The following is a 54685-nucleotide window of genomic DNA, read 5'->3' as shown; positions in this document are numbered from 1 at the left end:
CCAATTTCGAGTAGGATTCTCATTTCGAGAGTAACTATCAGGATTATCGGGAGCTGCCGTGAGCACACTGCGAGAGCGAAACCGTCTACGCACCCGCGACGACATCGCTGCGGCCGCCATCACCCTGCTCGAGCAGCAAAACTACGACGCCACCACGATCGAGCAGATCGCCAAGGCGGCGGGCGTGTCGATCGCGACGTTCTTCCGGCACTTCCCCAGCAAGGAGGACGTGCTGTTCGCGGACGAGGACCAATCCGCGGCCGCGATGGTGGAGCGGGTGTCTGAGCGGACGGACCGCTCGGTGTCGGTGGCCGCCCTCGCCGAGCCGGTCGCTGCCTTCGCCGTCGACCTCGAGGACGAGCGCACCTTCCGGCTCACTCACCTGGTCATGACGAATCGGCAACTGGAGCCGCGGAGCTTGCGGATGCGACTGCGCTGGGAACGTGACATCGCGCGCAGGCTGGCGGCCGAGCAGGGGCGCAGCGAGCCGTCGGAGGACGACACGCTCGTCGCCTCGGTCGCCGTCACCTGCCTCAACACGGCCCTCCGGTTCTGGGACAAGACCAGCTCGTCGAGCGGGCTGAGTGAACTCGTCCGCCAGATGTTCGCGCGCTGCGCGGAGGTCGTGGACGGATCCGGGCCGGTGGGGCGCGAACTCCCCACCTGAGCCCGTTAGCCTGCGCGAAAATGTATTCGATCAGGGTCGAGAGACCGAGTCGCGTCGGCGGGCGTCGCACAGCGCCACCAGGACGCCGGTGTATAGATCCAGTGCGCCCGTGACCTCATTCGGGTGTGGAGGTTGGCGCTGTCGCAGCAATCGACCGCCGGCACGAACGGCACTCGCCAGCCCTCCGGCTAGTAGCCGTGCAATTGCTGCGGTTCCGGCGAGTGGTACGGAACGGTCCATCGAACCGGAAGGGCGGCGCATTTGCGCAGGAGAACAAGGTTCGGGTCGACACCTCTTCTCCAGGAGGGCTCGCGGGCCGAAGATCGGAGAAGGATAGCCAGCGAGACAAGGGACTACGAATGGTCGGCGAATCATCGGTAGCAGGCAGTTCCGGCACCACGACTGGGGCGGCCGAAGACGCCCGAGTGCCTGCCGATGAGGAAGTCTTCCAGCGCTTTCCGCGCATCCGGCTGGATCAGGTCAACATCGAGTACTACCGCGGCCTGCTCGTGCACGAACTGCGGGCGGGCTGGTGCCCGCACTGCCGACTGTGGCACACCCCCTTGCGTCCCATCTGCCCGTCCTGCTGGTTCGCCGACGTCACGGCCCGGGCAGTCCAGGGGGTAGGGACGGTCCATCTGCTGACCCGGCTGTATCAGGGGCCACCCGTCGTGGACTACTCACCACCGTGGCCGCTCGCCGCCGTCGAACTCGCCGAGCAGGTGGGTCTGCGGATCACGGCGCCGCTGGTCGAGACGCCGGACGCGCTGCAGCGTATCGGACAGCCCGTGCAACTGGTCTGGATCGACCGGGACGGCGTGCCGTGGCCCGCATTCCGCGCCGTGGCCGGGAAGGAGAACACCCGATGAACCTTCTCCTCCAGCGCAATCCGATCAAGGATCGCATCGCCATCGCCGGGCTCGGGCGATCGCTCTATGCCCGGGACCGGGGCAGGACCGAACTCGCTATGGTCCTCGAGGCGGCGACCGCGGCCATCGCGGACGCGGGCCTGACCGCCGGCGAGATCGACGGCGTGGTGGGTGGCGGGCTGCACACCAACGGCATCGACCCCGCGGTCGTGGTCTCTGCACTTGGTCTTCCCGCGGTGACCTATTGGGCCGGCGTCCGCCCGCCCATCGGCAATCACCTCACCGCGGCCGTCAACGCCGTGTGGTCCGGCACCGCGAACGCGGTGCTCGTCTACCACTCGATGTACCGGCTCGGCCGCGACGCGTTCCGGGCCAGAGCGGCCGCGGGCCTGCCGGACGGCCGCGCGATCATGGGCGACGGCCACACCGAGTCCGAGCCGTGGGGCTTGTTCGGACCCACCGGGTACGCCGCCTGGGCCGCCCGCTACCTCGACACCTTCGCGCGGGATCGGCAGGACTTCGGCCTGGTCGCTTTGAACGGCCGGGCCGGCGCGGCGGACAACCCGGGCGCGGTGATGCGGGAGCGGCTCAGCATGGCGGACTACCTCAACGGTCGTATGATCCGCGAGCCGCTGTGCATATACGACATGGACGTCCCCGTGGACGGCGCCGACGCCTTCGTGGTGACCACCACCGAGCGCGCGCGGGACACCCCGGCGAACCCCGTTCTGGTGCATGCGCTCTCGATGGGGATGACCGCCCATCCGGAAGAACACCTCACCGCGAGCCTGGACCACACCGGGCAGACGGTGTCGTCGCAGGCGCTGCTGGCCCGCAGCGACCTGGGCATCGGGGACGTCGACGTGCTGTTCCCCTACGACGGCTTCTCCTTCATCACCTTGCTCTGCCTGGAGACGTACGGGTTCTGCAATCCCGGCGAGGCCGGTGATTTCCTCGCCGAGCACTGGGACCAGAGCAGGCACCGCGTCCTGATCGACGGCCGGGTGCCGATCAACCCGCACGGCGGCAGCCTGTCCGAAGGCGGGTCCCAGGGTGCCGGACATCTCCGGGAGGCCGTGCTGCAGCTTCGTCAGGACGCCGGCGAGCGGCAGGTGAGCAGCGCCCGGGCCGCGCTGCTGACGCCCGGGGGGCTGTTCTTCAACGCTCAGGGCATCGTCCTGCGCGCGGCTTGAGCCGGCACCACGAACGGCGACGAGGAAACTTCATGCTTCTTTTCCGGAAAGACCGCATTCGTCACCGGCGCCGCCCGCGCGCAGGGTCGCAGCCACGTAATTCGGCTAGCCCGCGAAGGCGCGGCGATCATCGCGATCGGCGAGGTCACTTTATGGGTCGATTCGTGTTGGTCAATGCGCACACCGAACGCAAGCCCGACGAGCTCGCCTTCGACGGGGTCGGTGCGTCGCCGCCCCTGCGCGGCGGCGATTAGACCGAGCACTCCACTCTCTTGGACGGCTATTGCTGGGTGTCTCGTCGAGCGAACCTGCTCGCCACACCCCACGACTGCAGGGGCCCAGGCCGCGGTGGTAGTCGCGCCCCCAATCGAGAAGGAGCCGGGGAGCGAACCCTCGGTCGTCGAGTCGGCGCAGATCCCGGGCAACTCTGCCGTAGTCCAGCGGAATTGAGTGCGTGCGCAACTGGCTGATGAGCCCGCGCAGGTAAACCAGCCGCTGCGTCGTCCTGCAACGCAGCACCCAATGCGTGGAAACGCCGCCGGACCGCCTCTTCGGAATTCGCCCGTTGGCCCAGTGTGCGCAGCGCACCCTCGAACGACACGCCGCGGCGGTGCATCGGTTCGGTCCTGGATTGCTGATGCCAGGCATGCAGCGTGATGGCGTCGTGCGCGGCTTGCTCCGACGCCGTTGGCGCCCCGTCACGTTCTGCGGGTAGATACTCGCGTCGATCGGGAAGGGCCGGGGAGCGCGCTGAGCTGCGAAAGTAGGGCTGACCTTGCCAGGGGTTCATCCCCGCATCTGCGGGGAGCGCACTTCTCTACCTGCACTGAGGAGCCGAGGGGACTCGTTCAGCCAGCCGACCCGCTGGGGAGACCCAGGAGAGACAGGAGAGATTGGGTCGGTGAGGGGGCGGGAGGCTGCGAGTTATCCGGAACCGCACCGGTGTACCGTGCATCCCGGACCACACCCTTGTGGGTGTCGCCGGGCTCCCAGCGCGGCTTGGGGTATTCGAAGTAGTTCAGGCTGTCGTTGTAGTAACCCATGTAGTAGGGAGGGTCCTGCACCCATTTGCCCGGTTCCTGCTCGGTGGGGCAGTCCGTGTTGAGGCCCGCCCAGTTATGCGGTCCCACCCAGGTATGCTGCCCCGGAACAGTGACCCACTCCGCCGCCGCTCCGAGATTCCAGCAGATCGCATCCCAGTCGATACGATGGGTCTGATCGGTGTCATTGCGGCAAGTCGTCCCCACGCACCAGACACCGGGCGCGAGCGTATGTCGCTGCGGATCCGGATCGGCGGCGGCCCGCGGCGCCAGTAGCCCCACGGCCACGATTCCAACCGCGGCAATCCCGATAGCCGTGCTCGCTCGTTGTTTCACGATATGTCAACTCCTGTCCCAGCTGTACCTAGCTGTCGAATGATTGCGGCGCAGACTTGCAATCGGCCTAACATCGACTTAACGTCCCCTATCCGGCACCGCTGCTGTCTCAACAACACCGTCCTCCCCAACCTCTGGAACCCGAGTTTGGCAGTTGGTCGCAGACGGAGTGGCGAGTCCGGCTCGAAGATCCAAGCGCTCTCCGAGTGTGCGAGGATCCCTTCGTCGGTGAGAGTTTCGGCGGCGAACACTAACGACGCCGAGGCGCTGAACCGCTCGTGAAATCTGTACCCGCGATCCGGCCGCGGCGTGGTCGGCGCCGCCGCAAACCCGCGAAGCTGCACGCGGACAAGGCATACGACGCTGTTCGCCGAGATAGAACACGCCTTCACCGCCAAACGCACCATCTCTGACCTCGGCCCCGGGCCCCTGCCCTCTCATCTACTTCTGGTAAGAAAGGCCCGCCCCCACTCGGGCAGCTGGTGTTCCGCGCGCTGCGCAGCGAGTCACGGCCGCTGTCGTATTCGGCGATGCGGCGGGTGTTGCAGCGGACCAACGACCGATTGGGTGCGAACTGGACCCTGCACGACCTGCGCCGCACCGCCGCGATCCACCTGGTCGCTGATCCGGCCATGACATCGTCTGAAATGCAACGGATCCTGCGCCACGCCAACCTGTCGTCTCTGAGCTGTTGTAGGCGCGTACGGGTCGACGACTTGTTCGATCGCCTCTAGGAGCACTACGCGAGGCCGCGGCCGGAGCCGCATCGTGATGCTAGTGCGCGCGCAGTACTTCGATCTGCACAGCTGCGCCACCGAGGCTCCCGGCACCTGGGCGCGGTGGGCGGTACCGTGCCCTATTCCCTATGGCGAGCTGCGCGGGTACAGCAAACGACGACGTCGGCTCGAGGAACGCATCGATGATCGCATACGGCTGCGGCAGCCGCTGCTGCCCGCACTGGTGGAATACGTCGAACGCCAATATGACAGCGCGCGCGGACTGCTCACGCAGCCAGCTCGGTGGAGCCCATCGACATTGTGTCGGCGGGGACCCGTGTTGCCGTGACAGCCATTGATCCCGAGTGTCGTTCGGTGTAGGTGCTGCGGATCGGTCCGGCGGGCATTGTTGCTGCACGCCGGTCCGATCCGCGAATTCGTGATGCTCAGGCGAGGTTCTGCGTGTAGAACGAGGTGAGCTTTTCGAACGGGATCAGCTCGGTGCGGTCGTAGAGATCCACGTGACCGGCGCCGGGCACGATCACCAACTCCTTGCGGTCACCGGCGAGGCGGTAGGCCTCTTCGCTGAATTCGCGGGAGTGGGCGTTCTCGCCGGTGATGAACAGCAGCGGCCGTGGCGAGATGGTTTCGATGTCGTTGAACGGGTAGAAGTTCATGAACTTGGCGTTGCTCGACAGGGTGGGGTGGGTGGTGGTGTCCGGGCTCGCGCCCTTGGGTGTGACGGCGCCGCGCTGGGTGCGGTAGAAGTCGTAGAACTCGCGTTCGGTGGGGGTTGAGTTCGCGGTCAGTTCGTGGACGGTTCCGCTGGTGTATTCGGTGGGGCCACCACGGAATTCGACATCGCGCTGCGCGGCGGCTTGGGCAAGGATTGCCTGGCGCTGTTGCGGGGTGACGGAGTGGTTGAGTCCATTGCGGTTGGCTGCGCCCATGTCGTACATGCTGATGGTGGCGACGGCTTTGATGCGGGGATCGATCTTGGCCGCGGAGATAACGAAACTGCCGCTGCCGCAGATGCCGAGCGCGCCGATGCGCTCGGGGTCGACGGTGTCCTGGGTGCGCAGGTAGTCGACGCCGGAGGAGAAGGTCTCGGTGTAGAGGTCGGGGGCGACGGCGTTGCGGGGTTCTCCCGCGCTGCCGCCCCAGAACGCCAGGTCCAGGGCGAGGGTGACGAAGCCTTGTTCGGCCATTTTGGTGGCGTAGAGGTTGGCGCTCTGCTCTTTGACCGCGCCCATGGGGTGTCCGACCACCATGGCGGCGGCGCGGGTGCCGGGGGCGAGGTTCTTGGGGATGAACAGGTTGCCGGTGACGTCCATCTGGTACTGGTTCTTGAACTTCACCGGCTGCATGGTGACCTGGTCGCTGGTGTAGAAGTTGTCCGCGCCGCGCGACAGGTCACCGGAGGCCAGGTTCGCCATCGGTGTCACCGGTGCGGCCGAGGTCGTGCCCGAGTCGGCGCCGGAGCAGGCCGAGGCGACTAGAACAGCGAGGGTTGCGGCGCCGGCTCCGGCAATGCGTGCCCAGCGGCGAGAATGTCGCCGGACAGTCGTGGTGGTGATCATGGGTGTTACTCCTGGTGCAGATTTCTTCGGTTGTCCGGGTGAGTTCGGTGGTCAGACGGTGAGCAGGGTTTTGATCGCTCGGCGTTCGTCCATTGCCTTGTAGCCCTCGGCGGCCTTGTCCAGGGGAAGAGTGAGGTCGAAGACCTTGCCGGGGTCGATCGTTCGGTTCCAGATGCGGTCGATGAGGCCTGGCAGGAAGCGGCGGACCGGGGCCGGGCCGCCCAGGAGGTGGACTTCGGCGAAGAACAGGCGGTCGACCGGCAGGGTGACGCCGTCGTGGGCGACACCGACGTAGCCGACGTGCCCACCGGGGCGGGTGGAGTTGATGGCCTGCATCATCGATTCCTGGGTGCCGACGGCCTCGATGACGCCGTGTGCGCCGAGTCCACCGGTAAGGTCCTTGATAGCGGCCGCACCTTCGTCACCGCGGGTCTCAACGATGTCGGTGGCGCCGAATTCGCGGGCCAGGGCCTGGCGGTCGGCGTGGCGGGACATCGCGATGATCCGTTCGGCGCCCAGCTGTTTCGCGGCGAGGACGCCCATCAGGCCGACCGCGCCGTCACCGACCACGGCGACGGTTTTGCCGGGACCGGCTGCGGCGGCCACGGCGGCGAACCAGCCGGTGCCGAGCACGTCGGAGGCTGCCAGCAGCGACGGGATCAGGTCGGGCTCGGGCATGGCCGGTGTCGCGACGAGGGTGCCGTCGGCATAGGGGATGCGAGCCAATTCGGACTGGGTGCCGATGGCGCCTGCGACGAACGAGCCGTGCACACAACAGGATTGGAAACCTGACCGGCAGATCTCGCAGGTGTTGTCCGAGATGCAGAACGAGCCGACCACGAAGTCGCCGACCTCGAGCGTGCGTACGTCGGTGCCGATTTCTTCGACGATGCCGACGTATTCGTGGCCCATGAGGGTGCGGTCGACGGGTTCGACGCCGCGGTAGGGCCACAGATCGGACCCGCAGATGCAGGTGGCGGTGAGCCGGATGAGCGCGTCGGTGGGCTCGACGATCTTCGGGTCCTCGCGGTCAACGACACGAACATCGCCGGGGGCGTACATGACTACTCCACGCATGAGGAATCTCCTGTCAGGGGTGTTGGTGTTTCAGCGGGCGGTGTAGCCGCCGTCGACGGGCAGCGCGACACCGACGACATAGCTGGCGCCGGGGCTGCACAGCCACAGCACGGCCGCGGCCACTTCCTCGGCGGTGCCGAGGCGGCCGATGGGTTCGTCGGCGGCTGCCTGGCCGGGGTCCAGATCGCCGGAGGCGATCATCCGGGCGAACGCGGTCGCGGTGGCCAGGCCCACGCCCGAGGCCGCGCCGGTGACGAAGGCGACCTATCCGGTGAAGTCATAGGTGGGGTTCGGAGGTGCGCTCCTTTCGGGTGGTCAGGCGGCGGTGATGGTGAGGGCGCTGCTGTCCGCGGCGGTGACGGCGTCGAGACCGGTGTCGATTTCGCCGATCATTACGATCCCGGGGTTGGGGATGCGAAAGCCGTCTTCGTGGTAGTAGATGGCCAGGTCGTGGCTAGGCGCCCAGTAGCCGAGCTGCCCGGCGCGGTAACCGGATCGACCTCGCCCGTCGCCGAGTGCACGCGGCAGCGTCCCGGCCTTCTCACGGCTACCGAGGTCGTGGACGGTGAGGGTAAGCGGCAGCAGGGAGGCGAAGTCGCGGGCGGTGGGGATGTCGTAGAGGCGCGCGGTGGCTTCTGCGGCGCCGATGCGCAGTCGGATCTGCATGAACGTTGCCTCCTGGCCTGGCGGTGTCGTCGCTGGTTGCGTGGCACCGGCAGGTGGGGTCGGGCCGGGTGATTTCGGGGCGTTGGAGCAGGCGGTGATGATCGCCGCGGCCGCTATCGCGCTCAGCGCGAACAGGGTGGTAGCCCTCAGTCGCATGCGATTTCTCCTGTCGATGGTGGAAGTGCGGCGCATAGCTCAGCTCACCCCGGCCAGGACGCGCTGCGGCCGCTGACCGGGTTGCGTCGGCGTGTTGCCGCTGCGAATACGGGTTCGCGTGGCGGCGAGCACGGCAATCAGGATCAGTGCGGTTGCGGTGATCGCCGCGCCGAGCACCCACCAGCACAGGCAGCCGCGTGCCCGCGCGCGGCCCGCGCGATGGTCGGCGTGTTCATCTCACCTCGTCGATGTCGAAGAATTCCAGGGACTGAGAGCTGTCCTCCGCTCCGCAGTCCATGCAACCGGGTCGATCAGGGTTATGGGAGGTGAGGATTAGGGGGGTGCTGACAGCACCCCCCTCACAGCACCTGGCAAACACGCAGGCAGCAGGCTTAGCCTCGAGAACATGGAGTCGAACAACCGCGCCGCCGAGATCGGCCAGTTCCTGGCCTCACGACGCGCCAAGATCACCCCCGACCAGGTCGGGCTACCGGTCTACGACGCAGCCAAACGCCGCGTCCCCGGCCTGCGCCGCCAAGAAGTCGCCACCCTGGCCGGACTCTCGGTCGACTACTACACCCAGATCGAACGCGGCAAGGTCAACAGCGTCTCCGAAACCGTCCTCAACGCCATCGCCCGCGCACTGCAACTCGACGACGCCGAACGCTCACACCTGTTCGACCTGCACCGCAACGCCCTGATCAGCCCACAACGACGGCCGCGACGTACTGCGAAGACCCTACGCCCAGGAGTACAGACCCTGCTCGATACTTACCGCGGGCCCGCGTTCATCCGCAACGCCCGCCACGACCTCGTCGCGGCAAACCAGCTCGGCTACGCCTTCTACAGTCCCCTCTACCCCGACCCACTGACACCGGATGTCTCCAAGCTGGTCAACTTCGTGCGGTTCTGCTTCCTCGACCCCCTCGCTCACGACTTCTACCCAGACTGGGACTACATGGCCGACGGCGCGGTCAATCTGCTGCGCACCGACGCCGGGCGCGACCCGTATGACCGCGGCATCTCCGACCTGGTCGGTGAGTTGTCCACCCGCAGCGAGGAATTCCGTGTCCGCTGGGCCAAACACAATGTGCGCCTGCACTACACCGGAACCAAGTCCTTCCACCACCCCGTCGTCGGCGATATCAGCATCGGCTACGAGACGATGCCGCTGCCCGCCGACCCTGGCCTGGTTCTCAACTTCTACACCGTCGAACCCGCCACGCCCTCGGCCGACGCGATGACCCTGCTCGGCACCTGGGCCGCCACCAACATCCATTCACCAGCGCCGGCCGACCAGCCCACCACCACCGGCGAATAGCCCGTCAACCTGCCTTCGAGAGGACGAGGATGACCGCGATGGCGATCATCGGCGCCGGCCCGGGCCTGGGTGCGGCCACCGCGGCACGGTTCGGCAGGAAGGAGCACTCGAACGAGCCGCCGCTGAACTCGGCCCGATCGAAGTGCTCCAATACAGTCCCGTGCTCCCAAGGAGTTCCTGCGCTTGGTCCTCGATACCACCGTCGAAATCTCGCCACTGCAACCGAATTCTCCATCCTCGGCCCCGTCACCGAGTTCAACCATGTCCTGCCCGGAATGCGCGCCCTGGGCCGCGGCACCATCCTGTTCGTCAACGGCTCCAGCGCAGCCGCCCCCAACCCTGCCGTCGCGGGCGCCTCTATCGCCTTCGCCGGCGAATCCGCCTACGCCGCCATGCTCCACGATGCCCTCGCACCGGAGAACATTCACATCGGCCAGCTCATCATCCCCGGCGCTATCGGCGGCGGCGTCCCCCAATACGCACCCTTAATCATCGTCTTGCGCTACAGAAGCTCGATCTGACCGGGCTCGGGCAGCGCGTGTGGGCGTTCGTCCGTATGCCAGGCGTACTCGATTCCACTGAGCCAACCGTTCTCGACCCATAGAATGACCTCGCCGATCGGTGATCCGTTGCGGTCGGTGACCGCTCCGCTGGCGAAGATCCCGTTCGGCGAACCGGATGCTTGCACCGCACCGGGCCGCACCGCCAGATCGACACTCGGTGAACCGACACCCCATGTTGCGACGACCTGCGAATACGGCACCTGCGCCAGATACTCGGAGGCGCCGGGGGCGTTCGACGACAGCAGCTTGGTGACGACGCTGGTTTCGAGATCGGTCAACGCTCGCGGCGGAATCGGTGTACTACTCATCAATCTCCTCGGTTCCCGCGCTACATCATGGAATGTATGCGGTACCGATTTTGAAGACACCGTCGATCATTGCGCGCGAATATGGACGGTTTGGCCATTGACTATGCGCACCACAGGATTCGAGCCTTATACACATCCGGAACACCTTGAACGGTCTCGATGATCTTCGTCATCGTCGCTTCTTCGCCACCCAGTGACTTCACCAGTCCATCCAGTTTGCGCTTCGGAACGAAGACATGCTCCATTGCCTCTTTGTCGAGCGTGTAATCCAGCGAGCACTTCACGGTTGCACGATCTGGACCAGCTGCTTGCCGAGGTTGCCACTCTCGAAGACGGCGCGCAACGCGCTCGGTGCGGATTCCAGTCCGCTACTTACGGTTTCGGCGATCGTGATGTTTCCCTGGTCGTGCCAGTCGCGCAACGCCGTGAAGGCTTCCGGGAATCGGTCCAGATAGTCGAGGAAAATGAAGCCTTCCATGCGTGCTCGGTCGAGGGCCAGGCGCATGTAGTTCCGTGGGCCGGACGAAGGATCGGAGCCTTGATAGCCGGACGAGATGGCTCCGGCCAGCACGATACGAGCGCGGCGCGCGAGGTGTGCCAGGCCGCATTCGAGGATGCGGCCGCCGACACCGTCGAAGAAGACGTCGATGCCGTTCGGGGCCAAGCGGGTCAGAGAGGCGTCGATGTCGTCGTGCTGGTAATCGATGGCGGCGTGCAGGCCCGCGCAATCGGTGATCCAAGAACATTTGCGCGGGCCGCCCGCGATCCCGATGACCTTGCAGCCCAACGCTTTTGCGATCTGGCCCGCGATGGACCCGGTCACGCCGGCCGCGGCCGATACCAGCACCGTCTGCCCCGGCTCGGGACGACCGACGTCCATCATACCGAAGTATGCGGTCAGGCCAGGTGCTCCGAACAGGCTCAGCATGAGCGTGTGCGGCACACCGTCGGGAATCAGGTTCAGCCCGAACAATCCGCCCTCGGACGCCACAGCGTAGTCCTGCCACCCCACCATTCCCGCGACCCAGCTTCCGACCGGATAGCGCGGATCGTTCGAGCGGACCACCTCCCCGATACCGCTACCACGCATCACCGCTCCGACCGGTACGGCACCGATGTAGTTGTCGGCCTCGTTGAGCCAGCCACGCTGCGTGGGATCAATACCGAGCCAGTGCACCCTGACCAGGGCTTCCCCCTGCCCCGGAACCGGCACGGTCCCGTTCTTCAGCTCGAAATCCTCGTCCCGCAAGGCGCCCTCCGGCCGCCGCCGCAGGACCCACTGCCGATTCACCACATCCGCCACCCGGCGATGCTAGAGCACCCCCACATAGCCTTCGAACCATTTACCGTTCCGATCAACACGTACGGAACTCGGCGGATCCGGACTTTCAGATGCCGCCGCCACCTGATCGGTCGCACGGCGAATCAGGAACATGTTCTCTCGGCTGATCACCTTCTGTCGTGGTCCCACGACTGGCACCGTGGTGGCACCACGGTGGCAAACGACACACGCGCGGTGGCCCTGGCTCCCCCGTGGTGACTCCGAATCATCCCCGCTGGCGCGGGGAGCACGGCGATGCTGGGGGTGGCATCGAAGTCGAACGCGCGCGGCGCGCTGGGAGTGGTCATGAACTGGTTCCTTCTGTGGGTGGGTAGGGGCGGCGTAACCGGTGTCGTGGTGCCTGGTCTCACTCGCGTCGCGGTCCATTCCGCTCGCTGCCGGACGGTCGGTGCCGGCCGTTCTTGTGGGATCGCCCACGATGGCTGACTACTCGGCGCCGCGACTGGTGAAGTCGAAGGATCCGCTGTCGATGCCCCAGGAGATGACCCGTTCGGGGTGAATTCGGATGACCGCGCGTTCCTGGGGTTGGAACGGTGGCTCCTGGTCATCGAGCGCCTCCGCCGTGCCGCGTACCTCGATGCCGCGAATCACGTATGGCTCCAATGAAACCTGTTGGTCGATGACGAACGACACCCGGCTGCCCGCCTCGACATTGCGGTACTTTCGACTGGCACGCATCCGCATGCCCCCAATGTCGATCGTTCCGTCGGCGTTCACCCGATAGCTGGTCGGGTTATTCTGCACTACGCCGTCGGGCGACACCGTGGCCAGCCGACCGATCCCGGCCTCGGCGAGGAACTGCTGTTCATTGATGGTGAAGGTCATGTCAGTTACTCCTCAGTGAATTCGATATCAGGTGTTCCCCCGGCGATCCGCCGGAAGTTGTTGGGTGCGGGAAGCGCAAGCTGTTGCCTGCCGCGTCCCGCGCGTCTTGCGTCGGCGGCTCAGCGGGACCGCGACATCGTGGAGGATGGCTACCTCCTCCCCTCTCGATGTCAGCTTCGCTGGCGACGGACTGCTACTGCTTCTCCGCGGTCTCGCGACCGCACATACATCCGAGCTGCGCCTGTGCTTTTACTGGCGCACCGACCACCTACTCGCGCGTGACACCGCCTACCCCGTGCTCTGAGATCAGAACAGGATCAGCGCGGCGCACAGTCCAGCAATGGCAATGAACTGCAGGGTGACCCGGTACTTCAGAATGCTGTCCCACTTGTCCTGCAGCGCACGGGCGTTGGCCGGAATGATGCCGCTCTGCGCAGCGGCGGTCTGCTGGGAATTGATCGGCTTGGCGATGCGGACGTAGAAGGCGAGCCAGGTGAACAGTGCCGCCACCGTGATCCCCGCCGCGACAGCGGCGCCGATCTGCCCGGCCAGCAGCGCGATCAGCAGCGTGAGTACCGCGGTGACCACACCGACCGCACCGACAACCGGCATGCGCTTATCGCCGTAATAGTGACCCCATCCCGCACTCATGGTCACGGTCGCGTCATCGAGCTTGCGGTACACGGACCGGGTGATCACGGCCACGCTGACATCGGTGCCATAGACGATGGCATTGGAGAGAACGGCGGCGGCGGCGATGGTCTGGCCGGTGACAATGAGCATTTTCGGCTTCCCTTCCAAAATTCTAGCAGAGTTAGAAACTAGAGCAACGGTAACATTCGTCCGCTAGCTTGTCTAGCGTAGCTATATTTCGATCGCTACCGCAGGCCCGCGCGCGGATCAGCAAGCTGCACATGCCCGCTCCGGCCGAGCGGACGCTGTCGCCCGGCAAGCCGGTCACAGAACGCTGGCAGATCTTCGGCCTGCTCGTTCCGCTGGTGGTGCTGAGGCTCGTCGCGGTCCCGGTCTCCGTCGACCGGGTTGCGGGCGGCCTGACCGCGTCGGGGTCAGCGATCGACGGCACCTGACAACCCCCGCCTCGACGCCGGTGACTGACGTGCCGCCCAGTGATGCCACGCACCGACACCACCCGCAGAAACGCATTCATCTGCCGCATACCGCGCGATGCGATGGGTCAAAAATGGTCGTTACTGGCACAAACTCGATTCGGCGCACCGGAATCGCGAAACCGCAGCGCGCCGAAACCACGAATGGAGTCACAAACCGTGTGCGGAATCTACGGGGCGAAACCAGGGATGTCGGCCCTTTGGGGGGCAGCGCTGGGCATTGCTCGGTTCGGATACGGGTGGGACCCGAATACGCCAGAAAGGGGCCGCGCCTGGCGTGGCTGCATCCGTAACCGCTGGTGAGGTGCGGGAGCACCCGGATCGCCCGGGTCGACACCCGGTCAGTTCACACGCCAGCCAGTTCGGGCAGGAGGTGGGCGATGTCGGACCGCAGCTGTCCGGGTTCGGTGAAGTGGTACGCGGATCCGCCCCAGTCGCGGAATATTTGGCAGGTGTCGGCACAGTCGTCGATGAGGACCGCGTCGGCCGGGGTCCGGCCGTACCGGTCTAAGGTTGGGCCGAAGAACCGGTCCGGTGACTCTGTCTTCAGCGATCTGACCGATGAGGAGACGATCAGCTCGTCGATGCGCAGCTCGCTGGTCAGCACCCGGGGCGCGGCGTGGACGAAGCATTGTCCGAGGCAACGGCGAGGAACCCGCGGTCGCGCAGGGCTCGGACGATGTCGGACATGGCCGGGTTGATCTTGGCGTTGCGGCAGTTCCGCAACAGCTCTCGCAGCAAATAGTCGTCGTTGTAGCCACGTGGGAGGGTGAGGTTCAGGGTGTCGATGACCTGTTCGTCGGTGACCAGGCCGCGCATCCAGGCGCCGACGAATTCCTTGCGGCCCCGGAACAGGTCTTCGAGTGCGGCGTTGAGCGGCCCGGCCAAAGGGTGGCGTTCGTTGCCGAGGATCGAGTCCCAGAACTGGGCCGTGGACAGCGTGTTGTACCAGTCGAAGAACACGAAGGTCGGGAAGATCGGGAGCACGCACTGGACCGGGGTGCCGGCACGATTCGTCATTCGGTCTCCCGAGTCCGAGGCTGGGTGGGTCGCGGCCGCGAGCGACATCGCGGGCGAGCGGTAGCGCCCCATGCAGCCGCCGGCCCAGCAGCTGAGAGCCGTGACCGAGTAGACCGCGAGCCCGACGACGATGTGGCGGCGGCGGGACCGGTAGTCGCTGGGGAAGTCCCAGTCGCCGCAGGCCGGTGAGCATCCGAATCAGCGGGCCGTACTGCGCGAGCAGCCACCCGCCGGGCCGCAACCGCCCGCTGACGTGGACCGAGGACGACGAGGGCCAGGACCTGCAGCATTATGGCCAATCATCCCCGAAACCCCTTAGCTCGCAGAACTTTCCGGGTGCTGTCTCAGGTAAGAGTACGCACCACCTCCGACACCACCGGGGCAATAGACCCTGCCCATGCAGAAGTAGACCCACCGCAATACCAAAAATTGGTACTCTCGGGTGATGGGCAAGAACACGTCCTTCAGCCTCAGCGATCACTACCTCGAGTTCATCGAGACCGAGGTCAGCTCGGGCCGCTACGGCTCGGCCAGCGACGTCGTCCGCTCTGCACTGCGGCTGCTCGAAGACCGCGAGACCAAGCTCCGAGCGGTGCGGGCGGCCCTCATCGAGGCCGAGAACGCCGGACCGAGCCTGCCGTTCGACGGCGAGGACTACCTGGCCGCCAAGCGCGCCGAGTAGGCCGCCGGTGAGCCGATATCTGCTCAACCCCGTCGCTCACGACGACCTCGACCAGATCTACGGGCTACACCCTCGACCGCTGGGATATCGACCAGGCCGAGGACTACGTGCGCGGACTGCTGCACGCCTTCGACCGCGCGCCGGGCGGGCCTGCGAGGAGATCCGCGCCGGCTACTTCCGGGTCCCGGCGGGATCCCACACCGTCTACTACCGCCTCACCACGGACGGCGTCGTCGAGATCATGCGCATCCTGCACCAACGCATGGATCCCGACCGCCATCTGTGAGCGCGCCGGCGGAATCGCCGAGTTTCTCGCCTTGATGCGCAAATCCGGATGAGGGCGGTTTACTCCGCCAGGGTGTCGGTGGTTCGGCGGACAAAGGGGTGCCGGACTGGCAGGGACCGGTATTCAGGTAGTCGGTATTCGGGCTGGGTCGAGGTTCGCTCGGCGTGTACTGAGAGCGTCAACAGATCCGAGGGATCGTCATGATCGTCATCGTCGGGCTCGTCATCCTCATGGTCGCCTTGCTGATCGGCGTCGCGGGAGTATTCGCCGACGGCGGCAGCAATCACGTGACGGACCGGGCGCCGTTATGGATGCGACCGTCACTTCGATCCGGTCGCCCGCAGAATTTGCGTTCGGACGCCGTTCAGGTGCGTCATCCGCGGTAGCGGTAAGGAACCTATCCGGGAGCGCTAGTTTGTGGATAGTGAGCAGCGCCAACCGGTATTGGCGTGGCAGCGGACCGGTGGTGTAGGGAATGTCGTACTTGTCGCACAACGCTCGGACACGCCGGGCGATTTCGGCGTAACGGTTGCTGGGCAGGTCCGGGAACAGATGGTGTTCGATCTGATAGCACAGATTCCCGCTCATGAACGCCAGCACCGGCCCCGCATCGAAGTTCGCCGTGCCGAGCATCTGCCGCAGATACCATTGTGCTTTGGTCTCCTCCTCCACCGCCATGTGCGTGAATTTCTCGGCGCCGTCGGGGAAATGGCCGCAGAAAATCACCACATGTGCCCAGAGGTTGCGTAGGGTGTTGGCTGCCAGATTCGCTACGAGCGTGCGGCGCCAGCGTCGACCATTCAACGCAGGGGCGAGCACGTAGTCCTTCCCAGCTTGTCGGGCGATCTTGCCGATCAACGCTTTGGCTTGCGCTCTTCGCTCCGCGCTGGTTGCCACACGCTCCTGCTCGGAGTACAAGCCGTGCAGGGCGATCCCCCACTCGAAGGTGACCGCCAGCAACACGTTCTGCAGCGGCTGCAGCAGGAACCGAGGCCGCCACGGCTGGTCTCTGGTCACCCGTATCACACCGAAACCGATATCGTCGTCAAGACCCAGCACGTTCGTGTACACATGATGGCGGACGTTGTGCGAGTACCGCCACTGCGAGGACAGCCCGACCATGTCCCATTCCCATGTGCTGGAACAGATTTCCGGATCGTTCATCCAATCCCATTGGCCGTGGCAGACGTTGTGGCCGATTTCCATGTTCTCGATGCTTTTGGCCGTCGCCAATCCCACGGTGCCGAGCACCCAGCCGACTCTGCTGCGGCTTACCGCTATCGTCAGCCGTGACAGGGCATCGAGTGCGCGTTGAAACGTGATCGTGTGCCGGATGTACCGCGCATCCCGCACCCCACGCCGGTTCTCGATGTCCCGGCGAATCTCATCGAGTTCACAGCCGAGCGCCTCGACATCAGCCGGGCTCAGATGCGCGTAGGCCGCGACGTCTGTAATTGCCATTCCTGAGCCACCCCTGCATCTTCTGAATACGTGGTCGGCGTGGACAGGCCGGTGAGAATTCAGCGACGATGCCTGGGCGCGAGAAGCGGAATCAGCGCCGGAGGCATCTCTTGCCACGCCTGCGTGCCCGCTGGTGCCGCGCACCACCCCGGCACCAGCGGGTAGAGGCCCTCGACGGCCCGAGCGGCGAACCCGGTCCTGCCGGTCGGGCTACGGGGGTCACGCCGCGCCGCGGCCGTCACCCGGCCGAGCGCTGCGGAATCCCTACGGGTGCGCTTGCGGCCTTTCCGAGTCCGGGAACTCATAGCAATCGACTCTAGACAGTTCCTGCGTGGACACGCCGGTGATCGCGAAGCGTGTTGCGTCAGCAAACTGTTCCGCTCCCCTGGAAGTGGAACGACGACACCACACCCGACGAACCACAGCCGGCGATCGGCAACCAGGGCGAACCGGGACAGCGTACGTTCCCGAAGCCTTTCCACCTAACATGTTCCGAAAGGCCCGTACGCCGACCTCCGCGAACAAGGAAGCAGCCTCGGCGGAATCACGAGCAGGACCGGCATCGCGAAGACATCACTGCACCGCTACCTTGCGCCCGCGAAGGAACAGCAGCAGTGAAAGCGCCCCTTCACCGGGAAGGGTCATCGATGGTCGGTTCGGTCGCGCGTGGATGCTTCGCGTGACGGCGTCTGGCGGGGTTCGGATTCTTCTCGCGTGTCGCGTGTCTGGGAGTCCGGGTCGATCTTGTCCGCGCGTTCGAACTCCTGCTTCAGCTCGTCGCGGGAGGTGACGGCTTCGCCGCGGTGAGCCGCTGCTCGTTCTTGCAGGCCCGCCGCCTGCGCTGCCCTGACATCGGCCTCGGCCCGAGCCGCTCGGGCCTTGGCCGCGGTCTCCTCGGCGAGCGCTTCACGCTGGCCGACCTCGTGGGACTGTTCGGTTGCCTTCTCGCGGATGCCCGCGGCTTCGACGCGGCGGTGTTCCTTACGTTTGTTCAAGACCAGCCAGGTGAGCGCGGCGACGATCAGAATTGCCGCAATCACGACAACAACGATGACGACGATCGTGGTGGTGGTCATGTCGACCTCCTCAAAGGTTGAGCGTGGTCCCATGTGGTTGGCACCGGTGTCGGGAATGGGGTCGGTCGATCGCGACCGCGTGCCCGGGCACCGATGTTGTCAGCGGCTGGGTTGGGGCACATGGCAGTTGGTCACCTTGGGATTGACCCCGGCATAGTTCAGTGGCCCCGCCAACACGGTCACCGCGATGGTCCCGACACCCGCGCAGTTCTGTTCGGCGTGGGTGATGTATCCGCGCTGCCCGGCGGCGATCGCGCCGATGATCAGCCATACCAGCACCAGCAGTGTCAGCCACCGCATCACCGGCCTCCTGGAGTCGATGAATGAACCAAGACCGGCCGTCAGAAGTAGTGGCGTCGCCCGCCGACAGCGCGCCCCATCGACCCCAACAGCAGTAGCACCAGACCGATGATGAGGACCACGATCCCGATGGCCCAGAGGATCTGGATTTTCAGCAGGAAACCGACGACGAGAAGAATGATTCCGAGAATGATCATGGTCGATACCTGGTTTCGGTGGCGAAGTGACGGGCTGTGCGGGTGGGCCACCCCGTTGGTTGCGTGTGGCGTCAGTGTTTGAAGGCGTCCTTCATCTTTGCTCCGGCCTGCTTGGTATTGCCCTTGGCCTGATCGATACGACCCTCGGTCCGCAGGCGAGTGTTGCCGGTGCCCCGGCCGACCAGTTTCTTGGCGACGCCCTTGGCGGCTTCGGCCTTGTGCGCGATCTTCTTACTGATGCTCATGATGGTGGTCCCTTTCGCGTGTGCCGTCGCCACGGATGCGGCGGACATCTATTGCGGGTGGCGTCAGCCGCGCCCCGAGTGCGGGTTGCCGGCGGCGTGGCGGTCCCTGGATCGGTGGCCGAATCCGAAAAGGCGGAATCGGTCGCGACGCGCAGCACCGTCGGCTCCGGTATCGCGGGCATCTCGCGTGTCGTCGAGGTGGGGCTGCCGGTCAGCGCGGTCGGCGCGGTCCCGGCTCGCCGCGGTGGTCTCGCGGCGCGACACCTCGAGTTCGCTGCGCGCGGTACGGCCGCGGCGGGCGGTTCGCCGGGCACCGGCCAACAGCAGGCTCAGCCCGACCAGTCCGGCCGCGCCGACCACGATGCCGTAGAGAAACAACACGCCGGTCGAGCCGGTCACGTGGTAGCCGAACACGGCGAAATTGTCGGTCAATGCGTAGTTCACACCCCCGTTGGCCAGCACCCCCGCGAGCCCGACCATGACGGCCGCGACCAGAACGACAAGCCCGATGATGACGGTCACTGTGCTACCCACCAGATCTACGCTGTAATGCTCACTCAACCACCGCAAACCCACTGAGTCAACAATGTAGAGCTACACTTTATGGCTGCCGGATTTGCACCGACGGCAGCGCCAACTCAGCACCGAAGCAGGGATGCACTGACACGACTTCGAGGAATCACCGAAGGCGATTTCGAAAGCTGACACATCCCCGAACTGGGAATTGAGCGATCAGACACCCGAGCCGACCCGGCCCCGTATCTACCGCCAGCAGGGAAGGCGGGGCTAGGCTGACAGCACGGCGCAGCCGCACAACGGACACCTTTCGGACCCTTCGACAACCCCCGCCATCGGGTGGGTTCTCGGGACAACGGCCCCGGCCCGACAGTAGCCGGCCTCGGGACCGTGCTGCGCACCCCGCAGACCGCCCATCGCACCCCCGGCGGAGCTTTTCACCACCACGGATACGGGGCGAGCACCATGCCTGACAACAATCCGTCCTCAACGTCGGCCGGCGCATCGCCGTCGGCGTCGTCTGACAACTCGTCCTCGATAGCGGGCCGACTGGCCCAGAACAGCATCTTCGAACGCTTCGCCCGCGCCGGCTTCGTTGTCAGTGGCATCGTGCACCTGATCATCGGCTACATCGCCATCCGGATCGCCCTCGGCGGCGCAACCGGCACCGCCGACCAATCCGGAGCCATGACCGAACTCGCCTCCAAGCCCGGCGGCGTCCTCGCCCTGTGGGTGGGCGTCGTCGCGTTCGTACTGATGGCGCTGTGGCGGCTCGCCGAAGCCGCACTCGGCAGCGCGTCCAAACCCCAAGCCGACAACAAGAAATCCGAAACGATCGATCGCGTCAAGGCGTTCTGTCTGGCAGTGGTCTACTTCGCATTCGCATTCTCCGCATTCGGATTCGCCCGCGGCAGCGGCAAGTCCAGCAGCGGCCAGAGCGCAGGAATCACCGCCCGCATGATGCAAACCACGGCCGGCACGATCGCCCTCATCGCAGGCGCGCTGATCATCATCGCGATCGGCGGCTACCACATCTACAAAGGAGCCAGCCAGAACTTCCTCCAAGACCTCGAGGGCACCACCAGTGACCTGGTACGACGGCTGGGCACGGTCGGATACATCGCGAAGGGGCTGGCCATCGCCGCCATCGGGTTACTGGTAATACTCGCCGTCAACCAATCCGAACCCGACAAAGCCGCCGGCCTCGACGGCGCCTTCAAAACTCTCGGGGCCCAACCCTACGGAGCAGCGCTCCTCATCACGGCCGGCCTGGGCATCATCACCTATGGCCTCTACAGCTTCGCCATGGCCCGATACACCAAGATGTAGGGGTCCCGGAGCAATCTTGCGAAAAACAACGACAATGGCTTGACCAGCGGTGATGTCGGGATTCCGGTTCGGGCTGCGGGGCATTGTGATTGGTGCTTGGCTTGGCTGCCGATGAGGTTGGTCGGTGTGCTGGAGGTCGGGTTTCGTGGCGATGCAGGTGTTTGCGGACGAGGAGTTGGTGCGTCTGCGGGAGTTTCCGGATGTCAGCCGCGAGGAGTTGTTCCGGTTCTTCACGCTCACCCCTGCCGATATCGCGTTCCTCACGCCTGGCCGCGGGTGTGGTCCGGCAGAGCGGCTCGGCCTTTCGGTGGCGTTGTGCACGTTGCCGTGGAGTGAAACCCCGCCTTCTCACACGCATGGCGCTCGTGCCGAGGAAAACAAACGATCGTTCACGAGACATGTTGGGTGTCCAGCGATTCCCGCAGGTCAGGTGTCGCCGAATTTGTAACGGTTGCCGTGTACGCGCCAACGACAACCTGTCGGGGGTCCGCAATACACTCCCGGGCCATGCGCATCGGCTACGGACGGGTCTCCACCCGCGACCAACACCCCGAAGCCCAGCACGACGCACTCACCGCCGCCGGATGCGAACAGATCTTCATCGACAAGGCCTCCGGCAAACTCGCCTCCCGCCCCGAGCTGAGCAAGGCGCTGCTGGTCGCCAACCGGCCCAAAGACCAACTGGTGGTCACCAAGCTCGACCGGCTCGGCCGCTCCCTCGAGCACCTGATCGAGCTGTCCAAGACTCTCCAGGACCGGCGCGTGGACCTGGTGGTGCTCGACCAGGGCATCGACACCTCCACCGCAGTCGGCCGCATGTTCTTCCAAATCCTCGGCGCGATAGCCGAATTCGAGCACGCGCTGATGTCCGAGCGCACTCGCGACGGGCTCGCCGCCGCCCGCGCCCGCGGACGCACCGGCGGCCAGAAACCCAAACTCGGCCCCCGCCAGGTCCAACTGGCCCGGCAGATGTACGACGAACTCGACGAACACGGCAAGCGGCGCTACACCGTGAGCCAGATCGCCGCCGAGTTCGGCGTCACCCGCCCCACGATCTACCGCCACCTCAGCAAGCCAACCCCATAGCATCGCCGCTCCCACCAGCGGCTACGTGAACTTCGTTGGATTTTCGGCGATTACTACCGGGACCCCAAAGCTTCAGTACCGCCATGAAACCCAGCAGCCGGATGGTGGTCTTCGGGACTCCCGCATATCCGACCGATGTCCGAAGGGGACAGACACCGGCCTCAACGATCAGATCCTGTCATCGGCCACCGACAACACACCATCGCTGCTGGTCAAGCCATATGTGTTGTTTTTGCGCCGAAACTACTGGAACCCCATCACCCCAGTCTGCCCCTCCCGCACCGGTTCGCGGACACGTTCGAGCGTTCCTCTGCGGTTCAGTCCGCCGAGCGTCGGATTCAGCGAGAACCCACGGGCGCGAACAGCACTCGCGGTTCCAGGTCGAGCCGGGTGGCCGGTGCCTGCTCGGGCGGGGTCAGGTTGAGGACGAGGTCGCCCATGCGGCGGATGGTGTGCTGAATATACGGGGTGATCGTGGCCAGATCGTCGCGATCGATGGGGTAGCCCTCGGCGGCGAGCCGGTTGGCGGCGTCGGTGATGTCCAGGGCGGTGGAGTAGATCGCGCAGTTGGCGACCAGCTCGTTGAACTTCACCACCCGTTCCTGGTGGTCGGGGTCGTTGTGGCCGATCAGCCGGCCGCCGATCATCAGCCAGTCGGCGAAGCCGTGGAATGCCTCGGCCTTGTTGGTGACCGCGGTGATCTGCTCACGCAGCGCGGGTTCGGACAGGTACCGCAGCAGCGTGATGGTGCGGATCACCCGTCCCAGCTCACGGAATGCCCGGTAGAGGCGGTTCTTGTGGGAGTGGTTGCCCAGGCGCCGCAGCAATGTCACCGACGACACCCGGCCTTCCCGGATCGAGATCGACGTCCGGAGCAAGTCCGCCCAGTGGCGTTCGATGAGTCCCCAGTCGATGGCGTTCTCGCCGAACAGGCTGTCGATGTGCTGGTAGCGGGTGCCCATGTCGGGGCGGTAGAAGATCAGATCGTGCCAGTTGCGGATCCGGGGCAGCAGCTCGAACCCAAGGAGCGCGGCGACTCCGAACACTGGCAGTGACTGGCCTTGGGTATCGGCGTGGACCGTGTCCGGCTGCACGTCGGAGCTGTTTTTCAGCAGGCCGTCGATGATGTAGACGGCTTCCCACGCCCCGCAGGGCACGAAGTGGGAGAACAGGGCGATGTAGGAGTCGGAGACGAACCGCATCGCCAGCCCGCCGTAGCCGCCGTAGCGGACGTGGGATTCGGCGAGCAGGTTGTTCTCCCACGTGTCGACCTGCGAGCCGTCCACCGCGACGATCTGCCCGTCGCCCCACACCCCCGCCACATCGAGCCGCGTGAACTCGTTGATCACGTCCGCTGAACACCTGTGGACCCGGTCCGCGGTGGTGTGCTTGTTGCCCGCGGTGTACAGCTCGTGCGCCGACACCTTGCCCCGCATGTGCCGGGCGACCTCCGCCGCACCCAGGTTGGCGCCGTAGGCGTAGGCGGTGAGCACGTACCGTCCCAGCGCGTCCCCCCGGATCTTCGGGTCCGACCCCGACGCCGGACCCAGGTGCCGGTGCCATCCGGTCAGATACGCAGCCCGGGTGAGGATATCGAGCAGGCTGCGTTCGGGAATCCGCTGATGAATCGCGGCCTCCAACGCCAGCGCCGACGGACGCCGGTCGGTGCCCTTGCGCCGTTTGAGCATTGGCCGGCCGTCTTCGAGGACGAGATCGGTATTGGCGGGATACCCGGCATCCACCGTCGCGGCGGTCGTGGCCAGCTGGTGGCGGTAGAACGCCACCAACTCACCGGCCTCAACAGGGATGCCGGCCTGCTCGCAGAACTGGGCAGCCAGCGGTGCGCACTCCTCCCAGCTCATCAGCTGAGCGTTCAGGTCGGCGTAAGAGTCCGAGCCGGTCACCGCGATATCGCCGGACCGAAGCTCGGCAGCCAGATACGAGAACACGCACACCTCCAGGTGCCGGCGGGCCAGCATCCCGGGATGGTCCTTGTGCCGCAATATCTTCCGCCATGCCACCGACGCGAACGCGTCAACATCGATCCGGACCGCCACCTGCTCACCCTCGCGGGTGTGCGCGATGGTCTCGGCGATCCAGTCGCTTCGCCTGTCCCTGGCCGCACGGATGAATTCGACCGCGTCCAGGACGCTGTGGTCGGCGGTGGTCGATGTCAGATCCAGGGAATCGACGAGCGTGAACAACGCGGAGCGGTGCGACCGGTAGAAGCTCTCCAGCAGCGCCTGGTAGTTGTTGCCGTGATACGCCGACACCGCCTCGTGCGCAGCCGACAGCTGCTCCACACCACCCGCGGCTTCGAGGGTCTTCAACACCATCCGACCAGCACGCTCGGCGACCCCACCGGCCAAGCTGTCACCCGCCGCTACCGGCTCGCCGTCCTCGGCGGGACCGGTCGCTTCCCTCGCGGCCGCGAGAACGTCCCCGAAGACGCCGATCAGGCGTTCGGACTCGGCGCGGTGGGCTTCGCGCAGTTCCTCCAGGCGTTCGCGGCCTTTCTTGTGCAGGGCGGCGATGCGTTTACAGAACATGGTGACGACCTCGTCGCGGGCCTCGATCCGCTGCTGATGCAGCAGGCTTATCAACAGCGTGACCTGCTTGGCGTCACCGGTTTTACGCATGTCGTCGACATCGGCGACGCGCGCCTCACCGGCGAAATGGGCGACCTTGCCCGGCGGCACCCCATCGAGCCAACGCTCCGTCGAGCCGATCGCGTCCAATGCCCGCAAATGCTCGAGGCGAGCCTTGAACTTCGCCAAGGATGGCGCCTGCGCCGGTGCCTTGATCCGGTCGAATTCGCTTCGGCGCGTGGCGGGATCCACGACCAGCATCAGCGCCAGCCTCGCCGTCTGCGCCCGGTCCGGCCGCGCCGAGACCATCGCGAAGAACTGACCGTTCACCTCGGTCCGGATGCTGGCGGCCATCGCGTCCAGGGTGGTGTAGCCGGGCAGTTCGCACCGCTGCCGGACCAGCTCCTCCAACGCCACGTTGATCAGGTCGGCGGGGTTGTCCTTCGTCTGCGCCGCGGCCCGGATCGCCTGCTCGGCGACCTCCCGCACCCGGCTGGCCTCGTACTTCACACCCAAGTGGTCCCGCACGAACTGCCTGTGCCGCTTCGCTGTTCGATCAGCATCGGTCTGCGCGGCCACCTCGTCGGCCAACCCGATCGCAGTACGTACGTGGTCGACCACAACTCCGGGGATATCGTCGAGCTTTGCGAAGTAGCCCAGCCGCTGATAGCACTTCAGCCGCACCAGCAACGCCAACAGATGCGACTCGGTTTGCGTCTTGCCCTGTGCCCAGGTCACTTCATCGGGTGCCGGCGTGAACGACTCGGCCAGTTCCCGCCCCGACACCGCGCGCTTGAACCGCGGGTAGGCGGTGCGATCGATCGACGCCAACCCGACACCCCACCAGAATCACGAAATAACCAGCCCACCATAGCTATCGGCGCTACAAGCCTCCACCGATATGCTTGACCAGCGCCGATACATCAGCGCGGCCCCTTTCTGGCGTATTCGGGTCCCACCCCGGATACGCGCGTGTCTCCACTCGCGGGCAGAAAGTCGACTCTCAGATCGATGCACTCGCCACAGCGGGGTGCGAACGGATCTGGGTGGACAAGGCGTCGGGCAAGTTGGCGCGGCGCTCGGAGTGGGACAAATGCTTCGACCATCTGCGCCGCGGTGATGAATTGGGCATAACTCGGCTCCCGCGCCCGTTCCGGTCGGTGCGGCATATGACCGAACTCGCCGCGCAGCTGGAGGAGCGCGGTATAGATCTGGTGGTGCTGAAACAGGGAATCGACACCACCATCCCGGCGGGGCGGTTCCTATTCCACGTCATCGCTGCTATGGACGACCTCATCAGCGAGGGCATCCTGGAAGGACTCGAATCCGCCCGCGCTCGCGGCCGCGTCGGTGGGCGGCCGGCGGCGTTGATCGAGTTGCAGGCGCTCAGGCGCGCCAGATGTACGACGTGACCGACGAACGCGGCAAGCGCCGCTGCACCGTCGTCCAGATTGCCGAAACCTTCGGTGTGTCAAGCAAAAGCATCTACCGTACTCGATGCTGGATGTGCCCGATCTCGATACGGCGAACCGGTGCGCGGTGGTGACCCGTAAGGGCGGCGCGCGGGAGGTCATCGCGTGGCAGACTGCCACCACGCGGTTGCTGCCGCGGATGCTGGCCGGCCGCAAATCTGGGCCACTGTTCCTGACCGACCGCAAGGCCCGCCCGTCGGTGGCCACCAACGACATCGACCCGGGGACAGGGCGTGCGCGGTTGTCGTACCGGCGGGCGGCCGAGCTGTTCGAGGCCCACACCGCCGGCTACACCGGAGGCCCCTACACGCTGCATCAGCTGCGTCATTCCCGGCTCATCAAGCCGCGGAGGACGGCGCGTCGACCCCGGTGCTGATGAAGCTGTCGGGGCATACCGCGGTGCGCAGCCTCGCGAAGTACGCGAGGGTGTCCGACGACGGGCTACGGCGCTATCGGGCCGACAGCGACCCTGGCGCGCGGCGGCGGCCCGGTGCGGGTTTTCCGCAGTAGACTGCGAGATCCGTTCAGAGCCCGTCGTATTCGGATTGCCCGGGGCCGGCGCGTGGGGTGGGGTCCAACGGTCGGCGGTTTCGCCGGACAGGAAGGAAGATGGTTTGGCGTCCGACCTCGACGGCGTTGTCGGCGAACCGTTCGTAGTAGTGGCCGATCAGGGTCAAATCGACCGTGGCGGTGACCTGGTGTTCGCGGAGGGAGTCCAGCACGGGGGCGGCGCTGGTGGCGATCGCGACAGTGTCCGCGCCCATGCGGGAGACAAGCGGCCGCATCGGCTCGGGAACCATGGACTCGCAGAGGTCTACCGGGTCCACTGGTCGACCAACACCGCCAGGCGGGCGTCCCGCTGAGCCGGCCGCAGACGTCCACCGCGGTCCAGGGTCGCCAGGCCGTGCAGGGCGCTCCAGCCGACCTCGGTGAAGGTCTCCGGATCGTGCTCGCCCGCGAACGGTGAGAAGGCGGCGAACATGACGGCGAACGCGTCCCGCAGCGGCTGCGAGGCATTCTCGCCGAACGTGAGGTTCACCTTCATCAGGAACATCGCGTCGTAGAGCGCGGGCCGCGCGGTCGCGAAGTCGAGGTAGGACCGCGCCACCGCCGCCAACGCTGCGCGCGGCTCGCCGCCCGCGGACTCCAACGCCGCGCGGCTCCACGCGGCCATCTCCGCGATGCCTTCCTCGGCGACCGCCGTGACGATCTCGTCCTTGCCCGCGAAGTGCGAATACAGCACGGGCTGGCTGTATTCGATCCGTTCCGCCAGCCTGCGCACAGTCACTGCGTCCCAGCCCTGCGACTCGGCCAGCTCCCGAGCGGTGTCGATGATCAGCCGGTGCCGTTCGGCGCGTTCCCGTTCTCGTCGCGTCTGGGTCGTCATAGGTTGAGTATAGCATCGCTTGGTAATCTAGTGTTACTAGATCTGGCGCCATACTCGCCAAAGCGCCGCTAGACATTGGAGCGTCCTCATGGTCCGCACCCGCCTCGCCACCGGCTTGTCGGTGCTGGGAGCCGCATTCATCCTCTACATCGGCATCGAATACCTGCTTGCGCCGTCCACCCGGGGCAACACCCCTAACGCCCGTAACCGGGCACACTATCGCCAATCACGACCGGCATGAATTCACCAGCACAGCAACAAGATTCAACCTGTCCGCTAGCGTGACTTTTCTCGCGAATGCTCCTTTTGATCGCAATTTCATCGGATGCAAGATTGCGGCTGGAGTTGTTGCACTGACGTTCGGGCTCAGGCTGGCCGCCAAGGCGCACCACCCCGAGGGGCGGCCACAACCCGGGAGACCATCCAGTCCTCGGAGACCGGGCCAGAACTGCCGCCGCCACCCCTACCGGAGCCCACGCATGCGAGACAGCAATTTCCGTTCCCGACCCAGCAGTTCCTACCGGGCTGCCACCCCCTCCAACCCGGCTGCTGAGCGATGTCGTATTGACGTTGACTGACTGGTCAGTCATTGTCAATGTATGGTGAAGGCAGTTGACCGGGTTCAGCGGCGGGAGGACATCCTGGGCGCTGCGGTGCGAGTGTTCGCGTGTAAGGGGTTCGCCGCCTCGCGCGTGGAGGATGTCGCGGCCGAGGCAGGCATCGCCAAGGGCAGCGTCTACCTCTACTTCGACAGCCGCGATGCCCTACTGGCGGGCGTGTTCGAAAGCTACCGGGCCCGCTCGGACGCTGTGCTGGCGACGGTGGGAGAAGGGCCGGCGCTGGAGCGTCTGGCGCGACTGGTGGGTGGGGTGGTCGACATGCTCGCCGCGCACCGCGATCATGCCCGCGTCTTGCTGGATGTGTGGGCGTCGGCGCCATCGCTGGACATGGCCGCGGTCTACCGCCAGTATCGAGAGGCGATCTCGGAGTTGCTGCGCCAGGCGTGGGCCGAGGGCGAGTTGCGGCCCGACGTCAGCGAACACCACGCCACACTGATCGTCGCCGCGATCGAGGGCTGCCTGCTGCAGTGGCTGGCCGACGATCGGATGCCCCTCACCGAACTGGCGACACCGATCATCGAGCTGACCGTTGAGGGGATCCGCGCGTGAATCTCGTCGACCGTGCCATCGCCCCCGGCGCGACCCGGCAGGAAGTCCTGGCCGGGTTCGGTGCCGCCCTCGTCGGCGCCGGGCTCGCCCTGTCGCTCGCGCTGGACGCACACCTGCCTGCGCTGCCTGTGGCCGTCGTGGCGGTCGTGGCCTTCGACCTGTTCGGCGGGGCGGTCGTCAACGCCACCGACGCGGCAAAGCGGTGGTACCACAGACCGGGGCGCACCGCTTGGCACCACCTGACCTTCGTCGCCCTGCACGTCCAGCCCTACCTGCTGGCCTGGACGGTGCCCGGGGTCACCTGGACCGCCGCCGCCGCGATCCACGGTTCAGCCCTGGTCGGAGCCGTACTGGTGACTGTCGCCCCGGCACCGGTGCGGCGGCCGGTCGCCTTCGCCGTCACCGCGTTCGCCCTGACGTTGACCACCAGCTTGGTCACCCTTCCGCCCGAACTCGGCTGGTTTGCCCCGCTGCTGCTCGTCAAGCTCCTGCTGGCTCACCTACTTCCGGAAGTGGCCTCCCGGTGACCCAACACCTCCACGTCAGTCTGCGATCTCGACTGCCACACCCAACGCACGGCGGCTGGTGCGCACCCCGACCGACAACGGGGTGCGGGTGGAATTCGTGAAGGAGTCGCTGGTCATGTCCGGCCAGCACTATCACATCGATAGCGCTGAGGCAGCTGTGGAGCATTTCGAGCAATCGTTGGCGGAGGTGTATCCGGCGACCGCACCGTGTGGTCCTTGTCTCGGACGATCAACACCGGCTGCACCGCATAGCCCGCAGAGGCCATGGAGCCGATGATCCTTGGGCAGTCGGCCGTCGCCGTGCGGCAAGCTCTGGCGGAAGACGATCGTGTTCGGACGGCCTGTGGAGTCGAGGCATCCATTCTCCGGACCAAGGATGAAATAGGCGGTCTTCATCCGCGACACTCTGCGAGATCCAGGCTCGTGATGAACGCACGCAGGTGCCGGTCGACCTCTTCGGGTTTCTTGATCGAACTCAGATGCCCTGCGCCGGGAATGATTACGAGCTGTGCACCCGAAATGCTCGCGGCAGCACGGGTTTTGTGCCGAAGAGGGATGAATCGATCGTCATCGCCCGCAACCACTAACACGGGAGTGGTCCCGAGCGTGGCCAACCCTGCGCTGTGGTCGCACAGGGCGGTGTCGGCGATCAATGCCAGCAGACTCATGGTTCGCAAGGATGTGACGAGTCGGCGCGCGCGGTCGATGTGCGCGATCCGTGTACGCGGACCGGTGCCCACCTGGCTGCTCGAGTCGTGTGTCGTGTGTCGTCGCTCGCTGGTATCGGTGAGCAGCCGGCGCAGCGGAGGTACCACCCACCAGAGCGCTCGGACCAATACGCGGGTCGCGAAACCGGGCAGCCGCAACGCGATTTCGCCCCATCGGGAGGGGACGGTGTCCAACAATGCGACGCCCACGATGCGAGTGCCGAACAGTTCGGGTCGATGCGCAGCCAAGGCACATACCGCCATACCTCCCAACGAATGCGCGACCAGGACCACCGGTCGATCGGGCGCGACGGAGTCGATGATCGCGGCGATGTCGAGGCCGAGTTGGTCGACGGTAGCGCAGTCGATCGGGGATTCGTCTGAGCGGCCGTGACCGCGATGGTCGAACAGGACAATCGTGCCCAGATCCGCGAGTGTCTTGCGCTGCCGACTCCAGTAGACAAGTGCAGTGTTGATCCCGCTCACCAAGATGATGACTCGCCTGGCGTCGCGATCGCCGTCGAGCTCGACATGCAGTCCGGTGCCATCGTCGGCGAGCACCCGGGTTTCGTTCACGCCCCCACCTTTGCCTCAGTGATGCATGAGCAGGACCATTGTAATTTATCCTCGCTATAATTCTTGATCAGCGCACGGTGGTGCGTTGGATCCAGTCGAGGGGTTGACGCGTGATCATGCACCTTACTGATGTCTTCACCCCCCGCGTCGGCGGCATCGAGGTTCAGATCGAGCGGCTGGCGCGTGCCCAAACAGCTGCGGGCGAGGAAGTCCATGTGGTCACTGTGACCAGCGGGGCCGTTGACGATATGGCTCTGCCGTACAGGGTGCATCGCATCACCCGTGCTGGGCACCTGCGTTCGTTGCTGCTACGCCTGCGACCGCAGGTGGCGCATGTGCATCTGAGCGTCTATTCACCGTTCGCGCTGCGCTCCGTGAGACAGTTAGGGCTGCTCCGGATTCCGACCGTGATGACGGTGCACAGCATGTGGGATGCGCCGGTGCGGGCGTGTTATCGCCTGATCGGAAGTGCCGGTGACTGGCGACGTCGGTTCGTGCTGACTGCGGTGAGCACAGTGGTCGCCGACCAGGTCGCCCGCGCGCTGCCCGGGACCGCGGCGGTCGTTGTTCCCAATGGCGTCTCACCGGCATTGCAGCAGAAGATCTCTCGCCTATCGGGAGAACTACATGTTGTCTCTGTCGGACGGTTGGTGACCCGTCGGCAACCATTGATCCTACTGAAAGTCCTTCGGATGGCGCAGCAACGGCTCGATGGAGAGGTCGCAGTGCGGGCCACCGTTGTCGGCGCCGGCCCACGGACGGACGCGATGCGGCGGTACCTGCATCGACATGGCATGACCGGGTGGGTGCAGTTGGTCGGGGTACAGGATCAGCACGCCATTCGTGACATCTTGGCCACCGCGGATGTCTACCTGAATGTGACCAGTCGCGAAGCGTTCGGTCTGGCCACATTGGAAGCGCGCACCGCGGGGCTGCCGGTGGTCGCCCGATCCGGCACAGGGGTGGCCGATTTCGTCGAGCACGGCCGTGAGGGTTTGTTGGGCGACACGGCAGCCGAGCTGGTGACGGCCTTGGTGCAGCTCGGGTGCGACATGCAGCTGCACCACCGGGTGGCCGCGCACAATCGCACGGTGGCACCGTCGGAACACAGTTGGCCGGTCGTGCTGAATCGGCTTCGCCATTGCTATGACGAGGCGGAACGTCGAGCGTGCATGTCCCGCGCGACGGCGGCGGGGAGGGCCGCCTGATGATTTCGCCCGTGCATGTTGCCCGGATCTCTTTGAGCAACGTTGATCATCTGCGCAAGCGGTTCGGCAACGCCACCGTTGCCGGCCTTACTCGCGACGTGACCCGGGCGGCCCGGCTGCTGCGGTGCGACCCGGCCCCACGGATGGTGCCCACGCGTGCCGGACGCGTCGTCGTGACACTGTCGACCGTGCCGCAACGACGCAGGCACCTGCGCCCGGTCCTGCGCAGCCTTCTGGACCAGACCGTCCCTGCCGATCGGCTGCTGCTGGCCTGGCCGCGGAATTCGCTCCGGTCGGGGGTTGCCTACCCCGACCCGCCGTCGCTGCCCGCCGGGGTGGACATTGTGCGGTGCGAGGACGAAGGTCCGGCAACGAAGTTGCTGCCCGCGCTGCGGGCGGAGCCGAACGCGGTGCTGGTGGTCGTCGACGACGACGCGATCTACCCTGAGACGTTCCTCGAGGACCTGCTCGCCGCCCATCGCCAGGTTCCGACCGCAGCGTTGGGATTGCGTGGGCAGTATGTCCGGTTCGGTTGTGACCCAAGGTATCTCGGGCATGTCTGCGGGACGGCGGTGCTCGAGCACGTCCCGGTCGACGTGTTGATGGGCATGTGGGGATATCTGATTCCACCCGGATCGCTGGACGAGGCTGTGCATGATTTCGAAGGTTGGCCCGACGAGGTGCGATGGCAGGATGATGTGTGGATCTCCGCGCATCTCGCCCGGCGGCGAGTGTCGCGGCTCGTGGTACCCGTGAGCGGTACGCCACTCGAGTCCACCGGTGCGTTCGTGGGAGCGTTGCATCACACGGTGAATCGCTCCGGCCATAACGAGGCGGTAGCGTTCGAGACGTTCAAGACGTGGTGGTGACGGTCGGCAGCACCACCGCGCTGGGTCTGCGCGGGTCGTGGAAAACCTCCTGCTCCACGACCTCGCGGTGGCGAGCAAAGCGGGGCACCGCGGCACCACAGACATGCACTCGGAGTCGATGGCCTGCAGCGAATTGGTGGGCTGTCGGCCACAATTCGACCTCGGTCCTGCCCGTTGTCTCGTGACCGACCCGGCGCACGCCCTCACAGATGTTGTACGAGCGACCGTCGGGATGCGCATCGCACAGCCGCACCACGAAGTCTGCGCCCGTCGGCGGGCTGTTGTGGAAATACAGCCGGGCCGTCGCGGTGCCGATCACCTCCACCGGGTCGTTCAGCGGTTCGCTGGTGTAGGTCAGCAGGTCTGGGCGAGTCTCGATCTGGCGGCAGTCCTGGGGTCGAGAATGGCCGACGATCACCGGCCCTCGCGGTGCCGGGGTTGGGTCGGCGGGGTCGTAGCAATAGCAGTCACGGCCAGACTCGTCGGGACCACTTCGGGCCAGTCGCCCGCCCCTGTGCAAGAACCATGGGACCGAGCAAGTTCCGGGTGGGGGCCAGCTGGCGTAGTCCCGCCATTGCCGTGCACCCGTGACGAACAACCGGATAGGGAGCCCCCGCAATCCCGCGTGGTCACCGCACAGATGCGCCTGGAACCATTGCCGTGCTTCGCGGTTCGCGGTGAGAAACAGCTGTGGGTGATAGTGCCCCCACGGTCCGACCGTCAGATATGGGTTGCCGCCTGCCGCCCGCAGCGCAAGAAAGTCGCGAATCAGACCGGGTAGGAAGATGTCGTACCATCCGCCGACCAGATGCACCGATGCCGCGACGCTGGATCGAGGCACATGGCTGTGATCCAATCCTGCTCGCAGCGGGCTGCCCGGCCCTTCGTCGGCGATGACGGCTTGGTAGAACGGCACCGTTCTACCTCCGGTCGCCACGTCGAGTTCGGCAGCGGGCCGACCGGACGCAATGGCCCGGCGCGCCCGCCTGGGCGCCAACAATGCGGTGGTGAAGCTGTGGTTGGAGCACCAGATGAGCACCGACTCCAGCGCGGTCGACCCGCCGGTAAAGATCGTGTCGGCGATCGACGACGCCGCCACATGCACTGACATCGCGCGTAATTCGGTCACGTCACCCGTAATAGCCCAGTGCGCGAACCCCATCGCGCTCATGCCGTGCAACGCGAGGGGCCCATGGAACCAGGGTTGCGCCCGCAGCCACGCCACCGTGGCAAGGCCGTCCTCCCGCTCGGTACTCAAAGGCAACACCTCGTCGCAGGATCTTCCGTCCTGCACGACGACCTGGAAGCCGTGTCGAGCGAAGTAGCAGCCGTAGAGGATGCCCATCGGGCGGCGGCCCATCGGCGACCGAACCAGGATTGTCGCCTGTGCTGGGCTGTTGGCGGGCAGGTAGAGATCGGCGAGCAAGAGGGTGCCGTCAGCCATAGGGATGGACAGATCGCGTTCGATGCGAAAGTTAAACATCGCGCCGCACAAACCATTCCGTGCCGAGTACCCATCGGAACACCGGCTGCGGCAACCGCAGCAGAGCGGCCAACGTGCGCACTCCGTCACCGCCAGCTGCCTGGCTGGCGTGCGCGGCCATGCTCGCCCGCTTGCCTGCTGCGTAGCCGCGTACGTTCACCCGGTGAGTGATCGCGCTGCCCGGCGAGTAGCTGCTGGCGAGCCGGTCCGGCGTCAGCCCGGTCGGTGTCAGGCGAAACAGGGCGGCGATCCGGATCGCCCGCAGCAGCATGTCGCGGTCGACGGTCGCTTCCAGCAGTACCGGTGTACCCGCGATCCGCGCCGCGAGCGAACCCACGTGATGCAGATGAACATGGTCGGGATGCCCATAGCCCCCCGCCGGGTCGTAGGACGTGACCAGCTCGGCGCGCTCCTCGACCAGCAGTGCGGCGATCCGCTCCGCAGCCTGCTCGACTGGCGTAGCGGAGAACGAGTCCGATACGGCACCATCCGATCCGGAATCCCCGTAGCCGAGGAACTCCACCCGAGCGCAGCCGAGGGCGGCCGCCGAGTCCATCGTTTCCCGCCGCCGTCGCGCGCCGAGTTCGGTCCCGGCAGGCGAATCCGTGAGTCCCGCTTCACCGTCTGTGGCGACCACCAGGACGACCCGACGGCCCTCGGCGGCCAGGCGCGCCATCGTGCCCGCAGTCAACAAGGACTCGTCGTCCGGATGGGCATGCAGGAACACGCACGTCGAGCTCACGAGACCTGCCCGCGGCGCGCAGCGTTCTCATCCGCGTCCCGCGCCGCGGCCTCCTCTGGGCCAGGTGCGGTGCCGCCGAGATGCTCAGGCTGCCACCACTTCTCGGTACCAGAGCACGGGTACTCGCGTTGTGCGCAGTCCAGCAGTGCCTGCATAGCCACGCGCAGCTGCTCGGTGACCTCCTCGGGGTCGTCGTGGAGTGTCGGGCGCAGCGGTTCGCCGATGAGGACGGTGATGGGCAACCGTGGCTGGATCAGCTCGCGCCGGTCCTTGGTCCACAACCGGTGCGTTCCCCACACCGCCACAGGGATCAACGGCACGCCAGCCGCGCCCGCCAGCCGCCCCGCGCCAGTCCGCAGCCGCTGGACGGTGAACGACTGGGCAATAGTGGCCTCAGCGAACACACCAACGACCTCGCCAGACTTCAATGCGTCCGCGGTTGCGCAATATGCTGCGCCTCCCCTCTCGGGCCGGACCGGAATCTGCCGCAGGCCGCGCATCATCAGCCCGTACACCCGGTGGTCGAACAACTCCTGCAGCGCCAGGAACCTCACGCTGCGCCCGGATGCGCCCAAGGCGACTGCGAACGGGTCGAGATAGGACGCATGATTGGCGACGATCACCGCGCCGCCCGCCGCGGGGATGTTCACATCGCCACGGATTTGGATCCGCAGCCCCAGCGCGTGAGACGCTACCCTGACAGCGAGAACTACTGCGGGATAGATGACATCACCCATACCGTGACAATCTAGTGTGTCGGTCCCGAAATCTTCGCCATATATTTGGCGAGGGAGTCGAGGATTTCCTCGGCGGTCTTGCGCGAGACGAACGGTTTCGGTCCCGCCGGTGCTTCTATCGAAACGATGATTCGAACAGTCGGGAATGGGCGCTACCCGGGTTCATAGCCGTTCGGTGCTCGAACAGCATCGCTCGGTACCTCGCTTCCGGAACGGAATGAACGGACGGCTGCCCACGGACTACGCTTCCACCGCATTCAACTGACGTTCGATGTCGGTGAGCACGACCTCTACTCCATCACAACAATCAGATCCTCACGGGCAGAATGAGAGCAGACAGCTCACCGCCGATACCCGGTTGACCCGGTCGCCGCCCGCAACCTCGCCGGCGCACTGACCGACCCCGATCTGCGCGCGCATCAGGCTGATCTGGCCACCGACGAACTCGACGAGCTGATGGCCGGCGCCCGCACCGTGTTCCATCTGGCGGCGGTGCTATCGGGGATTCCAGTTCCACTGTACGGCGACGGACAGCAGTCGCGGGAATTCACCTACGTCGACGACATCGTTGCCGCGACCCTCGCAGCGGCGGCAGTCTCGGAAGACATCGACGCCGAGATCGTCAACGTCGGTGGTGGTTCGAGCGTGTCGATGCTCGAACTGATCGCCCTGGTTGGCCGTAAAGTCCCCCTCGCCCTTTTGAGCAGTGCGATGACTGGAAGCGCCGCGGGCCGGTGACGGTGGAAGCGACCCGCGCCGACCTCACGTCGGCGCACTCGTTGCTCGGGTACTCACCACGCGTCGGGCTGCGTGAGGTGATGGCGCGCCAGGTGGACGGGATGGTCAAACAACCATCCCCGCAATCCGTTTCCGTGTCCGACGTGGCAGAGGTGGTGTCGCGATGATCGTGCTGACCGCCGACAACGCCAACACCCTGTCCACCTCCGCGGCCCGCGCGATCACCGATTTCGGCGAGCCGGTCAGTCTCCGCGGCATGGCCACCACCGAAATCCTCGGAGGGCACCTGCGATTGACCCCGCCGCGACGCCGGCTCGTCGACGTGCCGCCGCTGCGGCTGCTCAATCCGGCCTTCGCGGTGGCCGAGGCGCTGTGGATTCTGTCCAGCTCCAACGACGACTGGGATCTTTCAGTACAACCGGGCGTTGACCCGCTACGCAGACGACGGGATCCTGTAAGGCGCCTACGGGCCGCGGATGGGCCGGTGGAACGGCATCGACCAGCTCGGCCGGCCCCGCCAGCTGCTCCAACGCGGCCCCGACATCCGCTAGGCGGTGATCCAGCTCTTTGACCCGCAACGCGACACCCGCGCGGGCACCGCGATGTCCCCTGCACCCTGGGCTACCGGTTCTACCTGCGGCGCGGCCGCCTGCACATGAACACCACCATGCGCAGCCAAGATGTGTGGCTGGGATTTCCCTACGAAGTCTTCACCAACACGCTGATCCAGGAACTGCTGGCCGGATGGCTCGGTGCCGAACTGGGCGAATACCACCACCACATCGACTCGCTGCACCTTTACGCCGAGCACCTGCCCGCCGCCGAACAACTCGCCCACGATCCCGACCCGTCCACGCTCATGCCGGAGGTCGCGATCCCCTGGAACAGCGCCGACCCGGTGGTACGCAACACGATCACCGAACCGTCCGTGCCCGGCGTGACCGGGGCGTGGTCGTCGTTCGCGGACATGCTGGCCAGCTACCGTGCTTGGACCACCGCGACCGCGCCCCGAACCCTGCTCACCGACACCGACGGCGACCTCGCGCGCCCTGGAGCGCTGGTACGACCACCTCGCGCCCATCCAGGCGGACCAAGGAGCCCACGCATCATGATCCCCAACCCTCGTGCCGCCTCCGCCATTCGCGCCAGCCGTTGCCGTAGCGGCCGATCAGCCCCTTCTTCTTGGTATCCACGCTGACCACCGGATCTCCCATCTCCTGATGGTCTTTGACGCGGTCGTTGATGTAGCGGAACTGGTCGTCACGGTCGGCATGACGGGAGCCCTCGATGGTCTTCGCGTTGGCCTGCAGACCGAATCCTTCTTCCCGGAGCAGATCGGCCACCACATCCGGCGACACTCGATGCCCCCTGGCGGCGACCTTGCGGCTCGGGCAGCCTATACGACAACATCACTCGCGAGAACCGGATGTTGCGGATTATTTCACGGCAGGCCCAAAGGCTGAGATCATTTCAGTAGCGCGGTGACGCATTCGTATTTGTGGGGGTCTTCGGGTTCGACATCCGCGATATTCCACAACATTCCAGTATTCCACGGGTTAGAATATTCCATTCCACCATCGATGTTGTAGTAACCAAATTCGGTTCCGCCAAACGCATGACCAGATGTGCTCAAATAATTGGACATCGCTTCTACGAACGCAGAGAAACGCGCCGAGTCACTGGTTTCCTGGCCTGCTGCGATCGTCGGCGACCTCGACCTGCCCTTCGAAACCTTCCCACTCGGCGACGGCCCCAGCCAGTTCCTCCTCACCTACACCGCCGAGCCCGCGTCACCCTCGCAGGATGCCCTGAACCTGCTGGCCTGCTGGGCCGCGACCAACGACGACATCGAGTGGTCCGCGCCGGCCAACGACTCCGAGCCCGCCGACTCGGCCGAGACACCCGACTGAACGACGAGCCACGAGTTGATCCGTGGCAACGTTTGCGGCGTAGCGGCACCCTTCGTCGTTGACGGCAGGCCAAAGGGGTAGGCGTAGCCACGAACGACTCCGTCTCGCATGGACACAGCAGAATTACGTGCCGCCGGGTCCGCGCCGCGTGTGGGCGGTAGGTGTCTTTCTTCTAGCGCGAGGTCCGGATGTCGTTGCTGGTGAGGTGATCGTGCGGGTGTGGCGAATGCGAAATTGGTCAAGTCGAGCTCGTGGCGAGCTCCCAGTCGAGCTCCCAGAGCCGCAATGGTGTGCCTTCGCCGGCGGTGAGAGCGAACCGACCGTCCGGGGTGAACGCGCTTGCCCAGATACCGGACTGCCGTGTGTCGAGGGTATGCAGGAACCGTCCGGTGCGTGGATCCCAGACCTGGATCACGCTCGTCGGTCTACCGGGCGTCACGGCCATCACGAAGCGACCATCGCACACGTACCGGACCGTCTGCGCGTCGCCCGGCAGATCCCGCTGGACATGCACGCACGCGCCGGAGACGAGGTCCCACAGCCGGATAGTCCGATCGCTACCGCTGGACAGCACGAAGCCCCCATCGGGGCTTAACGACACAGACCTGACCCAGTCCGTGTGGTCGGCCAGGATGTGCATGCACTCACCAGTGTCCATGTCCCAGACCCGCACCGTGCGGTCCGTCCCGCCAGACACCGCGCGGCGACCGTCCGGACTCAGCCACACGTCGGTGACGATGAAGCCGTTGCGGCCATGGCCGGGCACGGTGCGCGTGCATCGGCCGTTGTCCAGATCCCAGAGGTGAATGGCATTGTCACTGTCACCGGTCAGCGCCCAGCGCCCGTCCGCGCTGAAGTACGCCGGCTGGGCGCCACCGCGGGGGTGCTGGTTGGTGATCTTCATCAGGCAGTCGCCGGTATCGATCGACCACAGGCAGATCTCGCCGTTCTGTGTGGCGGACAGTACTCGCTGCTGATCAGGGCTGAGCCGGACCGCGGTGAGCGGGTACGGGCGGTTGTCGATTTCCCGTTTGGAGTGTCCCGTGCTGGTGTCCCATTCCCGCAGGCAGTGTCCCGTGCTGGTGTCATATACCCGCAGGGTTTTACCGCCGGATACGACCCGCGCACCGTCCGGCGACAGGTCGACCGCGCAGGGCGATATCGAGAGCCCGGGGAACTCACCCACCTGCCAGCTTGCCCGCACTCCGGCACGCGGAAAGACGCCGGCCAGCGCTCGCCAGGCGGACAGCACGTGCGGGGCGCGTTCGTAGCCGCGGGTCTCCCGTGCCCGGGAGAGCAGCTCGTGCGCCTCGCTGTACCGGCATGCCTCAATCGCCTCTTCGGCGGCGTCGACAAGCGCGGTCACGTCGGCGTCCAGCCTGGTCAGCTCCCCATGCTGGCGCGGGCGGCTCAACTGCGGCGGTGCGGTGTGGCGGCTGGGCAGGGTCCACCAGCGCACCATGTCCTCATCGGCGGCGACCGCGTGGCGGGAGTCCGGCTCCAGGAGCACCTCCTGCTCCCAACTTGTGGTGGACGAGAAGGTCCGCAGGCAGCGACCGCTGTCCAGCTCCCAGAGTCGGGCGGTGCCGTCGTTTCCGCCGGAGAGCAGCAAACGGCTGTCGCCGCTCCAGGACAGCGACGTCACCCGGTGGGTGTGGCCGGTCAGGGTGCGTATCTCCCGGGCGGTGCTGAGATCCCAGATGCCGATGTTCTCCCAGGTGCGCGCTCTCGTCTCGCAAGAGCTGGCTATCGCCACAGTCCGGCTGTCCGCGCTGATGGATGCGGGCACGGCCCCGTTTACCCCGCGAAGCTCCCACCGGCAGACACCGGTACTGGCGTCCCACAGTTGCATCGTGTCGTCGTCGTGCCTGATCAGCGCGAACCGCCCGTCCGGGGACAATCCATACAGCTTGCCCGGCCGACCGAGCCGCAGGCGCAATCTGCCGGTGCGCGCGTCCCAGATCATCACACTGCCGCCGCCCGACTGCGTAGCCGCGATGCGGGCGTCCGCACTAAGCCAGACGGCCGCGACCGGGGCTGACGCTGATTCCCGCATTCCGATATATCGTGTTCCAGAGGGGGCGTCTTCGCGCATTGCCACCCGCCACAGTTCGCGGCCATGGGTCAGGTCCCACATCTGTACCTCGGTGTCGAGGCCGCACAGGGCGAACCGCCCGTCGGCACTGACGTCGATCTTCTTGTAATAATGCGGCTCGTCCCGTCGAAACAGACACTGTCCACTGTGAATGTCCCATAGCCCTACATGATTCATGGAGGCGACCAGGGCCCGCTGCCCGTCCGCGGTGAACCGGATTTTCGTCCTCGGTGCGTACTTCGCCTTGCGGCCATCGGCTTCGGTCACCCACCTTTCGTATTCGGGCCACCAGCTCATCGTGCGGGTCTTGACGCAGCGGGCGTCGGTTAGCCGACCCGACCGGACCGTTCGCAGGGCGTTCGCGACGTTGGGCTGTTTCGGCGCGATGTGCTCGACGGTGCGGAGCAGCTCGTGTGCCGCGGCGAGGTCGCCACGCTCCAAGTGCACCTCGGCCAGCAGGTATCGGGCCAGCCAGGAATCTCCGGAGGCGGTTCGCGCGGCCTCGAGCTTGCTGATCAGCACATCGTCGGCGATGGCGCCGGATCGCCACTGGCGCAGGCCGTCGTTGTAGGTGGCTTCCAGGTGCCGCGGGTCAGCCTCCTGCGCTGCCGCGAACGTCTCCTCGGCCTCGGCGATCTGCCCCAGGTCGAGCAGCGACAGCGCCCGGTTATTGAGTTCATCAGCGCGGAGGCCGGCCGCACGCGGCATCGTCCTGGGGTATGCGGAGTGCACCGCTGACTGGTAGATGGCCGCGATTTCTGCGGCGATACCGGCCATCGATTTTGGACGCGGGTCCTCCGGCTTCTCATGCAGGCAGCGCTGGAGCAGTGCGGCCAGGGCGGCTGGCATCGGCGGTATTCCCGGCTTTGCGGCGGCCCCCGCGAGATATGCGCTCAGGGCCTGCCCTGCCTTGTCGCCTCTCTGCCAGAGGCGGTTGCCGGTGAACATCTCCAACACCGACACCGCGTAGCTGTAGACATCGGTGTGCCGGTTCAAGACCGCGCCTCGCGTTTGTTCCGGTGAGGCGTACGCAAGGGTCAAACCTGCCCGGCTCACCTGAATGCTGGCCACCTCGCCCCCGTCCGCGCCGGGCTCCGACGTTGTCAAGGGGATCCCAGGGCGAGCGCGGGCGAGTCCGAAGTCGGTGACTTTCACGCTGATGTTGCCATCACGCGTGTCGAGGAGAACGTTGTCGGGTTTCACGTCCTGGTGCACCATGCTCCTCTGGTGCGCGTGCTCGAGTCCCCATGCGAACTGGATCGCCACGTCCAGGACCCGGCGAAGCACATCGTCTGCCTGCCCCTCGTAGAGGCGCCCGTCGGTGATCCAGTTGCGCAGGCTGCCGCCGGGAACGTATTCGGCGAACACCATGGGCAGCCCACCGAGCTGACGGACGTAATGGCAGCAGCACAGGTTCGGGTGCAGCCCCAGCGAAACCCACGTTTCGGCTTCCTCCACGAACTGCTCGCGAACTCTGGAGGTGAGCACGACGTCCGGACGAGGCTGTTTCACCGCCAGATCGATCCCCCACTCGAGGTGCTTGACCTGGTAGACCCACCCCATTCCGCCCCGGCCTGCCAGTCGGATCACCTCGTACCGGCCCTCGATGATATTCCCAGGCTGCCAGAGCGGTTCCTGCTCGGCGTCGTTCATCCGCACACCTCCTCGCCCAGCAGGTACAAGTCCTGCGGAAGCAGGGTCGCGTCCATCAACAGCGCCTGGATCAGATTGTGGTTGAGCGTGTTCCCCACGGGTTCACCGATCCCATCCTCACGCATGAGTCCCGGAACCGGGTGTCTGCCTTCCGAAAGCCGCTTACGGACATTGGCGACGGTATGCTCGACCCTCGGGACCGTCCATTTCTGCAGCGGGTCAGCCCGACCCACATCATCGGCCACCTGTTTCCACGCCACCGGCTGGGGATAGCGCTCCTGACGCAGGTACCGCTGAGCCAGCGCCGTGATCACCAAACGCTCCGCCGGGCTCAAATCGTAAACATCGGACTGCAGGGTGGACGCCCGCGAATCTGCATCGTCAGCGACTGATGAAGACCCGATGACGAACACCTCGATCCAGTGCGACCTGGGATGGGGCGTTTCGATGGTCAGCGGGGTGTAGCCAGCAGGCATCGGCATCTCGTGTCCGCAGAGCAGCGGTTCTTCGCCGAGCATCCGAATCGGAAGACGGCCTTCGTTACGCAACCACCACTGAGCACCGTCACAGGTGAAGACTCCGTGCAACCGGCTCACATGCCGGTCCCCGACCCCAACCGGCACATGAACATCCAGCGTGGCCCGTCCGAAGTGCAGGGTGAACTTCCGCGGAGGAACAGTGAACCCACCCTGTGCAGCCTTCACGAAAATTGTTCTCGCACGTGCCTCCGGCACTGCGTTTGCCAAACTAGGCATGGAGATCGGCAGGGGATGAGGAATTTGCACCCGGCACTTCATTTTCGACCCTCTTTCGCCCGAACGTCCTGACAGCCAGTCACTTTAAGGGCGGTACCCACGGGACCGGTCCCGAGAACACCCAACTCCACAGACGGGACGGCGTGGCGCCTGCAGACTCCGTCCCTTCTGTCGGCACGGGTCCCGGCCGGATACGGATGTGAATACGTCATGGAAACGCCAAATTGGGCGCTCAGGATTTTGAGGCTGATGCCAGGGCCTCGGCCACCTGTCTTGATCCGGCAGTCATTGATAAGGAAGGCATGCAACTCCTCTGGAGCGGTAGTTTGATCCGCGCGACGCTCCAGAATTCGTCGCTGGAGGTGGCGCCGGAGTTGCGGTGTAGGGCCAAGTGGTTTCGTTGGCAGGGATCAATGCACTCATCACCTCGGCGGGACATCGAAGCCGCACGCGGTGGACGGGCGACCGTTGATCGGGTGACGCGATGACGTCGAGCGGCGACTTGCCGCAGGCGGCGCAGAACTACACGACTAACTATGCTAGACCATAGCTAGCAATCCCTTGGCATTGCAATGCCCACAACGAGCCGGGCGACGATGGAAGCGCCCACCAGGAAGAAACAGGCTGACGCGTACTCGGATCTGACAGTCGCGTCCTGCGCGGACTGTGCGATGCGGACTTAGCGCCATGATCACACGCGACTCAACCGCTCTGACTATCTTCAATTATAGCTAGCTGTGCTAACGTCGACACCCGACTTCGTTCCTCCGAAGTTCGAGCAAAGGAACACCCGTGGTTGAAGAAATCGAGATTCTTGTCGAACGAAGGCAGGAGCCGCGATCGGGCCAGAACGTCAGGCGCTGGTTCACACTGGCGGTGCTCTGCGTGGGCTCGATGACGGCCTTCGTCAACGTGTCCTCGACGATCACCGGCCTAGCCCGGATTCAGGACGAGCTGCACGCGTCACCGACTGAAACTGTTTGGATCACAAGTACTTACAGTCTCGTCGTCGCAAGCCTGATCCTGGCGGCCGGCACACTGGCCGATATCGTGGGCCGCAGCGTCATCTTCATGGTCGGCGCCGTGCTCTTCACCGGCGGGAGTGTTGTCGCCTTCGCTGCGAATGACACAGCATTGCTGATTGTTGGTCAGGCGATCGTCGGTATCGGCGGTGCGGCCATCTTGCCCAGCAGCCTGGCCGTGCTGGCGCACTCATTCGCCGACCCACGCGAGCGTACCGAGGCCGTCAGCATCTGGGCGGGTAGCTCAGGCCTAGGCTTGGCCGTCGGGCCGATCGTTACCGGCGTGCTGCTGGAGCACTATTCCTGGCACTCGATCTTTGTCACCAATGTGGTGCTCGGAGTCATCGCCTTCCTGGGCGCCGTTCTCTTCGTGCCGGCGAGTCGCCAACCGGACCGCAAGCTCGACCCGGTGGGCCTCATGCTGGGCACGATCGCTGTCGCCTCGTTGGCCTTCGCCATTATCGAGGGCAAGACACTCGGCTACCTTTCGATTGAAATTCTTTGCTGCTACACCATTTTCGCTGTCTCGCTGTTCATCTTCGCCTGGTACGAGTCTCGGCACCACGATCCGATGATCGACATCAGGCTCTTCCGATCGGGTTCAATTACCATGGTCATGGCCGTGGCCGCGACTACTATGTTCGGCTTCACCGGCACATCCCTGCTCGTGGTCCTCTATTGCCAGCACGTCCAGGGCATTACCCCGCTCGGTGCGGGTGTCCGCGCGCTAGCCATGTTTTTGCCGTTCATCCTCGTCAGCGCCCTCGCGGGCAAGATCACCCACAGGATCGGCTTCAAGATCATGTTGACGGCCGGCTTGATCGTCATGGCCGTAGGGATATCGGCGCTGCGCGCGATCGAGGCAGGGCCGGATTCTTCCCGGCTGTGGCCGGGTCTCATCATTGTCGGCATCGGCACCGGACTGCTCGTAGCCCCCTCCACTGCAGCCGCAGTCATCAGCGTCCATAGGGCCCAGGCAGGGATGGCCAGTGCAATGGTCAACATGTTCCGCCAACTCGGAAATGTGCTCGGCGCCAGCGTGACCGGCACGATCCTGACCACCAGATTCGGCGACGGACTCGGCGAGCGGCTATCCGGGCACCATCTGCCGCAGCAGACGATCGACTCCGTGGTCGATGCGGCACAGCGCGGCAACCACGATTCCGCGCGTCTCCCAACAGAACTCGCATCACTCGTCGCAGACAGCGCTCGACGGGCCTTTACAGACGCATGCCACCTGAGCACCCTGGTCACCGCCACCATAATTGCCGCCATCGTGATACCCACCGTATTGTTTATCCGCCATCGGCCGGCCGAACCAACGAACATGGATGCCGCGAAGACTGCCCATCCTGGGACTGGAAGGTCTTTCGCGCCTTAGACAATGTCTCATGTGGTTGATTTCGCGAGTTTCTTATAGCAGGTCAGTGTCGCGGCGAGGGTGAGGAAGGCGAGGAAGTGGGTGGCCTTGTGGTCGTAGCGGATGTTGAGGCGGTGGTAGCCGGTCAACCAGGAGATCGTGCGCTCGATCACCCACCGGTGGCGTCCGAGGCGCTGGGAGGATTCGATGCCTTTGCGGGCGATGCGGACGCCGATGCCGCGGTCTCGCACCCATTGCCGGAGTTCGGCCGTGTCGTATGCCTTGTCGGCGTGCAGCTTACCGGGTTTGCGTCGGCGCGGACCGCGCCGCGACCGGATGGCTGGGACCGCTTTAACCAGCGGCCGCAGCGCTTCGGCGTCGTTGGTGTTGGCCGCCGAAACACCCACCGACAGAGGGATTCCCGCGCGGTCGGACAGGACGTGAAGCTTCGAGCCGGGCTTGCCGCGATCGACTGGGCTCGGACCGGTCAAAGGTCCCCCTTTTTCGCCCGAACACTCGCTGCGTCGATCACCGCCCGCGACCAGTCGATCAAGCCTCGGCTGCCCAGCTCGTCCAGGACGGCGTTGTGTAAACGCCGCCACAGTCCGGCCTCGGTCCACACGCTGAACCGGCGGTGCGCCGTGGGCACCGTAACCCCGAACGACGGCGGCAGCATCCGCCACGCACAACCACTGACCAGCACGAACACCACCGCCGTGAACACTGCACGCTCGTCGGCCGGGGCGGTGCCACCACCCTGCGGACGCGCAGTGAACTCCGGAAGCAACGGCTCTACCAAAGCCCACAACTCGTCCGGAACAAGACGTTTCGACAACTCATCGACCACGAGTCGAACATCATGCAGCACAGCCGATTCCGGCACAACACAAACCAATCACAACCACGTAAGACACAGTCTTAGGAGAGGAGCGACCCATGCAACTTATCGTCGGCGTCGGCGTCGGCGCGGTAGGCGGATACTTCGGCGCTGAACTCGTTGCCGCTGGGCGCGAGTAAACTTCCTGGCTCGCGGCCGGCGCGTCGCTCAGCTCCGAGCGCATGGATTGACTGTCGTGCGGCCGGAAGGGTCCACGACCACGCGGGTACATGCGCTGACAGCCGCCGAACTGAAATCGACCTTCATGTGGCCTATCCCCCGTGAATGAGACCGCGTTCGGGGACCCCTAAGTTCGTAGTTGTCCGGGCAGAGATAGCTGGGATGCTTAGAACTAGCGGGGCGTGACTGATCGAGGAACTGGTAGCTGGGTTGCTCTGACGAGATAGTCGCCCCGCCGCTCCGGACGCTTCGGCTGCTGATTGAGACGCGTGGCGAACCGGTCGCTGTTTAGGGGTACGCCAGCAGGGTTGTCCATGGGTACAACCACATTCATGGAAGATTGAGTGGACGTATGGCAGAAGCGGTCGACGCGGCATGGATCGGCATCGACGTCGGCAAACTTCATCATCATGCGGTCGCGGTCGATGTCCGCGAAACCGTGTTGTGGTCCGAGCAGATCCGCAACGATCAAGCAGTCATCGAACAGCTGATCACGACAGCGCCCGACACGGCCAACGGGTTCGCTGGGCGGTGGACCCACTCAGCGAGTTCGGCTGTGCGGCTGATTCCGCGCGAAGGTGCGAACGTGGCGAGCCCGGACCCGTTGATGCCGTCCCGCTTCAACCGACGGCCTGCGGTCTCGATGATCCGCCGCCTGTTGCCAGCTCGTGCTCTTTCCGGTACCGCACCATGCACTCCTTCGCCAGCGAGGGGGCCTGCGAATCCCACCAGCACGCCCATTTTAGTATGATCATAATCCAAAGCCTGCCAGGCTCTTGCGGCTAGCACGCACCTCTATTATATTATGACTATAATCCAAAAGCTGGGAGACGCGATGCCAGCAACACCGCCGGTGGCGCTCGCGACGGGCGCGTCCTGCGGTATCGGTAACGCAGCCACGTTCGCCCTCTCGGGCGCAATCGGACACCTCGCTGCCGCGATATACACGCAGCGCCGACGCATAATCTACGATGCCGTCGCGGAGTCGATGCGGGCGGCGACGATCCCGCCGCCGTCGCCAGGGTGATGGCCGCGGCGGCCACCGACCCGAAGCCGAAGTTGCGGTACACCGCCGGCTCAACCGCTGGAAACGTCAGCGTGCGACGCCGCATCGTCCCCGCGCGGGCCTTCGACAAGAGCGACCGCAAACTCAACCGGATGACCGGCTGACAGTCCTTCTGCAGAAGCTTCCTGGTACCGGCCGGGATAAATGGGAGAGATAAACATGAAAGCATTCATCGTCGATCGCTACGGAAATAGCGTCGATAACCTTCGGGTCGGCGAAATGCCGGAACCTGAGGTGCGAGAGCATGACGTCTTGGTCCAGGTCCACGCCGCCGGTGTCAACCTCCTGGATTCCAAGATCAGAGATGGTGAGTTCAAGCTCATCCTGCCCTATCGCCCGCCGTTCATCTTGGGCAACGACGTGGCAGGCGTCGTGGTTCGGGTCGGGGCCCGGGTGCGGAAGTTCAAGCCGGGCGACGAGGTCTACGCGCGGCCGGACAAAGACCGGATCGGCACCTTCGCGGAGTTCATTTCCATCAACGAGGACGACCTGGCACCAAAACCGAAGCGACTCACCATGGAGGAAGCGGCCGCCATCCCGCTGGTCGGTCTGACCGCCTGGCAAGCGTTGATCGAAATCGCCAACCTGCGGAAGGGGCAGAAAGTCTTCATTCACGCGGGTTCCGGCGGCGTGGGAACCTTCGCGATCCAGCTGGCGAAGCATATCGGCGCGACCGTGGCCACGACAACCAGCGCGGCGAACATCGATCTGGTCAAGCGCCTCGGCGCGGATGTCGTGATCGATTACCGGACCGACGACTTCGAAACCGTCCTGCACGACTACGACGTGGTTTTGAACAGTCTGGACAACGCGACAACCGAGAAGTCCCTGCGAGTGTTGAAGCCCAGCGGAAAGCTCATCTCGATCTCCGGCCCACCGGATCCCCGCTTCGCACGGGAGATCGGAAAGCCGTGGATCTTGCGTCCGGTAATGCGCGTTTTAAGTTATCGGATCAGAAAAGCCGCCAAGCGTCGTCAGGTCAGCTATTCGTTCCTCTTCATGCGGGCGAGCGGAGACCAGTTACGCGAGATAACGTCCCTCATCGACTCCGGGATCATCCAACCGGTCATGGACCGGATCTTTCCCTTCGAATCGACCAACGACGCCATGGCCTACGTCGAAAAAGGTCGCGCGAAAGGCAAGGTCGTCGTCAAGGTGAAATAGCGTCTCATTTCCGTATATCCCTCGTGGAAGCAGGTCGCAGACACCTACGACCCCGCGCGGATGGGACGCCCGAACGTGTTTTTCCCGCCGGGCCTGCGGCCATCAGTGATCTTCGAGTGCGTCGGCGTGCCCGATGTCAAGGTTCGCCAGTACGAAACGGGTCAGCGGCGCGATGTCGGCGAAGCCTGCGTCGATGTCATCGGCGATCCGCTCTGGAGCGCGTCTATAGAAAGACCGCACCCAGATCGACAACGACGGGCGGCGTTCGCGAAGGCCGGTTGGGCCGCGAGGTCATCGTGCGAGGAACTCGAGGGCTACCGGAACAAACTCGCTGTGGTACTGGAAGATGCCACCGTGACCGGAGTCGGGGTAGATGATCAGCTCTGAGCCCTTGATCCGGCGGTGGAGATCCTCGGAGAGCACGGAGGGCACCATCCGGTCGTTGTCGCCATTGGCGATCAGGGTTGGCTGAGTGATCCGGGACAAGTCGACGGACGCCGCCCGGCCCCACCGCTTGATCGCCTTCAGCTGCGTCCGGAACGCCTTCACCGTGATCGGCGCATCGCGGTCCAGCGTGCGTTCCTCGAGACGTTCGACGAACGCACGGGCGGCGCGCTTGCCGGTGGCGTTGCGGTTGAAGAACAGGAACTCCTTCGGGTCCTTCCGCGTGAGCGTTGCGCGCAGCACGTCGTAGTAGGTGGTTCTTGCGACCTTGTCCATGTCCTTCCCGCCAGCAGGGCCGGTGCCGGTGAGGATGAGTTTGCGGACGAGGTTGGGATGTTTGTCCACCAGGGCCTGAGCGACCATGCCACCGAGGGAGAACGAGAAGACGTCGACCGTGTCGTAGCCGAGTGCGTTGATGAAGCTGACGGCATCGTCGGCCATTGCTTCGACGCTGTCGGGAACGCTGCCGGTGGAAGCACCGACGCCACGGTTGTCGAAAGCGATGACGTGGTGCTTCTTGGCGATGGGATCGATGATGCGGGGGTCCCAGTTGTCGAGGGTCGCGGCGAGGTGCACGAAGAAGACGACAGGGATCCCGCCCTTCGGTCCCAGCTCGCGGTACGCGTAAGTGACGCCGCCAACAGTGACGGTTCCGGTCGGCGCGTCCTTGTACGACGTGATGACGCCGCCTTGCGCGCCCTTGTCCGTGCTCATGATGTCCTTACCTTTCTTGGTAGGTGTTCGAGCCAGATCGCTGGGGGCTTCGGTCGACCGGTAGGGTGATTTCGCGCTTCAGGATCTCCCCTGTCGGCCCTTCGGCAATGCGTCGACTATATGGATATTCCGGGATGCTTGTAGGCGGCGACACGGTCCTTGACGAATTCGCGCAGTTCGTCGGGAGTGGGCGCCACTCGCCACCGTGCTGCTCTCGTCATCGGCCACCCGCAGTTCCACACCGCATGCGCGAGGAGCGCCGAGCGCACCGCACCGTCGTTCCCGAGCCAGTCGACTGTCGCGGGGTCTCAGCTAGGGAGTTCCGGTAACTCGGTCAAGACGGGGTCGCGGAGCCAGATCAGGATCGCGGCGACGGTGACGGTGACGGTGACGGTGCAGCTGTAGATGTAGCCCCGCTTGTCATAGCGGGTGCCCACGGCACGGGCGGCTCGTAGCTTGTTGACGCACCGTTTGACGGTGTTGAGCTGCCGTCTCGAGCTGGGAAGCCGACACTACGTTGCCCAGTGCGATTGCTCGAGCTCACGCCCGGGAGGGTCGTGCGGCTCTACGCCGGGGACCGCACCGAGTGGCGGTGCACCAGACGGTGCGCAAGCTCTGCCTCGGTCCGACCGAGTCGCAGGCTGGCTGACCGTTCGCACCCTAGCGCGTCCAGCCGAGCGGTCAGAGGGCGAGCATGGCGGCAGCGACCTGGTCGGCCGCGGCGTGCCGGAGGGCGGCACCCATGTCGTCGAGGACGAGCAGTCGCGCCGCGGGGATCTCGGCGGCGAGGACCTCGCCGTTGCCGACCGGGAAGAACGGGTCGGCGCGACCGTGCACCACCAGCGTGGGCACGTCGAGCTCACCGAGCCGCTCCCGCCATCTCGGGGCGCAGTCGATCCGGGAGAACACCATCCCGAGCTGGTTCGCCTGGTGCACCGCGGGATCGCTCGACGGCGTCCGGTCCCAGATTCGGGCCGCCGTCGCCCGCGCCTCCTCCGGAGCGTCGCCCATCGGCTCGGCACCCTCGGCGGCGAACGCCGCGACGGCATCCCGGTTGGTCCAGTCCGGCAGCGGGTGGGAGAACAGCGCGACCATGACCGCGGGGTCGTGGTCCGGTAGATCCTCGTCGACCGGGCCCGGCGCCACCGGCCGGGTGCCGACGAGGGTCAGTGCGGAGAACACGTCCGGGTAGTCCAGCGCGGCGACCTGAGCGATCATCCCGCCGACGCCGACCCCACCGAGATGGGCGGTCCCAGCACCGAGCACCCCGACCAGCGCGGCCGCGTCGGCGACGAGATCCCGCAAGTCGTACGCCGGATTCTCCGGGTCGAGGGTCGTCGACGCGCCGGAGTCACGCAGGTCGTAGCGGACCACGCGCCGCCCGCCCGACGCGAGCCGCTCGCACAGCGCGTCGGGCCAGGACAGCATCGTCGTGCCGCCGACCAGCAGGACAAGCGGATCGTCCTCGCGGCCGAAGCTCTCGATGCCCAGATCCACACCGTTCACCCGTACCGAGGTCATGCCCAATCGAAACGGTCTCGTCATGCCTGGACTCCTGTCTGTCGGTATATCCAGAGGTATCGACGACGGATCCACCCAAAAGTCATCGGTGCAGCCGACATCTTGTACGCACTCCTGCGAACGCCCCGAACTCGGCATTATGGGATGTTCAAACACCTGCGACTCCAGGCACTGCTGGCAAAGGTGTCGGTCCAAACCCCCTGCGGTTCCGAATAATTTGCTGATGCAACGGCCGAATTCCTTGCCTCGCATCGCCGTCTGTCATCAGGACGGATTCTGATCCTGGCGTGAGGGGTTGACTGTGTCTGGTATCGGCAAGTATGCAGGTGAACCGTTTGTCCGGCGTGCTGTGACTGCTGCGGGTTCAGTGGCAGTGGCAGCGACGGTGGCGGTGTCAGGCATGGCCTCGGCGACTGCGCAGACGATGCAGACCAACCGGCAAGCTTCCTCTTGCAACGGAGGCTGGAACTACAGCCCTTGGTGGGGAGACTCGGCAGGGAGCAAGTGCTGGAATCCCGCTTACGTCAAAGGCTGGGTCGCAGACAGCTATAGGGACGGTAAGTGCGTGCAAATGCGCTTCGACTGGTACCGGAACGGAAAGTGGGCCGGTACCAAGTACTCACCCCGTGTCTGCGACGCCGCCCATGCTAGGGACTTCGAGCTCACGTCGCCCGACCCGCATGCCGAGTCGGTGAATTGGGACTTTTACCGCGTCTAGCGTGGTATCGAAGAGGCGACGGCACCCAGGCAACGACGCCGGTATCGGCGCAAAGCTCACTCTACGTCATGTACACCCGCCCAGTCGCATAACCGAACCCGCACGTCAAGTCGGCAGCCCCGGAAGAGCTTCCGGGGCTGCCGGTGCATACGGAGGGCACGAGGCCAGTGGATCAGCAACATCATCGGTACCCGCCCCCGAACATCGAACGGCCGAGCCGGGAGCACCACTGCCCCAAACGGACGCGCCTTCAACAGGCCCGGTACCCGATTGGGTCGCCTCGGGCCTGCCGGCTGTGCGACGTCGCCGTGATCGCGGGTTCAGGCCTCCGCGACGACCTGGTCCGCCTGCATACCCTTCTGACCTGCCTCGAGGCTCTTGAAGCCGTTGATGACCGCTTTGCGGACTGCGCCGTCCAGCAGCTGTCCAGCGGCCAGGTGCTACCGTTCGAAAAGGTGCGAAGCACCGACGTTCTCGGCTCTGACGACAAGTCCGTCCAGAGGATGGCACGGTGTCGCTCTACGTCAGTTTGGTGAACGGAACGGCCTTAGGACATATGCCCTCGCGCAGAGAGCCGAACAGTGCCGGCGCGTAGGCGAGTTCGCCGACGCCGTAGGTGCCGAACACGGCATCGATGACGGTGCGGGTGCCGCAGGCCACCACCAGCAACCGCAGCATCGGATACCACCATCAACCTGCGAAAACCGCCGACTTGACATCAGACCCACCCGCCAACTGCGCGGCATTGGGGGCGGGGGGTAATGTGATCGTTGGCGCCGAGCCCGGTTCAGCGTGGGCGAGGCACGTTCTCCTCGAAGTAGCTTGCCGGGGACATGTTGCCGACCTGCACGTAGAGGGCGACGACGACGCGCTTGTTGTTCTGCGACGCGAACCCGATACCGAGTCGTGTGCTGGCCTTCCACACCAGTTGCGTGAAATGCCCACTATCCATGGAGAAGCCAGGATGGTTGAAGTCGTAGTTCCTGATCTCGTCGTACCACGCCTTCGTGGCCGTCTGGACATTTTGCACCGGGTCCGCGTTCCCGCCACCCACTGCCATGGCGAGGTTCTCCCCGGCATTGTTCTTGAAAGCGCACGAGTGATCTATCGTGCCTTTTTGGGCGTAGTGCTGCGCGCATTGCTGGGCCCTGGTGACCAAATCCTGGACAAGGATCATGGATGGTGAACCGTGCCGGGCACGATAGGTGTTGTGCGCTGTGAGCCCGGCCTGCGCGAACGGTGGGAACTCGCCCTGCGCGGAGGCCGGCCCCCCACCGGAGGCAAGCACCGCGAGCAACACAGCGGCAGTGATCGACAACAACCGTCCAGCACGCACAACGACCTCCCCTAACGGTGAGCGAGAAACCAAGCAGGGCGGCCGCCGAAACATGCGCGGCCGATACCGATTCCGATCGGGGAAGCATACCTTCGGAGTCTTGCATCCTGGCCTCCGATGGTCTGGTGTCGCAGGCGAGCGGGAGCGCTCCGACCGCAGCGGCGCGGACGCGGGCACGGTCCCTTGCGCTTGTCTGTAGGGATGATCAGGGCGGGTTCTGGCCCTCTGCCACGTGAGTGGCAGGCCAGACTCCCAAACTTGTCTTGGCTCAGCGAACTCGATCTCGGGGACTTCAACTGGGGCCACACCGGCACCAATTTCTACATCGAGGTCATCTACCGTGCGCAGATAATCGAGGTGTCATTGGGCTTTTGGGTCAAGCCTACCGACGCCGGCTGGGTCGTCGCGGGACCGTCCACCCTCTGGTAGGACCCACGAAAGACCAGCAGGATTCGAATGTCGGCTGAGTCGCCCGCTGACCGACGATCATCTGCCAACGACTTCTTAGCCTGAATCCACCGACGCAGTGTTCGGGCGGGGGCGTGTTGAAATGGCGAAAGTGCCTGTTTACCTGGGACGATTGATGTTCTGACGCATTAATCAAGACCAGGTTAGGCAGGCACTTTCAGTGCGATTGTTCCACAGGTTCGCCGAGGACTCGGCGATGTTCGATGACGAGCACCTCGTGTCGGTGGCGGGGCTGGTGCCGGTGATGGCGTTGGCCGAGCAGACCGGCCTGACCAGCATGTTGGCCGACAAGGTCTGCGTCGCTTCGCCGCGGATCAAGTCCGGGGCGGCGAATCCGGCTGCGAAGCTCGCGACGCTGATCGCGGGGATGTGCGCGGGCGCGGACAGTATCGACGATATCGACCTGCTGCGCAGCGGCGGTTGTCGGCAACTGTTCAACGGCGTGTATGCGCCCTCCACGGTTGGAACTCTGTTGCGGGAATTCACCTTCGGACACGGCAAGCAGTTGGAGTCGGTGCTGCGCGCCCACCTGCTTGCTCTCATCGCCCGTGCCGATCTGCTGCCCGGCGTCGATACGCGATGCTTCGTCGACATCGACTCGCTGCTTCGGCCGGTCTATGGCCATCGGAAACAGGGCGCGTCCTATGGACACACCAAGATCGCCGGGAAACAGATCCTCCGTAAGGGGCTTTCACCGTTGGCGGCGACGATCAGCACCGATCACGCCGCGCCGGTCGTGGCGGGTATGCGGTTGCGCGCCGGGAAAACCGGGTCCGGCAAGGGTGCCGCGTCGATGGTCACTGCGGCGATCAGCACAGCGCGGTCGGCCGGCGCCACCGGTGAGATCGTGGTGCGGGGCGATTCGGCCTACGGCACCCGCAAAGTCGTGCGGGCGACCCTGGGTGCCGGTGCCCGGTTCTCTGTGGTGCTGACCAAGAACACCGCTGTGAGCCGGGCGATCGTGGCGATCGGCGACGGTGCGTGGACACCGGTGAAATATCCCGGCGCGGTCCGTGACCCCGATACCGGTGAGTGGATCTCCGACGCCGAGGTCGCCGAGATCTCCTATACCGCTTTCGCTTCCACGAAGGACGCGACCACCGCCCGCCTGATCGTGCGTCGCGTTCGTGATGCCCGCTACCCGGACGCGTTGTTCCCGGTCTGGCGGTATCACCCGTTCTTCACCAACTCCACCGAGCCGGTTGCCGCCGCCGA

Annotated in this window: 67 protein-coding genes and 3 pseudogenes (1 of these 70 cut by a window edge); 31 read left to right on the top strand and 39 right to left on the bottom strand. The window is 65.3% G+C overall.

Features of this window, described 5'->3' with window-relative positions:
* The first annotated feature begins 58 nt into the window (after nt 1-58).
* From OH799_RS06255 to OH799_RS06240, 4 genes and pseudogenes are all read left to right on the top strand, one after another.
* Nucleotides 59-667 carry a TetR/AcrR family transcriptional regulator gene (locus OH799_RS06255; RefSeq protein ID WP_406276630.1) on the top strand — a complete coding sequence of 203 codons (609 nt, stop codon included), beginning with the start codon at nt 59-61 and terminating at the stop codon, nt 665-667.
* 359 nt (nt 668-1026) lie between these two features.
* Nucleotides 1027-1536, top strand: coding sequence for a Zn-ribbon domain-containing OB-fold protein (locus tag OH799_RS06250; RefSeq protein WP_406276628.1), 510 nt, complete (start codon nt 1027-1029; stop codon nt 1534-1536).
* Nucleotides 1533-2729 carry a thiolase C-terminal domain-containing protein gene (locus tag OH799_RS06245; protein WP_406276626.1) on the top strand — a complete coding sequence of 399 codons (1197 nt, stop codon included), beginning with the start codon at nt 1533-1535 and terminating at the stop codon, nt 2727-2729. The genes OH799_RS06250 and OH799_RS06245 overlap by 4 nt, the downstream gene beginning before the upstream one ends.
* 45 nt (nt 2730-2774) lie before the next feature.
* A pseudogene (locus OH799_RS06240) lies at nt 2775-2867 on the top strand (SDR family mycofactocin-dependent oxidoreductase); the annotation flags it as partial.
* 33 nt (nt 2868-2900) lie between these two features.
* On the opposite strand, the gene OH799_RS06235 reads toward OH799_RS06240, so the two are convergent.
* The 3 genes and pseudogenes from OH799_RS06235 to OH799_RS06225 all read right to left on the bottom strand — a co-directional run bounded on the left by OH799_RS06235 (nt 2901) and on the right by OH799_RS06225 (nt 4105).
* A complete protein-coding gene (locus OH799_RS06235; RefSeq protein WP_406281859.1) occupies nt 2901-3248 on the bottom strand; it encodes a type I-E CRISPR-associated protein Cse2/CasB in 348 nt (115 codons plus the stop codon).
* Nucleotides 3235-3519: pseudogene (casB, locus tag OH799_RS06230) on the bottom strand (type I-E CRISPR-associated protein Cse2/CasB); the annotation flags it as partial. The gene OH799_RS06235 and the pseudogene casB, both read right to left, overlap by 14 nt.
* A 58-nt stretch (nt 3520-3577) precedes the next feature.
* Nucleotides 3578-4105: a hypothetical protein gene (locus OH799_RS06225; RefSeq protein ID WP_406276625.1), complete on the bottom strand. Its 528-nt coding sequence runs from the start codon at nt 4103-4105 to the stop codon at nt 3578-3580.
* Between the two features lie 768 nt (nt 4106-4873).
* Here OH799_RS06225 and OH799_RS06220 point away from each other — a divergent pair.
* Nucleotides 4874-5170: a hypothetical protein gene (locus OH799_RS06220; protein ID WP_406276623.1), complete on the top strand. Its 297-nt coding sequence runs from the start codon at nt 4874-4876 to the stop codon at nt 5168-5170.
* Nucleotides 5171-5267: 97 nt separating this feature from the next.
* Here OH799_RS06220 and OH799_RS06215 read toward each other — a convergent pair whose 3' ends face one another.
* The 4 genes from OH799_RS06215 to OH799_RS06200 form a co-directional block, all read right to left on the bottom strand.
* The gene (locus OH799_RS06215) at nt 5268-6401 is read right to left on the bottom strand and encodes an alpha/beta hydrolase (RefSeq protein ID WP_406276621.1); all 1134 of its coding nucleotides are present in this window, start codon (nt 6399-6401) and stop codon (nt 5268-5270) included.
* Between the two features lie 51 nt (nt 6402-6452).
* The gene (locus OH799_RS06210) at nt 6453-7478 is read right to left on the bottom strand and encodes a zinc-dependent alcohol dehydrogenase family protein (protein WP_406276619.1); all 1026 of its coding nucleotides are present in this window, start codon (nt 7476-7478) and stop codon (nt 6453-6455) included.
* A 30-nt stretch (nt 7479-7508) separates the two neighbouring features.
* Nucleotides 7509-7712, bottom strand: a complete 204-nt coding sequence (locus tag OH799_RS06205) for an SDR family oxidoreductase (RefSeq protein WP_406276617.1) — start codon at nt 7710-7712, stop codon at nt 7509-7511.
* Between the two features lie 81 nt (nt 7713-7793).
* Entirely contained in the window at nt 7794-8300 is a 507-nt protein-coding gene (locus OH799_RS06200; RefSeq protein ID WP_406276615.1) for a cyclophilin-like fold protein, read from the bottom strand.
* A 406-nt stretch (nt 8301-8706) separates the two neighbouring features.
* Between OH799_RS06200 and OH799_RS06195 the strand changes: the two genes are divergently transcribed.
* Both OH799_RS06195 and OH799_RS06190 read left to right on the top strand, forming a co-directional pair.
* The gene (locus tag OH799_RS06195; RefSeq protein ID WP_406276613.1) at nt 8707-9621 is read left to right on the top strand and encodes a helix-turn-helix transcriptional regulator; all 915 of its coding nucleotides are present in this window, start codon (nt 8707-8709) and stop codon (nt 9619-9621) included.
* Between the two features lie 38 nt (nt 9622-9659).
* Nucleotides 9660-10142, top strand: a complete 483-nt coding sequence (locus tag OH799_RS06190) for a hypothetical protein (protein ID WP_406276611.1) — start codon at nt 9660-9662, stop codon at nt 10140-10142.
* Here OH799_RS06190 and OH799_RS06185 read toward each other — a convergent pair.
* From OH799_RS06185 to OH799_RS06165, 5 genes are all read right to left on the bottom strand, one after another.
* Nucleotides 10124-10492 (bottom strand): hypothetical protein, encoded by a 369-nt coding sequence (locus OH799_RS06185; protein WP_406276609.1) that lies wholly within the window; start codon nt 10490-10492, stop codon nt 10124-10126. The genes OH799_RS06190 and OH799_RS06185 overlap by 19 nt on opposite strands.
* Nucleotides 10493-10593: 101 nt before the next feature.
* Nucleotides 10594-10776: a hypothetical protein gene (locus OH799_RS06180; protein WP_406276607.1), complete on the bottom strand. Its 183-nt coding sequence runs from the start codon at nt 10774-10776 to the stop codon at nt 10594-10596.
* On the bottom strand, nt 10773-11795 hold the full coding sequence (locus OH799_RS06175) for an NADP-dependent oxidoreductase (protein WP_406276605.1): 1023 nt from the start codon (nt 11793-11795) through the stop codon (nt 10773-10775). The genes OH799_RS06180 and OH799_RS06175 overlap by 4 nt, the downstream gene beginning before the upstream one ends.
* Before the next feature lie 465 nt (nt 11796-12260).
* Complete coding sequence (locus OH799_RS06170; RefSeq protein ID WP_406276603.1) at nt 12261-12659, bottom strand: PPOX class F420-dependent oxidoreductase; 399 nt, start codon at nt 12657-12659, stop codon at nt 12261-12263.
* Between the two features lie 306 nt (nt 12660-12965).
* The gene (locus OH799_RS06165) at nt 12966-13442 is read right to left on the bottom strand and encodes a DUF1772 domain-containing protein (RefSeq protein WP_406276601.1); all 477 of its coding nucleotides are present in this window, start codon (nt 13440-13442) and stop codon (nt 12966-12968) included.
* Between the two features lie 131 nt (nt 13443-13573).
* Here OH799_RS06165 and OH799_RS06160 point away from each other — a divergent pair, with 131 nt between their 5' ends.
* Complete coding sequence (locus OH799_RS06160; protein ID WP_406276599.1) at nt 13574-13747, top strand: hypothetical protein; 174 nt, start codon at nt 13574-13576, stop codon at nt 13745-13747.
* A gap of 385 nt (nt 13748-14132) precedes the next feature.
* Here OH799_RS06160 and OH799_RS06155 read toward each other — a convergent pair whose 3' ends face one another.
* On the bottom strand, nt 14133-14393 hold the full coding sequence (locus OH799_RS06155; RefSeq protein ID WP_406276597.1) for a hypothetical protein: 261 nt from the start codon (nt 14391-14393) through the stop codon (nt 14133-14135).
* Nucleotides 14387-14806 carry a hypothetical protein gene (locus OH799_RS06150; RefSeq protein ID WP_406276595.1) on the bottom strand — a complete coding sequence of 140 codons (420 nt, stop codon included), beginning with the start codon at nt 14804-14806 and terminating at the stop codon, nt 14387-14389. Before OH799_RS06150 ends, OH799_RS06155 begins: the two co-directional genes overlap by 7 nt.
* Before the next feature lie 445 nt (nt 14807-15251).
* Between OH799_RS06150 and OH799_RS06145 the strand changes: the two genes are divergently transcribed.
* Together OH799_RS06145 and OH799_RS06140 are read left to right on the top strand one after the other, a co-directional pair.
* Nucleotides 15252-15488 (top strand): type II toxin-antitoxin system ParD family antitoxin, encoded by a 237-nt coding sequence (locus OH799_RS06145; protein ID WP_406276593.1) that lies wholly within the window; start codon nt 15252-15254, stop codon nt 15486-15488.
* Nucleotides 15489-15495: 7 nt separating this feature from the next.
* Nucleotides 15496-15774: a type II toxin-antitoxin system RelE/ParE family toxin gene (locus OH799_RS06140; RefSeq protein WP_406276591.1), complete on the top strand. Its 279-nt coding sequence runs from the start codon at nt 15496-15498 to the stop codon at nt 15772-15774.
* Between the two features lie 228 nt (nt 15775-16002).
* Here OH799_RS06140 and OH799_RS06135 read toward each other — a convergent pair whose 3' ends face one another.
* The 7 genes from OH799_RS06135 to OH799_RS06105 all read right to left on the bottom strand — a co-directional run bounded on the left by OH799_RS06135 (nt 16003) and on the right by OH799_RS06105 (nt 19587).
* Nucleotides 16003-17235 carry a fatty acid desaturase family protein gene (locus OH799_RS06135; RefSeq protein WP_406276589.1) on the bottom strand — a complete coding sequence of 411 codons (1233 nt, stop codon included), beginning with the start codon at nt 17233-17235 and terminating at the stop codon, nt 16003-16005.
* Between the two features lie 59 nt (nt 17236-17294).
* Entirely contained in the window at nt 17295-17540 is a 246-nt protein-coding gene (locus tag OH799_RS06130) for a hypothetical protein (protein WP_406276587.1), read from the bottom strand.
* Nucleotides 17541-17876: 336 nt separating this feature from the next.
* Nucleotides 17877-18311, bottom strand: coding sequence for a hypothetical protein (locus OH799_RS06125; protein ID WP_406276585.1), 435 nt, complete (start codon nt 18309-18311; stop codon nt 17877-17879).
* Nucleotides 18312-18410: 99 nt separating this feature from the next.
* A complete protein-coding gene (locus OH799_RS06120) occupies nt 18411-18611 on the bottom strand; it encodes a hypothetical protein (RefSeq protein WP_406276583.1) in 201 nt (66 codons plus the stop codon).
* 41 nt (nt 18612-18652) lie between these two features.
* Nucleotides 18653-18808: a DUF6131 family protein gene (locus tag OH799_RS06115; RefSeq protein WP_357273585.1), complete on the bottom strand. Its 156-nt coding sequence runs from the start codon at nt 18806-18808 to the stop codon at nt 18653-18655.
* 71 nt (nt 18809-18879) lie between these two features.
* The gene (locus OH799_RS06110) at nt 18880-19053 is read right to left on the bottom strand and encodes a CsbD family protein (RefSeq protein WP_357273583.1); all 174 of its coding nucleotides are present in this window, start codon (nt 19051-19053) and stop codon (nt 18880-18882) included.
* 63 nt (nt 19054-19116) lie between these two features.
* A complete protein-coding gene (locus OH799_RS06105) occupies nt 19117-19587 on the bottom strand; it encodes a hypothetical protein (protein ID WP_406276580.1) in 471 nt (156 codons plus the stop codon).
* Between the two features lie 447 nt (nt 19588-20034).
* On the opposite strand from OH799_RS06105, the gene OH799_RS06100 reads away from it, so the two are divergent.
* From OH799_RS06100 to OH799_RS06090, 3 genes are all read left to right on the top strand, one after another.
* Complete coding sequence (locus tag OH799_RS06100; protein WP_406276578.1) at nt 20035-20898, top strand: DUF1206 domain-containing protein; 864 nt, start codon at nt 20035-20037, stop codon at nt 20896-20898.
* A 145-nt stretch (nt 20899-21043) separates the two neighbouring features.
* Complete coding sequence (locus OH799_RS06095; RefSeq protein WP_406276576.1) at nt 21044-21346, top strand: DUF4158 domain-containing protein; 303 nt, start codon at nt 21044-21046, stop codon at nt 21344-21346.
* Nucleotides 21347-21405: 59 nt separating this feature from the next.
* Entirely contained in the window at nt 21406-21984 is a 579-nt protein-coding gene (locus OH799_RS06090; RefSeq protein ID WP_406276574.1) for a recombinase family protein, read from the top strand.
* A gap of 338 nt (nt 21985-22322) precedes the next feature.
* On the opposite strand, the gene OH799_RS06085 is transcribed toward OH799_RS06090, so the two are convergent.
* Nucleotides 22323-25403: a Tn3 family transposase gene (locus tag OH799_RS06085; RefSeq protein ID WP_406276572.1), complete on the bottom strand. Its 3081-nt coding sequence runs from the start codon at nt 25401-25403 to the stop codon at nt 22323-22325.
* Nucleotides 25404-25477: 74 nt separating this feature from the next.
* Here OH799_RS06085 and OH799_RS06080 point away from each other — a divergent pair, with 74 nt between their 5' ends.
* The 3 genes from OH799_RS06080 to OH799_RS06070 all read left to right on the top strand — a co-directional run bounded on the left by OH799_RS06080 (nt 25478) and on the right by OH799_RS06070 (nt 26554).
* Entirely contained in the window at nt 25478-25984 is a 507-nt protein-coding gene (locus OH799_RS06080) for a recombinase family protein (protein ID WP_406276570.1), read from the top strand.
* 85 nt (nt 25985-26069) lie between these two features.
* Entirely contained in the window at nt 26070-26420 is a 351-nt protein-coding gene (locus OH799_RS06075; RefSeq protein WP_406276568.1) for a hypothetical protein, read from the top strand.
* Nucleotides 26420-26554 (top strand): hypothetical protein, encoded by a 135-nt coding sequence (locus OH799_RS06070; protein WP_406276566.1) that lies wholly within the window; start codon nt 26420-26422, stop codon nt 26552-26554. The genes OH799_RS06075 and OH799_RS06070 overlap by 1 nt, the downstream gene beginning before the upstream one ends.
* A 14-nt stretch (nt 26555-26568) precedes the next feature.
* On the opposite strand, the gene OH799_RS06065 is transcribed toward OH799_RS06070, so the two are convergent.
* Together OH799_RS06065 and OH799_RS06060 are read right to left on the bottom strand one after the other, a co-directional pair.
* The gene (locus OH799_RS06065) at nt 26569-26829 is read right to left on the bottom strand and encodes a hypothetical protein (protein ID WP_406282967.1); all 261 of its coding nucleotides are present in this window, start codon (nt 26827-26829) and stop codon (nt 26569-26571) included.
* Between the two features lie 29 nt (nt 26830-26858).
* The gene (locus OH799_RS06060) at nt 26859-27431 is read right to left on the bottom strand and encodes a TetR/AcrR family transcriptional regulator (protein ID WP_406276564.1); all 573 of its coding nucleotides are present in this window, start codon (nt 27429-27431) and stop codon (nt 26859-26861) included.
* 88 nt (nt 27432-27519) lie between these two features.
* Between OH799_RS06060 and OH799_RS06055 the strand changes: the two genes are divergently transcribed.
* The 3 genes from OH799_RS06055 (at nt 27520) to OH799_RS06045 (ending at nt 29127) form a co-directional block, all read left to right on the top strand.
* A complete protein-coding gene (locus OH799_RS06055; protein ID WP_406276562.1) occupies nt 27520-27672 on the top strand; it encodes a hypothetical protein in 153 nt (50 codons plus the stop codon).
* Nucleotides 27673-28030: 358 nt separating this feature from the next.
* Complete coding sequence (locus OH799_RS06050) at nt 28031-28600, top strand: TetR/AcrR family transcriptional regulator (protein WP_406276560.1); 570 nt, start codon at nt 28031-28033, stop codon at nt 28598-28600.
* Nucleotides 28597-29127 carry a hypothetical protein gene (locus tag OH799_RS06045; protein ID WP_406276558.1) on the top strand — a complete coding sequence of 177 codons (531 nt, stop codon included), beginning with the start codon at nt 28597-28599 and terminating at the stop codon, nt 29125-29127. Before OH799_RS06050 ends, OH799_RS06045 begins: the two co-directional genes overlap by 4 nt.
* A 392-nt stretch (nt 29128-29519) precedes the next feature.
* On the opposite strand, the gene OH799_RS06040 is transcribed toward OH799_RS06045, so the two are convergent.
* The gene (locus OH799_RS06040) at nt 29520-30410 is read right to left on the bottom strand and encodes an alpha/beta fold hydrolase (RefSeq protein ID WP_406276556.1); all 891 of its coding nucleotides are present in this window, start codon (nt 30408-30410) and stop codon (nt 29520-29522) included.
* 116 nt (nt 30411-30526) lie between these two features.
* Here OH799_RS06040 and OH799_RS06035 point away from each other — a divergent pair, with 116 nt between their 5' ends.
* Nucleotides 30527-31618: a glycosyltransferase family 4 protein gene (locus OH799_RS06035; RefSeq protein WP_406276554.1), complete on the top strand. Its 1092-nt coding sequence runs from the start codon at nt 30527-30529 to the stop codon at nt 31616-31618.
* Nucleotides 31618-32487: a hypothetical protein gene (locus tag OH799_RS06030; protein WP_406276552.1), complete on the top strand. Its 870-nt coding sequence runs from the start codon at nt 31618-31620 to the stop codon at nt 32485-32487. The genes OH799_RS06035 and OH799_RS06030 overlap by 1 nt, the downstream gene beginning before the upstream one ends.
* On the opposite strand, the gene OH799_RS06025 is transcribed toward OH799_RS06030, so the two are convergent.
* Genes OH799_RS06025 through OH799_RS06015 form a run of 3 tightly spaced genes read right to left on the bottom strand, consistent with a single transcriptional unit; the run spans nt 32471 to nt 35449 of the window.
* Entirely contained in the window at nt 32471-33970 is a 1500-nt protein-coding gene (locus OH799_RS06025) for a CocE/NonD family hydrolase (RefSeq protein WP_406276550.1), read from the bottom strand. The two genes, OH799_RS06030 and OH799_RS06025, sit on opposite strands and share 17 nt — an antisense overlap.
* The gene (locus OH799_RS06020) at nt 33963-34712 is read right to left on the bottom strand and encodes a PIG-L family deacetylase (protein WP_357269246.1); all 750 of its coding nucleotides are present in this window, start codon (nt 34710-34712) and stop codon (nt 33963-33965) included. The genes OH799_RS06025 and OH799_RS06020 overlap by 8 nt, the downstream gene beginning before the upstream one ends.
* Entirely contained in the window at nt 34709-35449 is a 741-nt protein-coding gene (locus OH799_RS06015; protein WP_406276548.1) for a lysophospholipid acyltransferase family protein, read from the bottom strand. The genes OH799_RS06020 and OH799_RS06015 overlap by 4 nt, the downstream gene beginning before the upstream one ends.
* Before the next feature lie 456 nt (nt 35450-35905).
* On the opposite strand from OH799_RS06015, the gene OH799_RS06010 reads away from it, so the two are divergent.
* The 4 genes from OH799_RS06010 to OH799_RS05995 are packed head-to-tail and all read left to right on the top strand — an operon-like array spanning nt 35906 to nt 37385.
* The gene (locus OH799_RS06010; RefSeq protein ID WP_406276546.1) at nt 35906-36187 is read left to right on the top strand and encodes an NAD-dependent epimerase/dehydratase family protein; all 282 of its coding nucleotides are present in this window, start codon (nt 35906-35908) and stop codon (nt 36185-36187) included.
* Nucleotides 36184-36354: a hypothetical protein gene (locus OH799_RS06005; protein ID WP_406276544.1), complete on the top strand. Its 171-nt coding sequence runs from the start codon at nt 36184-36186 to the stop codon at nt 36352-36354. Before OH799_RS06010 ends, OH799_RS06005 begins: the two co-directional genes overlap by 4 nt.
* The gene (locus OH799_RS06000; protein ID WP_406276543.1) at nt 36351-36758 is read left to right on the top strand and encodes a hypothetical protein; all 408 of its coding nucleotides are present in this window, start codon (nt 36351-36353) and stop codon (nt 36756-36758) included. Before OH799_RS06005 ends, OH799_RS06000 begins: the two co-directional genes overlap by 4 nt.
* 45 nt (nt 36759-36803) lie before the next feature.
* Complete coding sequence (locus tag OH799_RS05995) at nt 36804-37385, top strand: thymidylate synthase (RefSeq protein ID WP_406281855.1); 582 nt, start codon at nt 36804-36806, stop codon at nt 37383-37385.
* Here the strand turns inward: OH799_RS05995 and OH799_RS05990 are convergent.
* Nucleotides 37321-37557: pseudogene (locus tag OH799_RS05990) on the bottom strand (ISAzo13-like element transposase-related protein); the annotation flags it as partial. The gene OH799_RS05995 and the pseudogene OH799_RS05990 overlap by 65 nt on opposite strands.
* A gap of 267 nt (nt 37558-37824) precedes the next feature.
* Between OH799_RS05990 and OH799_RS05985 the strand changes: the two are divergent.
* Nucleotides 37825-38097: a hypothetical protein gene (locus OH799_RS05985; protein WP_406276541.1), complete on the top strand. Its 273-nt coding sequence runs from the start codon at nt 37825-37827 to the stop codon at nt 38095-38097.
* A gap of 238 nt (nt 38098-38335) precedes the next feature.
* On the opposite strand, the gene OH799_RS05980 is transcribed toward OH799_RS05985, so the two are convergent.
* A complete protein-coding gene (locus tag OH799_RS05980) occupies nt 38336-41845 on the bottom strand; it encodes a protein kinase domain-containing protein (protein ID WP_406276539.1) in 3510 nt (1169 codons plus the stop codon).
* Nucleotides 41842-42549 (bottom strand): hypothetical protein, encoded by a 708-nt coding sequence (locus OH799_RS05975; protein ID WP_406276537.1) that lies wholly within the window; start codon nt 42547-42549, stop codon nt 41842-41844. Before OH799_RS05975 ends, OH799_RS05980 begins: the two co-directional genes overlap by 4 nt.
* A gap of 843 nt (nt 42550-43392) precedes the next feature.
* Between OH799_RS05975 and OH799_RS05970 the strand changes: the two genes are divergently transcribed.
* Complete coding sequence (locus OH799_RS05970; RefSeq protein ID WP_406276535.1) at nt 43393-45003, top strand: MFS transporter; 1611 nt, start codon at nt 43393-43395, stop codon at nt 45001-45003.
* A gap of 8 nt (nt 45004-45011) precedes the next feature.
* On the opposite strand, the gene OH799_RS05965 is transcribed toward OH799_RS05970, so the two are convergent.
* Nucleotides 45012-45817, bottom strand: a protein-coding gene (locus OH799_RS05965; protein ID WP_406281853.1) for an IS5 family transposase whose coding sequence is annotated in 2 segments (ribosomal slippage) — nt 45012-45473 and nt 45476-45817 — 804 coding nt in all. Because the reading frame shifts where the segments join, the coding sequence is not laid out codon by codon here.
* A gap of 394 nt (nt 45818-46211) precedes the next feature.
* Nucleotides 46212-46511, bottom strand: a complete 300-nt coding sequence (locus tag OH799_RS05960) for a hypothetical protein (RefSeq protein ID WP_406282964.1) — start codon at nt 46509-46511, stop codon at nt 46212-46214.
* Between OH799_RS05960 and OH799_RS05955 the strand changes: the two genes are divergently transcribed.
* Both OH799_RS05955 and OH799_RS05950 read left to right on the top strand, forming a co-directional pair.
* The gene (locus tag OH799_RS05955; protein WP_406276533.1) at nt 46392-46790 is read left to right on the top strand and encodes a transposase; all 399 of its coding nucleotides are present in this window, start codon (nt 46392-46394) and stop codon (nt 46788-46790) included. The two genes, OH799_RS05960 and OH799_RS05955, sit on opposite strands and share 120 nt — an antisense overlap.
* 474 nt (nt 46791-47264) lie before the next feature.
* Nucleotides 47265-48269, top strand: a complete 1005-nt coding sequence (locus OH799_RS05950; RefSeq protein WP_406276531.1) for an NADP-dependent oxidoreductase — start codon at nt 47265-47267, stop codon at nt 48267-48269.
* 102 nt (nt 48270-48371) lie between these two features.
* On the opposite strand, the gene OH799_RS05945 is transcribed toward OH799_RS05950, so the two are convergent.
* From OH799_RS05945 to OH799_RS05920, 6 genes are all read right to left on the bottom strand, one after another.
* Entirely contained in the window at nt 48372-48509 is a 138-nt protein-coding gene (locus tag OH799_RS05945) for a hypothetical protein (RefSeq protein ID WP_406276529.1), read from the bottom strand.
* Nucleotides 48510-48560: 51 nt separating this feature from the next.
* Complete coding sequence (locus OH799_RS05940; protein WP_406276527.1) at nt 48561-49427, bottom strand: alpha/beta fold hydrolase; 867 nt, start codon at nt 49425-49427, stop codon at nt 48561-48563.
* Nucleotides 49428-49735: 308 nt separating this feature from the next.
* The gene (locus OH799_RS05935; protein ID WP_406276525.1) at nt 49736-49864 is read right to left on the bottom strand and encodes a hypothetical protein; all 129 of its coding nucleotides are present in this window, start codon (nt 49862-49864) and stop codon (nt 49736-49738) included.
* A 244-nt stretch (nt 49865-50108) separates the two neighbouring features.
* Nucleotides 50109-50948, bottom strand: a complete 840-nt coding sequence (locus tag OH799_RS05930; RefSeq protein WP_406281850.1) for an alpha/beta fold hydrolase — start codon at nt 50946-50948, stop codon at nt 50109-50111.
* Nucleotides 50949-52185: 1237 nt separating this feature from the next.
* Nucleotides 52186-52344 (bottom strand): hypothetical protein, encoded by a 159-nt coding sequence (locus OH799_RS05925; protein ID WP_406276523.1) that lies wholly within the window; start codon nt 52342-52344, stop codon nt 52186-52188.
* A 109-nt stretch (nt 52345-52453) separates the two neighbouring features.
* Nucleotides 52454-53002 carry a CAP family protein gene (locus OH799_RS05920; protein ID WP_406276521.1) on the bottom strand — a complete coding sequence of 183 codons (549 nt, stop codon included), beginning with the start codon at nt 53000-53002 and terminating at the stop codon, nt 52454-52456.
* A 258-nt stretch (nt 53003-53260) separates the two neighbouring features.
* Here OH799_RS05920 and OH799_RS05915 point away from each other — a divergent pair, with 258 nt between their 5' ends.
* Together OH799_RS05915 and OH799_RS05910 are read left to right on the top strand one after the other, a co-directional pair.
* A complete protein-coding gene (locus OH799_RS05915) occupies nt 53261-53431 on the top strand; it encodes a hypothetical protein (protein WP_406276519.1) in 171 nt (56 codons plus the stop codon).
* Nucleotides 53432-53630: 199 nt separating this feature from the next.
* Nucleotides 53631-54685, top strand: partial view of an IS1380 family transposase gene (locus OH799_RS05910; protein WP_406276517.1) — the 5' portion only. It continues 349 nt past the right edge of the window; the window shows 1055 of its 1404 coding nt (coding positions 1-1055); the start codon lies at nt 53631-53633; its stop codon lies beyond the right edge, outside the window.

The organism is Nocardia sp. NBC_00881 (assembly GCF_045207455.1).
Lineage (GTDB): Bacteria > Actinomycetota > Actinomycetes > Mycobacteriales > Mycobacteriaceae > Nocardia.
The sequence above is the reverse complement of the archived record's forward strand: the minus strand, read 5'-3'. Positions and strand labels throughout refer to the sequence as shown.

Excerpts from the sequence above, each read along its gene's own strand:
- OH799_RS06010 (WP_406276546.1), top strand. The coding sequence starts at position 35,906 with ATGGCCGGCGCCCGCACCGTGTTCCATCTGGCGGCGGTGCTATCGGGG.
- OH799_RS05925 (WP_406276523.1), bottom strand. The coding sequence starts at position 52,344 with ATGCTGCGGTTGCTGGTGGTGGCCTGCGGCACCCGCACCGTCATCGAT.
- OH799_RS06025 (WP_406276550.1), bottom strand. The coding sequence starts at position 33,970 with ATGTTTAACTTTCGCATCGAACGCGATCTGTCCATCCCTATGGCTGAC.
- OH799_RS06170 (WP_406276603.1), bottom strand. The coding sequence starts at position 12,659 with ATGACCTTCACCATCAATGAACAGCAGTTCCTCGCCGAGGCCGGGATC.
- OH799_RS06060 (WP_406276564.1), bottom strand. The coding sequence starts at position 27,431 with ATGACGACCCAGACGCGACGAGAACGGGAACGCGCCGAACGGCACCGG.
- OH799_RS05940 (WP_406276527.1), bottom strand. The coding sequence starts at position 49,427 with ATGAGCACGGACAAGGGCGCGCAAGGCGGCGTCATCACGTCGTACAAG.
- OH799_RS06055 (WP_406276562.1), top strand. The coding sequence starts at position 27,520 with ATGGTCCGCACCCGCCTCGCCACCGGCTTGTCGGTGCTGGGAGCCGCA.
- OH799_RS06190 (WP_406276611.1), top strand. The coding sequence starts at position 9,660 with ATGGCGATCATCGGCGCCGGCCCGGGCCTGGGTGCGGCCACCGCGGCA.
- OH799_RS06050 (WP_406276560.1), top strand. The coding sequence starts at position 28,031 with ATGGTGAAGGCAGTTGACCGGGTTCAGCGGCGGGAGGACATCCTGGGC.
- OH799_RS06035 (WP_406276554.1), top strand. The coding sequence starts at position 30,527 with ATGCACCTTACTGATGTCTTCACCCCCCGCGTCGGCGGCATCGAGGTT.
- OH799_RS06195 (WP_406276613.1), top strand. The coding sequence starts at position 8,707 with ATGGAGTCGAACAACCGCGCCGCCGAGATCGGCCAGTTCCTGGCCTCA.
- OH799_RS06130 (WP_406276587.1), bottom strand. The coding sequence starts at position 17,540 with ATGAGTTCCCGGACTCGGAAAGGCCGCAAGCGCACCCGTAGGGATTCC.
- OH799_RS05955 (WP_406276533.1), top strand. The coding sequence starts at position 46,392 with ATGGCAGAAGCGGTCGACGCGGCATGGATCGGCATCGACGTCGGCAAA.
- OH799_RS06215 (WP_406276621.1), bottom strand. The coding sequence starts at position 6,401 with ATGATCACCACCACGACTGTCCGGCGACATTCTCGCCGCTGGGCACGC.
- OH799_RS06210 (WP_406276619.1), bottom strand. The coding sequence starts at position 7,478 with ATGCGTGGAGTAGTCATGTACGCCCCCGGCGATGTTCGTGTCGTTGAC.
- OH799_RS06200 (WP_406276615.1), bottom strand. The coding sequence starts at position 8,300 with ATGCGACTGAGGGCTACCACCCTGTTCGCGCTGAGCGCGATAGCGGCC.
- OH799_RS06135 (WP_406276589.1), bottom strand. The coding sequence starts at position 17,235 with ATGGCAATTACAGACGTCGCGGCCTACGCGCATCTGAGCCCGGCTGAT.
- OH799_RS06000 (WP_406276543.1), top strand. The coding sequence starts at position 36,351 with ATGATCGTGCTGACCGCCGACAACGCCAACACCCTGTCCACCTCCGCG.
- OH799_RS06030 (WP_406276552.1), top strand. The coding sequence starts at position 31,618 with ATGATTTCGCCCGTGCATGTTGCCCGGATCTCTTTGAGCAACGTTGAT.
- OH799_RS06150 (WP_406276595.1), bottom strand. The coding sequence starts at position 14,806 with ATGACGAATCGTGCCGGCACCCCGGTCCAGTGCGTGCTCCCGATCTTC.
- OH799_RS06070 (WP_406276566.1), top strand. The coding sequence starts at position 26,420 with ATGAAGCTGTCGGGGCATACCGCGGTGCGCAGCCTCGCGAAGTACGCG.
- OH799_RS05950 (WP_406276531.1), top strand. The coding sequence starts at position 47,265 with ATGAAAGCATTCATCGTCGATCGCTACGGAAATAGCGTCGATAACCTT.
- OH799_RS06075 (WP_406276568.1), top strand. The coding sequence starts at position 26,070 with ATGCTGGATGTGCCCGATCTCGATACGGCGAACCGGTGCGCGGTGGTG.
- OH799_RS06145 (WP_406276593.1), top strand. The coding sequence starts at position 15,252 with ATGGGCAAGAACACGTCCTTCAGCCTCAGCGATCACTACCTCGAGTTC.
- OH799_RS06245 (WP_406276626.1), top strand. The coding sequence starts at position 1,533 with ATGAACCTTCTCCTCCAGCGCAATCCGATCAAGGATCGCATCGCCATC.
- OH799_RS06065 (WP_406282967.1), bottom strand. The coding sequence starts at position 26,829 with ATGCGGCCGCTTGTCTCCCGCATGGGCGCGGACACTGTCGCGATCGCC.
- OH799_RS06250 (WP_406276628.1), top strand. The coding sequence starts at position 1,027 with ATGGTCGGCGAATCATCGGTAGCAGGCAGTTCCGGCACCACGACTGGG.
- OH799_RS06015 (WP_406276548.1), bottom strand. The coding sequence starts at position 35,449 with ATGGGTGATGTCATCTATCCCGCAGTAGTTCTCGCTGTCAGGGTAGCG.
- OH799_RS06090 (WP_406276574.1), top strand. The coding sequence starts at position 21,406 with ATGCGCATCGGCTACGGACGGGTCTCCACCCGCGACCAACACCCCGAA.
- OH799_RS05980 (WP_406276539.1), bottom strand. The coding sequence starts at position 41,845 with ATGAACGACGCCGAGCAGGAACCGCTCTGGCAGCCTGGGAATATCATC.
- OH799_RS06165 (WP_406276601.1), bottom strand. The coding sequence starts at position 13,442 with ATGCTCATTGTCACCGGCCAGACCATCGCCGCCGCCGCCGTTCTCTCC.
- OH799_RS06115 (WP_357273585.1), bottom strand. The coding sequence starts at position 18,808 with ATGATCATTCTCGGAATCATTCTTCTCGTCGTCGGTTTCCTGCTGAAA.
- OH799_RS06100 (WP_406276578.1), top strand. The coding sequence starts at position 20,035 with ATGCCTGACAACAATCCGTCCTCAACGTCGGCCGGCGCATCGCCGTCG.
- OH799_RS06120 (WP_406276583.1), bottom strand. The coding sequence starts at position 18,611 with ATGCGGTGGCTGACACTGCTGGTGCTGGTATGGCTGATCATCGGCGCG.
- OH799_RS06160 (WP_406276599.1), top strand. The coding sequence starts at position 13,574 with ATGCCCGCTCCGGCCGAGCGGACGCTGTCGCCCGGCAAGCCGGTCACA.
- OH799_RS05930 (WP_406281850.1), bottom strand. The coding sequence starts at position 50,948 with ATGACCTCGGTACGGGTGAACGGTGTGGATCTGGGCATCGAGAGCTTC.
- OH799_RS06185 (WP_406276609.1), bottom strand. The coding sequence starts at position 10,492 with ATGAGTAGTACACCGATTCCGCCGCGAGCGTTGACCGATCTCGAAACC.
- OH799_RS06125 (WP_406276585.1), bottom strand. The coding sequence starts at position 18,311 with ATGACCACCACCACGATCGTCGTCATCGTTGTTGTCGTGATTGCGGCA.
- OH799_RS06110 (WP_357273583.1), bottom strand. The coding sequence starts at position 19,053 with ATGAGCATCAGTAAGAAGATCGCGCACAAGGCCGAAGCCGCCAAGGGC.